The 57,671-nt window shown below is 42.4% G+C and carries 55 protein-coding genes (2 of these 55 running past the window's edge); 14 read left to right on the forward strand and 41 right to left on the reverse strand.

Going from position 1 to position 57,671, the window contains the following annotated elements; translation table 11 throughout:
* Together LAQ65_RS06725 and LAQ65_RS06730 are read left to right on the forward strand one after the other, a co-directional pair.
* Nucleotides 1-1,098, forward strand: partial view of a hypothetical protein gene (locus LAQ65_RS06725; protein WP_224116180.1) — the 3' portion only. The gene continues 18 nt to the left of window position 1, outside the view; 1,098 of the gene's 1,116 nt are visible here — the last part of the coding sequence; its start codon lies off the left edge, out of view; the stop codon is at nt 1,096-1,098.
* Nucleotides 1,099-1,116: 18 nt separating this feature from the next.
* Entirely contained in the window at nt 1,117-1,389 is a 273-nt protein-coding gene (locus tag LAQ65_RS06730) for a cytochrome c (protein WP_224116181.1), read from the forward strand.
* A gap of 40 nt (nt 1,390-1,429) precedes the next feature.
* On the opposite strand, the gene LAQ65_RS06735 is transcribed toward LAQ65_RS06730, so the two are convergent.
* The 14 genes from LAQ65_RS06735 to LAQ65_RS06800 form a co-directional block, all read right to left on the reverse strand.
* Nucleotides 1,430-2,962, reverse strand: a complete 1,533-nt coding sequence (locus LAQ65_RS06735) for a carboxylesterase/lipase family protein (protein WP_224116182.1) — start codon at nt 2,960-2,962, stop codon at nt 1,430-1,432.
* Nucleotides 2,963-2,968: 6 nt separating this feature from the next.
* Nucleotides 2,969-3,385 (reverse strand): VOC family protein, encoded by a 417-nt coding sequence (locus LAQ65_RS06740; protein WP_224116183.1) that lies wholly within the window; start codon nt 3,383-3,385, stop codon nt 2,969-2,971.
* A 13-nt stretch (nt 3,386-3,398) separates the two neighbouring features.
* Nucleotides 3,399-4,763 carry an FAD-binding protein gene (locus LAQ65_RS06745; RefSeq protein ID WP_224116184.1) on the reverse strand — a complete coding sequence of 455 codons (1,365 nt, stop codon included), beginning with the start codon at nt 4,761-4,763 and terminating at the stop codon, nt 3,399-3,401.
* A gap of 20 nt (nt 4,764-4,783) precedes the next feature.
* Nucleotides 4,784-5,266 (reverse strand): GNAT family N-acetyltransferase, encoded by a 483-nt coding sequence (locus LAQ65_RS06750; protein WP_224116185.1) that lies wholly within the window; start codon nt 5,264-5,266, stop codon nt 4,784-4,786.
* Nucleotides 5,267-5,291: 25 nt separating this feature from the next.
* The gene (locus LAQ65_RS06755) at nt 5,292-7,268 is read right to left on the reverse strand and encodes a multicopper oxidase domain-containing protein (protein ID WP_224116186.1); all 1,977 of its coding nucleotides are present in this window, start codon (nt 7,266-7,268) and stop codon (nt 5,292-5,294) included.
* A gap of 104 nt (nt 7,269-7,372) precedes the next feature.
* Nucleotides 7,373-7,792, reverse strand: coding sequence for a hypothetical protein (locus LAQ65_RS06760; protein WP_224116187.1), 420 nt, complete (start codon nt 7,790-7,792; stop codon nt 7,373-7,375).
* Between the two features lie 62 nt (nt 7,793-7,854).
* Complete coding sequence (locus LAQ65_RS06765) at nt 7,855-8,298, reverse strand: hypothetical protein (protein ID WP_224116188.1); 444 nt, start codon at nt 8,296-8,298, stop codon at nt 7,855-7,857.
* The gene (locus tag LAQ65_RS06770) at nt 8,295-8,909 is read right to left on the reverse strand and encodes a sigma-70 family RNA polymerase sigma factor (protein ID WP_224116189.1); all 615 of its coding nucleotides are present in this window, start codon (nt 8,907-8,909) and stop codon (nt 8,295-8,297) included. Before LAQ65_RS06770 ends, LAQ65_RS06765 begins: the two co-directional genes overlap by 4 nt.
* A gap of 57 nt (nt 8,910-8,966) precedes the next feature.
* Nucleotides 8,967-9,227: a DUF2061 domain-containing protein gene (locus LAQ65_RS06775; RefSeq protein ID WP_224116190.1), complete on the reverse strand. Its 261-nt coding sequence runs from the start codon at nt 9,225-9,227 to the stop codon at nt 8,967-8,969.
* A gap of 10 nt (nt 9,228-9,237) precedes the next feature.
* Nucleotides 9,238-9,660 (reverse strand): universal stress protein, encoded by a 423-nt coding sequence (locus LAQ65_RS06780; protein WP_224116191.1) that lies wholly within the window; start codon nt 9,658-9,660, stop codon nt 9,238-9,240.
* A 10-nt stretch (nt 9,661-9,670) separates the two neighbouring features.
* Nucleotides 9,671-10,180, reverse strand: a complete 510-nt coding sequence (locus tag LAQ65_RS06785; protein WP_224116192.1) for an OsmC family protein — start codon at nt 10,178-10,180, stop codon at nt 9,671-9,673.
* 285 nt (nt 10,181-10,465) lie between these two features.
* Nucleotides 10,466-11,413 (reverse strand): energy transducer TonB, encoded by a 948-nt coding sequence (locus LAQ65_RS06790; protein WP_224116193.1) that lies wholly within the window; start codon nt 11,411-11,413, stop codon nt 10,466-10,468.
* A 69-nt stretch (nt 11,414-11,482) separates the two neighbouring features.
* Nucleotides 11,483-13,786, reverse strand: a complete 2,304-nt coding sequence (locus LAQ65_RS06795; RefSeq protein ID WP_224116194.1) for a pyridoxal phosphate-dependent decarboxylase family protein — start codon at nt 13,784-13,786, stop codon at nt 11,483-11,485.
* Complete coding sequence (locus LAQ65_RS06800; RefSeq protein ID WP_224116195.1) at nt 13,783-15,120, reverse strand: MFS transporter; 1,338 nt, start codon at nt 15,118-15,120, stop codon at nt 13,783-13,785. The genes LAQ65_RS06795 and LAQ65_RS06800 overlap by 4 nt, the downstream gene beginning before the upstream one ends.
* 215 nt (nt 15,121-15,335) lie before the next feature.
* Between LAQ65_RS06800 and LAQ65_RS06805 the strand changes: the two genes are divergently transcribed.
* A complete protein-coding gene (locus LAQ65_RS06805; protein WP_224116196.1) occupies nt 15,336-15,872 on the forward strand; it encodes a flavin reductase family protein in 537 nt (178 codons plus the stop codon).
* Between the two features lies 1 nt (nt 15,873).
* On the opposite strand, the gene LAQ65_RS06810 is transcribed toward LAQ65_RS06805, so the two are convergent.
* The 18 genes from LAQ65_RS06810 to LAQ65_RS06895 all read right to left on the reverse strand — a co-directional run bounded on the left by LAQ65_RS06810 (nt 15,874) and on the right by LAQ65_RS06895 (nt 35,212).
* Entirely contained in the window at nt 15,874-16,212 is a 339-nt protein-coding gene (locus LAQ65_RS06810) for a hypothetical protein (protein ID WP_224116197.1), read from the reverse strand.
* A gap of 59 nt (nt 16,213-16,271) precedes the next feature.
* Nucleotides 16,272-16,733 (reverse strand): hypothetical protein, encoded by a 462-nt coding sequence (locus LAQ65_RS06815; RefSeq protein ID WP_224116198.1) that lies wholly within the window; start codon nt 16,731-16,733, stop codon nt 16,272-16,274.
* Between the two features lie 50 nt (nt 16,734-16,783).
* Nucleotides 16,784-18,103 (reverse strand): hypothetical protein, encoded by a 1,320-nt coding sequence (locus LAQ65_RS06820; RefSeq protein WP_224116199.1) that lies wholly within the window; start codon nt 18,101-18,103, stop codon nt 16,784-16,786.
* Nucleotides 18,104-18,589, reverse strand: a complete 486-nt coding sequence (locus tag LAQ65_RS06825) for a PH domain-containing protein (RefSeq protein ID WP_224116200.1) — start codon at nt 18,587-18,589, stop codon at nt 18,104-18,106.
* Between the two features lie 19 nt (nt 18,590-18,608).
* Nucleotides 18,609-20,138 carry a glycosyltransferase family 39 protein gene (locus LAQ65_RS06830; RefSeq protein WP_224116201.1) on the reverse strand — a complete coding sequence of 510 codons (1,530 nt, stop codon included), beginning with the start codon at nt 20,136-20,138 and terminating at the stop codon, nt 18,609-18,611.
* Nucleotides 20,139-20,150: 12 nt separating this feature from the next.
* Nucleotides 20,151-20,720: a DUF4337 domain-containing protein gene (locus LAQ65_RS06835; protein WP_224116202.1), complete on the reverse strand. Its 570-nt coding sequence runs from the start codon at nt 20,718-20,720 to the stop codon at nt 20,151-20,153.
* Between the two features lie 32 nt (nt 20,721-20,752).
* Entirely contained in the window at nt 20,753-22,204 is a 1,452-nt protein-coding gene (locus LAQ65_RS06840) for an AGE family epimerase/isomerase (protein WP_224116203.1), read from the reverse strand.
* Between the two features lie 105 nt (nt 22,205-22,309).
* On the reverse strand, nt 22,310-23,074 hold the full coding sequence (locus tag LAQ65_RS06845; protein ID WP_224116204.1) for a hypothetical protein: 765 nt from the start codon (nt 23,072-23,074) through the stop codon (nt 22,310-22,312).
* Nucleotides 23,075-23,087: 13 nt separating this feature from the next.
* Nucleotides 23,088-24,227 carry a flavin-containing monooxygenase gene (locus tag LAQ65_RS06850; RefSeq protein ID WP_224116205.1) on the reverse strand — a complete coding sequence of 380 codons (1,140 nt, stop codon included), beginning with the start codon at nt 24,225-24,227 and terminating at the stop codon, nt 23,088-23,090.
* A gap of 182 nt (nt 24,228-24,409) precedes the next feature.
* Entirely contained in the window at nt 24,410-24,985 is a 576-nt protein-coding gene (locus LAQ65_RS06855; protein WP_224116206.1) for a hypothetical protein, read from the reverse strand.
* 42 nt (nt 24,986-25,027) lie between these two features.
* Entirely contained in the window at nt 25,028-26,998 is a 1,971-nt protein-coding gene (locus tag LAQ65_RS06860) for a glycoside hydrolase family 3 protein (RefSeq protein WP_224116207.1), read from the reverse strand.
* Nucleotides 26,995-28,521: a serine hydrolase domain-containing protein gene (locus LAQ65_RS06865; RefSeq protein ID WP_224116208.1), complete on the reverse strand. Its 1,527-nt coding sequence runs from the start codon at nt 28,519-28,521 to the stop codon at nt 26,995-26,997. Before LAQ65_RS06865 ends, LAQ65_RS06860 begins: the two co-directional genes overlap by 4 nt.
* An 18-nt stretch (nt 28,522-28,539) precedes the next feature.
* Nucleotides 28,540-29,151, reverse strand: a complete 612-nt coding sequence (locus tag LAQ65_RS06870; RefSeq protein WP_224116209.1) for a class I SAM-dependent methyltransferase — start codon at nt 29,149-29,151, stop codon at nt 28,540-28,542.
* Nucleotides 29,152-29,176: 25 nt separating this feature from the next.
* Nucleotides 29,177-30,031, reverse strand: coding sequence for an alpha/beta hydrolase (locus LAQ65_RS06875; protein ID WP_224116210.1), 855 nt, complete (start codon nt 30,029-30,031; stop codon nt 29,177-29,179).
* A gap of 124 nt (nt 30,032-30,155) precedes the next feature.
* Nucleotides 30,156-30,725 (reverse strand): DUF4256 domain-containing protein, encoded by a 570-nt coding sequence (locus LAQ65_RS06880; protein WP_224116211.1) that lies wholly within the window; start codon nt 30,723-30,725, stop codon nt 30,156-30,158.
* Between the two features lie 225 nt (nt 30,726-30,950).
* On the reverse strand, nt 30,951-31,814 hold the full coding sequence (locus LAQ65_RS06885; protein ID WP_224116212.1) for a DMT family transporter: 864 nt from the start codon (nt 31,812-31,814) through the stop codon (nt 30,951-30,953).
* 45 nt (nt 31,815-31,859) lie between these two features.
* Nucleotides 31,860-32,348, reverse strand: coding sequence for a RidA family protein (locus LAQ65_RS06890; RefSeq protein ID WP_224116213.1), 489 nt, complete (start codon nt 32,346-32,348; stop codon nt 31,860-31,862).
* A 482-nt stretch (nt 32,349-32,830) separates the two neighbouring features.
* Complete coding sequence (locus LAQ65_RS06895; protein WP_224116214.1) at nt 32,831-35,212, reverse strand: ABC transporter permease; 2,382 nt, start codon at nt 35,210-35,212, stop codon at nt 32,831-32,833.
* Between the two features lie 208 nt (nt 35,213-35,420).
* Between LAQ65_RS06895 and LAQ65_RS06900 the strand changes: the two genes are divergently transcribed.
* Genes LAQ65_RS06900 through LAQ65_RS06925 form a run of 6 tightly spaced genes read left to right on the forward strand, consistent with a single transcriptional unit; the run spans nt 35,421 to nt 41,513 of the window.
* Nucleotides 35,421-36,680: a TolC family protein gene (locus tag LAQ65_RS06900; RefSeq protein ID WP_224116215.1), complete on the forward strand. Its 1,260-nt coding sequence runs from the start codon at nt 35,421-35,423 to the stop codon at nt 36,678-36,680.
* 12 nt (nt 36,681-36,692) lie between these two features.
* A complete protein-coding gene (locus LAQ65_RS06905) occupies nt 36,693-37,598 on the forward strand; it encodes an HlyD family secretion protein (RefSeq protein WP_224116216.1) in 906 nt (301 codons plus the stop codon).
* A 12-nt stretch (nt 37,599-37,610) separates the two neighbouring features.
* Nucleotides 37,611-38,543: an ABC transporter ATP-binding protein gene (locus LAQ65_RS06910; protein WP_224116217.1), complete on the forward strand. Its 933-nt coding sequence runs from the start codon at nt 37,611-37,613 to the stop codon at nt 38,541-38,543.
* On the forward strand, nt 38,540-39,277 hold the full coding sequence (locus tag LAQ65_RS06915; RefSeq protein ID WP_224116218.1) for an ABC transporter ATP-binding protein: 738 nt from the start codon (nt 38,540-38,542) through the stop codon (nt 39,275-39,277). Before LAQ65_RS06910 ends, LAQ65_RS06915 begins: the two co-directional genes overlap by 4 nt.
* Before the next feature lie 14 nt (nt 39,278-39,291).
* The gene (locus tag LAQ65_RS06920) at nt 39,292-40,398 is read left to right on the forward strand and encodes an ABC transporter permease (protein ID WP_224116219.1); all 1,107 of its coding nucleotides are present in this window, start codon (nt 39,292-39,294) and stop codon (nt 40,396-40,398) included.
* The gene (locus LAQ65_RS06925) at nt 40,395-41,513 is read left to right on the forward strand and encodes an ABC transporter permease (RefSeq protein ID WP_224116220.1); all 1,119 of its coding nucleotides are present in this window, start codon (nt 40,395-40,397) and stop codon (nt 41,511-41,513) included. The genes LAQ65_RS06920 and LAQ65_RS06925 overlap by 4 nt, the downstream gene beginning before the upstream one ends.
* A gap of 181 nt (nt 41,514-41,694) precedes the next feature.
* Here the strand turns inward: LAQ65_RS06925 and mgrA are convergent, their stop codons facing one another.
* A complete protein-coding gene (gene mgrA / locus LAQ65_RS06930; RefSeq protein WP_224116221.1) occupies nt 41,695-42,687 on the reverse strand; it encodes an L-glyceraldehyde 3-phosphate reductase in 993 nt (330 codons plus the stop codon).
* Between the two features lie 7 nt (nt 42,688-42,694).
* Nucleotides 42,695-43,774, reverse strand: coding sequence for a sialidase family protein (locus LAQ65_RS06935; RefSeq protein WP_224116222.1), 1,080 nt, complete (start codon nt 43,772-43,774; stop codon nt 42,695-42,697).
* Between the two features lie 137 nt (nt 43,775-43,911).
* Between LAQ65_RS06935 and LAQ65_RS06940 the strand changes: the two genes are divergently transcribed.
* On the forward strand, nt 43,912-44,520 hold the full coding sequence (locus LAQ65_RS06940) for a hypothetical protein (protein WP_224116223.1): 609 nt from the start codon (nt 43,912-43,914) through the stop codon (nt 44,518-44,520).
* 38 nt (nt 44,521-44,558) lie between these two features.
* Here the strand turns inward: LAQ65_RS06940 and LAQ65_RS06945 are convergent, their stop codons facing one another.
* The 5 genes from LAQ65_RS06945 to LAQ65_RS06965 form a co-directional block, all read right to left on the reverse strand.
* Nucleotides 44,559-47,669, reverse strand: a complete 3,111-nt coding sequence (locus tag LAQ65_RS06945) for an efflux RND transporter permease subunit (RefSeq protein WP_224116224.1) — start codon at nt 47,667-47,669, stop codon at nt 44,559-44,561.
* 3 nt (nt 47,670-47,672) lie between these two features.
* Nucleotides 47,673-48,752 carry an efflux RND transporter periplasmic adaptor subunit gene (locus LAQ65_RS06950; RefSeq protein WP_224116225.1) on the reverse strand — a complete coding sequence of 360 codons (1,080 nt, stop codon included), beginning with the start codon at nt 48,750-48,752 and terminating at the stop codon, nt 47,673-47,675.
* A 4-nt stretch (nt 48,753-48,756) separates the two neighbouring features.
* Entirely contained in the window at nt 48,757-50,010 is a 1,254-nt protein-coding gene (locus LAQ65_RS06955; protein WP_224116226.1) for a TolC family protein, read from the reverse strand.
* An 85-nt stretch (nt 50,011-50,095) separates the two neighbouring features.
* Nucleotides 50,096-51,445: a sensor histidine kinase gene (locus LAQ65_RS06960; protein WP_224116227.1), complete on the reverse strand. Its 1,350-nt coding sequence runs from the start codon at nt 51,443-51,445 to the stop codon at nt 50,096-50,098.
* Nucleotides 51,445-52,122: a response regulator transcription factor gene (locus LAQ65_RS06965; protein ID WP_224116228.1), complete on the reverse strand. Its 678-nt coding sequence runs from the start codon at nt 52,120-52,122 to the stop codon at nt 51,445-51,447. The genes LAQ65_RS06960 and LAQ65_RS06965 overlap by 1 nt, the downstream gene beginning before the upstream one ends.
* Nucleotides 52,123-52,871: 749 nt before the next feature.
* On the opposite strand from LAQ65_RS06965, the gene LAQ65_RS06970 reads away from it, so the two are divergent.
* Both LAQ65_RS06970 and LAQ65_RS06975 read left to right on the forward strand, forming a co-directional pair.
* Nucleotides 52,872-53,171 carry a hypothetical protein gene (locus tag LAQ65_RS06970; RefSeq protein ID WP_224116229.1) on the forward strand — a complete coding sequence of 100 codons (300 nt, stop codon included), beginning with the start codon at nt 52,872-52,874 and terminating at the stop codon, nt 53,169-53,171.
* Between the two features lie 55 nt (nt 53,172-53,226).
* Nucleotides 53,227-53,700, forward strand: a complete 474-nt coding sequence (locus LAQ65_RS06975) for a hypothetical protein (protein ID WP_224116230.1) — start codon at nt 53,227-53,229, stop codon at nt 53,698-53,700.
* Between the two features lie 36 nt (nt 53,701-53,736).
* Here LAQ65_RS06975 and LAQ65_RS06980 read toward each other — a convergent pair whose 3' ends face one another.
* Together LAQ65_RS06980 and LAQ65_RS06985 are read right to left on the reverse strand one after the other, a co-directional pair.
* Nucleotides 53,737-54,993 carry an outer membrane beta-barrel protein gene (locus tag LAQ65_RS06980; protein WP_224116231.1) on the reverse strand — a complete coding sequence of 419 codons (1,257 nt, stop codon included), beginning with the start codon at nt 54,991-54,993 and terminating at the stop codon, nt 53,737-53,739.
* Nucleotides 54,994-55,120: 127 nt separating this feature from the next.
* The gene (locus tag LAQ65_RS06985; RefSeq protein ID WP_224116232.1) at nt 55,121-55,441 is read right to left on the reverse strand and encodes a LytR/AlgR family response regulator transcription factor; all 321 of its coding nucleotides are present in this window, start codon (nt 55,439-55,441) and stop codon (nt 55,121-55,123) included.
* Between the two features lie 353 nt (nt 55,442-55,794).
* On the opposite strand from LAQ65_RS06985, the gene LAQ65_RS06990 reads away from it, so the two are divergent.
* On the forward strand, nt 55,795-56,358 hold the full coding sequence (locus LAQ65_RS06990) for a hypothetical protein (RefSeq protein WP_224116233.1): 564 nt from the start codon (nt 55,795-55,797) through the stop codon (nt 56,356-56,358).
* Between the two features lie 493 nt (nt 56,359-56,851).
* A protein-coding gene (locus tag LAQ65_RS06995) for a twin-arginine translocation signal domain-containing protein (RefSeq protein ID WP_224116234.1) crosses the window boundary here: on the forward strand, nt 56,852-57,671 show its beginning. Its footprint extends 1,313 nt past the window's final position; 820 of the gene's 2,133 nt are visible here — the first part of the coding sequence; the start codon lies at nt 56,852-56,854; its stop codon lies off the right edge, out of view.

The following is a 57,671-nucleotide window of genomic DNA, read 5'->3' on the forward strand; positions in this document are numbered from 1 at the left end:
TTAATCATTCTGCTATTCCTGCAAATACTAACCTATGCACAGGATGCTTCTACCGCCACAAAAACCTCACCCGGCTCTAACAAATTTGTTGTTTATGGAAATGCTGAAATGAGTTTCATGTCCAACAGCGATTCAAAAGGATTTGGCGAGGTGAACTTTAAACCCATTTTCCTTTGGCGGATTTCCCCCAAATTGTTTGTGGAGGCAGAGGCAGAAATAGAAACAGGTGAAGGTAGTGTTAACCTTGGATTGGAATATGCAAATATGAATTATATGGTTAACCAATACCTCACATTACATGCCGGTCGTTTCTTGCCAAAATTCGGTGCCTACCGTGGCCGGTTGGCCGAAGGATTCCTGAACCGCTTTCCTTCAAACCCGGCTGGCTTTGGTGACGGGGGCATCGGTGCATCAGTGGAAACAGGGTTCGGTGCATTAGGCGCACTTCCTTTTGGAAGCATGAAAGTACTTTATGATGTGTATGTTGTTAATGGATCACATTTGCTTACAGATACTGCAAATGCAGGCCAATTTGATTACGAAGCCTATATTCCCAACAACAAAACTATGGCAGTGGGTGGTAGAATAGCCCTGGTGCCATTTGCCAAATCGAACCTTGAGGTAGGATTCTCCTATCAAAACAAATCAGGCACAGGTGACCTTGGAACAGTAAATGAAAAGGTTAGCCTGAGCATGCAGGCCGTTGACCTTAACTATTTTGAAAATATAAAACCTATTAAAAGCACATTGCGGATAACAGGTGAATACAGGCACCAAAAAGTTGGCGATAATGCTGTTTACTTAAAAGCGGATGGCGAAACCCAGTACAGTTTTGCTAACTCACCTTCTGCATGGTATTTATCAGGAAGTATCAGGCCTTCTCTGGTAGACAGTAAATTTTTCAGGAACTTAGAAATTGCTTACAGGTATTCAAACTATCAAAGGCCCAAGGATGCACCATGGGGTGGATCCAACCTTACTTCCAATGAATATGCCCTGGATTACTGGCTGCATTGGAACAGCCTCTTAAAAATAGCTTACCAGGTAAAGGACCAGGAGCCTAGCACCTTTTATGCCTCAGTAGTATTTGGTTTCTAATGTTTAAATATAAATAGCATGAAAAAGTTAATCACCTATATAGTTATCATTGCAATTTTCATCACAGGCGGTACAGCCCTGACAGGCTGTTATGTATCTTCAAAAGTTGCCAATAAATCCGGCGCGCAGTTATGGGGAGAAAACTGCAATCGTTGCCATAATGCGCCTGGACCGGGGGAATTCAATAACGATAACTGGGACATTATTGGAACGCATATGCAGATAAGGGCAAATCTCACTAAAACAGAAGTGGACAAGATTACTGAATTCCTGAAAAGTGCTAATAACTAAAAACAAAAGCCCGCAGGAAAATCTTGCGGGCTACCTTTTGTTATTGTTTATCCAACCATAAATACCTTTCCCGGTTTTTCTCCAAAACAGCACTGGTATTTACATCTATATGCATAACAAGGGCTGCCTCATTGGCCTTTATCGGCTTCCACAAGGGCACACCCAATCCATTTGGATTCCCCGTCTTTATAAAATTGGCAAAGTAATCCTGCATAATGGCAGACACTTTATAATCTTCCGGTTCCCATACATATGATTTATTGCTGGAAAGGTTTCCCATCGCATATTCTATTTCGGCGGAATGCACAGCCCCCTCTTTTCCACGTGGTCTTGTATAGAGATACCTGTATACTGGCCTATGTCCGGTCTGGCTATGTATATCTGCCCATTTCCAGGTACCGTATCCAATGAACCGGTCACCCGCGAGATCAGTTGCCACTTGTTGTACATCTGCATCAGTTGCCGCGTTATATAACTGCAAAACTTCAGCAGCTTTACTACCATATAATTTCTGGACAGCTTTTGCGAAATTCTCTTTCGTGGGCTCATCTTTTCCCAATAGTGCCTTGTAAGTCATCTCCTCGGCATTCCATCCTACCAGCAATGGCACCAGCGACTGCCCTCCGGCTGCAAATACCTGCAACGGTGACTTAGGGAAAAAATAGCCATCGACCGTTATTTTGAACAACTCCCATTCATGGTTAGCTGAAAGCTCGAGTACCTGCTCTGCCGGCATTTTTCGTAATTCAGCAAGCGATGCAGCTTTAGCCAATGCCGCGAATTTCACCCCATTTTGCTCGGCCTGGGCAAGTGGAACAGCGGATTCCTTTCCTAAAAGAGAACCACTTTCACCTATTGCACCCGCAATAAGTTGTTTGGATAATGGAGAAGCCATTTGCGCACTTACCGAAAAGGAACCAGCTGATTCACCAGCAATGGTTACCCGACTGGGATCTCCACCAAACGCCGCGATATTTTGATGCACCCATTGCAGGGCTGCTGCCTGGTCAAGCAATCCATAATTGCCGGATGCATGGTGTGCTGACTCTTTAGTCAACTCCGGATGCGCAAAAAATCCAAATACATTCAACCGGTAATTTACTGTTACCGCCACGATGCCTTTTCGGCTCATACTTTCACCGTCATAGCGCAATTCTGAACCATCCCCGGCCATCATGCCTCCACCATAAAAATACACCAGAACTGGAAGGCGCTCTTTGCCCGACCGAGAAGGAGTCCACACATTCAGGTAAAGACAGTCTTCACTCATGCCATCTGAGCGGAAAGCCATATCGCCAAAAATAGGTCGCTGCATGGCCCGTGGACCGAACTTACCTGCCTTACGAACTCCCTTCCAGTTTTGCACTGGCTGCGGCTCCCTCCAGCGAAACTGGCCCACAGGTGGCGCTGCAAAGGGAATCCCTTTAAATGAACTGATGCCTGATTCACGCAGGCCTTCCAGTGTACCATTGGCAGTTTTAACCATTAGCAGGGTGTTTTCTCCCGCTTCTTGTGCTTTAACCATAGGAATAAAAAAGAAGGTGATGATGCCCGCTAAAAAATATTTTTTCATACTTACTTACATTATTTGGTTGAACTCCAGCCGCTCTCCATCCGGCCCAAGGATATTAAAATACTTACAGCCATTTTTCCAGAAAGAAAGGAATACTGGTTGCTCTTCCAGGATAGTATAGCCGCTGTTTTTCAATATTTCAAATGTGGCACCTATATCGTCTACATCAAAAGCAATATGGTCAACATGACCATCTTTCCGCAACCTGATTTCTGATAGTTGCTTTTCGGGCATCTGGTATAATTCTATAATAATATCCTTTTGTTGCATCATGATGCAGGTGCCATTTTGGCCGTCAAACTTAAAGCCGGACTTCAAGACATTATTAAATCCCAATGACCTGTAAAATAATTCGGACACTTCAATATTGGTAACAGGTATACCGATATGCTGCAGCTTATTTATTTTGATTTCCTGTTTCATTTAAATATTTCCCTTAACTGGTCCATAAATTTTTATGTATAAAATCGTTCCTGAATTTACCGTTCGGGTCGTACTGGTTCACGAGGTTTTTAAAATCGGACAGTCTTTCTATGCGTGACTGTAATACCGCCGGAGGCATGGCAAATAATTTCGCCCAATGCGGGCGGGCGTTGAAAGGGGCGAGTTGTTGCTCTACCATCGGCAGGAGCCCGTTTACGATTTCTGTCTCCTGCTTCCATGTGGTATGGATGGCCAGGCAATCATTTTTATAGCAGGGACTCATCCACAGATCATCTCCCTTAATTGTACGGATCTCAGAAATAAACAAATGCGGGGAAATTTTTTCGTGCAGGGTTTCCACGGCCATCATCGCTTCATAACCCCTTTCTAATGGTACAAAATACTCCGCCTGCAATTCCTTGCCTGCACTGGGTTTGAAACCCATTTTAAAATGCGGCATCCGCTCATACCATGGACCGGCAACACCCATTTGAGGTGTACAATTTTCCGCAGGCTGATCCGCTACCGGGTGCATATTCCGGGTGGCCAGCGTTGCGCCAAAAAATTCAGCAGGCATGGACGCAGCCCTTGGGTCATCAGCGCGCATCTTGATCCAGACTTCATTCACATTTTTGTTCTTCCAATCGGTAAAGAGACTTACACTGTAGCCGCTGGAAAGTATGGCATACATGTTTTTCTCCAACTCCCGCATTGGCAGGTTCAGGTAAACAAACTGTTTCATTTCGAATGTGGGCAACAGGTTGAGTGTGATTTTGATTACTACACCAAGGGTGCCTAAACCAACCACCGCTCCCGGGAACTGGTCTCTATCATTTTGCCTGGATAATACCACAAGGTCGCCACTGGCATTCACAAACTCAATGGCTGATACAGCAGTTGAAAGGTTACCACTTGCCATACCGGATCCATGTGTGGCAGTTGCACAGGCGCCTTCAATCGTAATATGTGGAAGGGATGCAAGATTATGCAGGGCATACCCGTTTTCATGCAGGTATGGTGCCAGTTCACCATAACGCATTCCCGCTTCAACAGTAACCGTATGATTACTCTTGTCTAAAGCAACTATATGATTCATTTCCTGAAGGGAAACCTGGTTCGCTGTGCTGTCGGCAATTGTATTAAAGGAATGCCTTGATCCAAGGGCCCGGAGTTGTTTGCATTTTCTTACGATATCCTGCACCTGCCCTACCGTTTTTGGGTAATGTACATGTGTTGTGCTATAGGTAAGGTTTCCCGACCAATTGGATAATGGCTGTTCGCTCACTGCTTGTTTGTTTGTTTTACATCCGAAATATGGCAACAATATAGTACCACCCAGCAATACGGAAGATGTCCTGAGAAATTCTCTTTTATCCATAAAATTACTGTTAGTGGAATTTACATCTTAAAAACATAAAATACTGTATCAACTGCCATCCTGGGAAATCTTCCAGGCAATTGCCCGGCGTCTATCCTTGTAAACCCATTCTTTTCATAAAAGCGATGCGCTGCTTTCAGTAACTCAACCGTCCCAAGATAAACTTCCCGGCCTTTGTGGCCGGATACCCAATCCAGGGCCGTTTTCCACAACTTTTGCGCAATACCCAATTCCATACCACGGTATGCTTTGGCCACGAACATCTTCCGAAGTGCAAAACCACCACCGCCAAAATCAAGTAAGCCTATAGTGCCAACAACTTTACCATCCAGGCATGCAACCCAAAAATTACCCTCGCCTATAAAATAATAGGAAGGGATATCCAATAGGTCGGGCTGGTCAGCTGCCGTAACCGGAACACCAAATTCAATTTGCTGGATGGTAAGGATTAAGTCTATAACATCCTGTGCCTGGGAGGCAACAAAGCGTTGTATGAAAATCATGCAGTTTTGGTTAATACCAGTAAAATTAATGCACCTGGAATGATTTGCTTAGGACAATGGTGCCTTCATAATTTTTTACTGCAAACAAATAATTCCCTGGCTTCTCCGGATTAAACTGAAAATCCATTGTCTGGCCAATTGTTACAGATTGATCTGCAGCAAGCTTTTGGGTTTGCTGGTTAACAGCAAGTTCAGCGCCGTCCCTGGCCATTTCACGCCATTTAAATGGAAGCCCGTTTAGCAAAAGGGAAACATTTAAATCAGGCCCAAGGGCAGTAATATTGATTATCCTGAAACGATAGTTCATACCTCTTTGCAGCGTTACTGTATCAATATTCATTTTCCCATTCAGGAAAAATAAACTGGGAACTATATTTGTACCGCCCTGGCCGATAACAAATATTTTTTCCCTGACGTTGCTGAATTTTTCCCCCGGCTCCTTTACGATCAGGGCACCATACATTCCCTTCAGCAACTGCATGGTGTGCATATGGGTATGGTAAATAAATGTGCCTGCCCTTGGTGGCGTCAAGTGCACTATAAATGAATCGCCTGGCATGATCATCGGTGCCAATTCACTGCCCCTGTTTCCCCAACCAGCTACACCATCAAAATAACTTTCAATTTCGAGCCCATGCCAGTGAACAGTTGTTGCCTCGGGCAAATGATTGATTATTTTTATGGAGACTGGCTTCCCCCTTTCAAGTATTAGTGGCGGACCAGGAATACTTTCCTTTGCATCAGTCAAAATATTACCTTCCCGTATTACAAATCCATATCCCGTTAAGGTATCATACCAGTTTTTCTTTTCCTGCAGGATCATCGTAATAGAACGTTCAGTGCTTTTCAGTTCAGGCTTTGTACTAATTTTTTCAAGTGATGGCGTAATATTTATTCCCATAATAAGTCCCCCCATGCCATTCCTCGCATGTGTTGTAATATCATTCATCTGCTGCTCTGTCATCTCTGCTGTTTCCCGCAGGAATGACCCGGCCATCATATGAACCAGCGTATGGCAATGGAACAACCAATTGCCTTCCCGCTCCGGCGTCCAGGTAACCGAAAGGGTTTCATGGGGCAGCATAAGTTCCGTTACAGCCAGGTAACGGTCTTTTTCTTTGAAAACATTATCGCTGTTTCCATTTCCCCGGCTGTTTACCGAAAAATAAAAACCATGTAAGTGCATCGGATGCACCTGGTTACTGGCATTGATCAGCCTCCAGTGAACCGGCCGGTCTTTTGGATAACTCAACCGCTCTGTATAAGGCCACGTAAGTCCATTCAATGCGAGCTCCTCACGGTCAAATGTTGCCTGGCTGTTTATGGTATCATTCCAGATACTTACCATCAGTATCCTTTCTTCCGGGTCTGGTTTGGTATTTGGCGGGTCTACTATGAATGCCCCGAATAGCTGGCTGTCCTCAAAAAATGGCAAGCCAGGGGAACCAGTTTTAAGCGTTCCGTCAGATGCCCAGTAAAAATAAGTTCCCGCCTTTCCTGCTTTGAACTGTACCTTATATTTTTTATTAAACGGAATGGAAACACTGTCGCCGGAATTTGCGTTGTGGGTGTGGAAACCTCGTAAAACCAATGGTGAACCAGGTATCGTATTTTTTATTTCAGCATTGATGATAGTCCCTTCAGGAACCCGTATAAGCGGGCCGGGCAGTTGCAATGGCTTGTCTGCTTCTGCAAAAGCATGTACCCGCAATCCATTCCCATCATGCGTTTCAGGATACCAGGTACCTGTGCGGGCCTCCAGTCTCAGGTAAAGAATTCCATTTCGCATTTCTCCGGCAGGATTCCGGTTATCATTTATTGCTATTTCCCCTGCTGATCCATTAAGCGTTGTTTTGGCGCTGCTTAATGCCTTCCCGCATGAAATGATATTTTTCTTTCCATACCATGGACCGGAAAAATCATTCTGGGAATTGGAAAATTTAAACGTACTGGGAAAAAAGAGGAAAATAGAATAGCCAGATACTAGAAAGAACTTCTTCATGGCAATCGGCATTATCCCATAATATACGCAATTATAATAATGAATATTCTTATAATTTCTCCACAATGGGTGTTAGAAACCGATAGAGGACTACCATTCTGGCTTTATTTTTCGGTGGACCTGGTAAAAAAGTAATACCCCAAAAAACTGGCAGAAAGGCAAAATGCCATAATCGCCAACGAGTGTATACCCAAAGGCTGTGTATAATAAATGATGGTGAGTGCCGCACCAATTCCGGCTAAAATTGAAAACCATTTGATATTTACATTACCATCTTCTTTTGGACTTGACTGCAAAATGGAGGAGGCAATATTCTCAGGGATACCTTTATCGACAATCTTATTCCTGATGCGATGATCCATGATCCTTTTCATAATGGCAATAATAAACACCATAAATAACCCCACTATGAAAATCATTGCACATATCCTGAATATTTCCATTGCCCTATAATCGTAATCACTCTGGGCGCTAGCTAAAAAGGGCAATGTAATTGCGGCTGAAATACTGAGTACTTTTTTCATATCAATTGCTGTTAATGTCATTTATTTATTTGACCCGCTTATGGTGTAAATGTTGCAATGATTCAATAGAAATTTAATGCTTTCATTTTCTTTTGATAAGCCTTATACATATCAAACCCCAGGAATACCAGTAAAGCCAGTACCGGTATCAAAATCAGCAGGAAAATAAGCGGGGTCAGGCTACTGCGCAATGCTTTCAAATCAGTCCGCAGGAAATACCCACCAATCACAAACACCAGCAGCACAAAACCTGCAAGCCACCATTCAAAATAGGTATCCCATAAATTCTTATTGGCCGGTAATTTCTCCATGACTAATGCTGCAAGGTCAAAATCGAAAGCTGCTTGCTCCTGCCCTTCAATGCCGGCAAATAATCTTTTGTATTGCGTTGCTTTTACCCTGCAATGCCCGCAAACCTGCATATGGTCCAGGTTTACCTTTGTACATTGGCTGGCATCCAAAACATATTCCTGGATTTCTATATCAGTAAGATGGTTGTCAATCATAGCTGTTCCATTTTATACATGGGCATTAAACGATTCCTTAAGGTTTTCCTGGCACGGAATAAATAGCTTTTCACAGTCCCTTCAGGCAATTGGGTTATTTCCGCTATTTCGGAATAACTTAAATCCTCATTATGGTATAATGTAACCAGGGTTTTGAAAAGGGGCGACAGCCTGTCAATTTCCAGTTTTAAAATCCCGGCCAGTTCTTTCTTTGATAAAATATTTTCTGCTTCATTAGCGAGGCTGCCATTTTCAGCAGAATAAAGGCTTTCCAGGGAAATATTCCCGGCATCTTCACTATCACTGGAATTTTCAACCAGGACCAACTTTTTTTTCCTTAGGTAATTAACGGCAGAATTGTAAGCAATCTGTCCGACCCATGTAGAAAGTTTTGACTGGAACCTGAACCCTTTCAGGCTTTGGAAGACCTTCAGGTAAACATCCTGGGCAATGTCTTTCCGGTCTTCCTTATTATCGACCATTTTAAAAATAATCTGCGCCACCAACCCTTCCGTACGCTGTATAATAACCTGGAAGGCATTTGTGTCGCCATGCAATACCCTTTCAACCAGCGGTTGATCCTCCAGCTTTTTATTAAACTTTAAGTCCATTTGAAGGAATAGACCCTTACCTGAGGTATTTGTTGCATAAAAGAAACTTTTTTTTGTTTACTGCCCTTCAGTCTTCTTATAAATTTCCTTCCCCCATTTAACCTTATCCCAAATTCTCTCATGAAAGAAATAACCGAGCGTTGTGTAAACATTACTTACGATCATAAACCCAAATGCAACCTTAACCTGGCCTGTAAAAAGGTATATTGAAACAAAATCCAGGATTAATATGACAACCCTGTAACTAACTGTTTTTACAATTGACCGGGAAAGTGTCTCTTCTGAATGATGTATGCCAGGGTGGAGTTTTTCAATCATAGCTTTATCGTCATTTAGATGGAATAACTAATAAAGGCTTCTTCGAATGCCTTATCACTTTTTCCGCAACACTTCCGAGAAGCAAATGCGTTAGTCCAGTCCTGCCATGCGTACCTAAAACAATTAAGTCTGCCCCCCATTCATCTGCAACGCTTAAAATAGCCTCAAATGGGTTTCCACTTTCAACAAAAGTCACAACTTTTACATCCTTGAATAATTTACCAACCAGTAATTGTTGGTTTTTCCTGAAGTCACCTTCCATAATTTTCTCGAATTCTCCCGCAGTAATGCTGCCCTCGGTTATTAACCCTCTTGTATCAACCACGCTGATTAAGGCAATTTCCGCATTTAATTGCTGTCCGATTTTCAACCCTTCTAAAGCAATCTTTTCAGAAAATTGCCCATCGTCAATAGCTATTAATATTTTTTTCATGACTGTCATTTTATTGTGAAGTATGAAATTCTGTTTCAACACTTACACCTTTAGTCAATGTTTGGTAAACCACACAATACCTTTCCGTAAGTTTTTTTAAACTTTCAATTTGCTCAGCAGTTGCATTAGTTTCTAAGTCAAATGCCAATCGGATCGATGTAAAGCCAACGGGAACTTCCTTTGAAACCCCCAGAGTACCCCTGAAGTCCAGGTCCCCTTCGGCCCTTACGACTCCGTTTTTTAAATCAATGCCAATGGCAGTTGCCACAGCCTGCAAGGTAACTCCTGCGCAGGCTACTAAAGCTTCCAGCAGCAGATCGCCGGAACAAACCAGCAGGCCGGTCCCGCCTGTTGCAGGATGCAGGCCGGCTTCAACCATTGCATGGCCGGTTTCAATTTTACAGGAGATGCCTTCACCAATGTTACCATGGGCTTTTAATGTAATAATGGCTGATGCCGGTTCCAAGCGATACTTTTCTTTAAGCGGCGCCTGCAGGTTTTTTAAAGCTATGGAATCCATGGTTGAATATTTTTTTGTTACTTAATCAACACTCTTAAACGCTACCAAAAGAATATTATTCATTGCACTGGAAACGGTGATGCTGACTTACACTAATCCCAATGCAAGCTACATAGCGAATGGTACCGCATAACGCAATTTCCATTTCGGGAGAAAAAACTATTTAAATTATTGTCCACCAAACTTTTCGGCAGCACAAATGTTGTTTCACAAAGGCCGAATTCATAGGTGATCTTCAGCATTTTCCGTTCAATCATTCACTGCGTTTTCATATTTTTTTTGCTTTTATTCAGGTTGCGAAAACACAACAGGCTGCCTTACCCAATACGCCACTTTTCTATTATGTTGCTTTGCTGGTATCCATTTCGGTGATTTGCGTATAACATTTTCCGCTATCTTGTCAAAAGCCTGATGAAATGGTGTGCTGGCATATACATTTTCTACCTTACCTTCCTCATTAATCGAAAAAGTTACCGCCACTACTGCTTTATCTCCATTCGTAAATTTGTACTGGTCCGGAAAATACAGCTTATCTGACAGATAATTTTGCCAGGCTGAAATCCCTCCCGGGAAAGATGCATTCGCATCTCTGCTGGTGGTATCACTTATTTGTTTACCATTTTCATCAAAGTAAGTTTTATCCATCAATTTACCTTCATTATACACTTCAACAGAACTTACCTCCCCGTTCTTATGGTAATACTTCCATTTCCCATTTGGTTGCTCGCCGTCGGATAAATACCCGGCTGAAGATGGATTTCCGTTATCAAACCAGGTTACCTGGACGCCACTCCCCTTCTCATTTAAAACAGTTGAATCTTTCAGGAAACCATTTGGGTGCCATGACAAACTTGTTCCTAAAACTTTTCCCTGCTTGTACAATGCTGAATCGCTCATCATGCCATTTACATGATAACTCAACCACAATCCATCCTTTTTGCCATGAACATATCCTCCCCTGGACAATAACATTTCATTTGCATGGAAATAATAAAAATATCCGTTTGGTATTTTACAATCTATATCATCATATTTACCTTTCATCTGCAATGTTTTATTCGCGATGAAATAATCATACCTGGTATATCCCGAATCAGTTTTTGTAATGACGGAAAAAAACCGGGCATAATTTGATTCACATTCCTTCCAGGTATAGTCGTAATATTTAGTTATACTTTGACCCTTCGCCTGAAAAATGAATAGTAACAGAAAAAAAGTAATTGTCAGCTTCATTATGAAATTTATTGATTTTTTTTAAATTGAGCAGTAGCAGTAAAGAGAAGTATAGATGGTTGCCAATGGCTACAAACGCAACCGATAAGCTGCGCTGAGTTTGATAAATGGTCCATCCCCCCATTTGAAGTTGGTGAGATATTCACCCTTGTTTATACCGGTCCGGATTTTCCGGTAAACACCGTAGCCGGGTTCCAGTGTCAGGCAAATGTTTTTGGCCGGATAATAATCCATGTATAAAGATATCTGGTTATCATCCAGCCTTATGTATTGCCCATTGGAGAACCGGTAGCTATTGGTAAGCGCCCTGAAAGTAACGCCGCCATAAAATTTTTTATTCCACTTATGTTCGTAGGTGAGCCGACCGGGCAATAAGCCAAAGAGATTATTCCGCGCATCTATGCGCCAGTCAGTGCCTAGCAGCGGCCAAACGAACAATCCAAAAAACTCGGCATTGGCATACACACCCAAACGGAACTTCTGGTTAGGTTTCCGGGCATAGGTGGCAAATGTAATTGCGCCATATTGAAAGGTGTTTCCATCAAACAGCTTTTCACCGTTCCAGCGCACAATGGGTAACACCGTAATGGCCCATTTGGATTCGTGAAACGGCAGGATCAAACCAATTGGCAATGCAAGGCTTTGTACGGCAGGGTAAATCTCCTTTTTGTCGGCTGAGTCTATTCGCCATTGTTCGTAATACGGACTTAGGAGCAGGTAGGTACTCCCTTTAAGTTTGATGGGAAGATCTGAGCCGGCCCAGAAATGGACAAATGGCGTAGCTGCAGTATTGTTGCTCCGGAAAGCATAGGTATAACGCACCTGGAAGGGATCAATTAAAGGCTGGGACCATACCTCTTCCGCCTGGAATATAACGCAACACACAAACAACAAACTTAGCAAAGTATTATTTCCCTTCTTTTTCCTCTTTGCCCATGCAGCAAGTAACCTGTTAAGCATTCCCAACCAGGCCGGACTTTTGGTTATCGCATTCCCACTTTTTTCTTTTGCATCCAACTCTTTTGTTCCATCCCCCTTGTACATATCTTCCATGATCTTTTTCACTGATTTTTCTACCATTCCCCGGAATGGAATTCTTGCCATCAGCCCATAAATGGCTGCATTGCCCTTGGCTGTGGCCCCGGGGTGTTCAGTGGCAAATGCTAATGCTGCCTTCAGGTCGCTGAGGTATTGATCAATCACATCCACATTGGTAGGAAGCACAGTGAGATGTATACAGTTTGGAAACTGCTGGCGGTCAATCATCCATCCCTTTGCTTCCAGTTGGTCAGCTATGACAAAAATATCCGGATCGTTATTTCTTGTCGTATAGGATATAATATTCATACAGGGATTGCCCACAATGTTGATGCCGGGCATGGCTGCAAGACCAGCGCGTAACTTTTGTGCACCCTCCATCATTTTTTTTGCAATTGACAGGTATCCTGTTTCACCCAGGTGTTTCATACCAGCCCATGCCGCGGCTATTGGTCCCCCGGCACGGGTACCGAGTAAGGTTGGCGATATATATATCCCACCCGGAAAATCTGTGGTTACGACAAACTGGTGGCGCAGGTAATCCATGTTTTTATACAACAGTACAGAAGCGCCTTTTGCCCCATAGCCAAATTTGTGTACATCTGCAGAAACAGAACAAACCCCACTAACCCTGAAATCCCAGGGCGGCACTGCATGGCCCAGTTTTTCAACCCAGGGCAACATAAAACCACCAACACAGGCATCAACATGAACGGGCAGATGATGACGTTTGCCTATTCCGGCAACGGTTTCAACCGGATCCAATACCCCATTGGGATAACTCGGGGCAGATACTGCAATAAGGATAGTATTCTCATTGATGAGCTGTTCCATTGCGCCAGGTATGGCACTCCTGTTTTCATCAACCGGGGCTTTTCGAATGTGCAAACCAAACAGGATAGCTGCTTTGTCAAAAGCCGGGTGTATTGTAACCGGCGCAACTACTTCAGGCCTGGTTATATGGGGGTGAAGTTCCCTTGCCCGCTGCCTGTGACAGAACATGGCCAGCAGTATACTTTCGGTGCCACCGGTTGTCATTACACCAACAGTATTTTCATCCCCATGCAGCATTCGGGCGGTCATATGTACTACTTCCTGTTCCATCCTGTGCAGGCTTTTAAATGCCAGCGGGTTTAAGTAGTTCGCGCTGAACAACTCACTGCTTGCTGCTTTCAACAGGTTGTCGTGTTCTTCATTGGCATAATAAACGAGGCTCCACACCCTTCCTTCTTTCCAGGCAACGTCCTCCTGCTTCATCATCCTTATTTGCTGGAGGATGTTATCCGGACTTTCACCCTCGGATGGAATGGATACAGGTTGAATGTTTTCGCTCATGATGTTAAGGTTTGAGGAACTGACTTCATCTTCTGTACAATAATCAGTAATACCAGCCCGATGGTAAACCAAACACCCAGCGCTATTATTGAATTACGCATGCTGCCAGTCAGGTTATCCAGGTAACCCCACATGATTAATCCGCACATCATCGCCGTTTTTTCGCATACATCAAAAAAACTGAAATAACCCGCATTGTTCCCGGTTTGGGGAATCATTTTCGCATAGGTTGACCTTGACAGGGATTGAATTCCGCCCATCACCATCCCGATAAAGAATGCAGCGATATAAAAATGCAGAGGGGTAATAATGAAATAACTGCCGGCACAAATCAATATCCAGGTAATTACAGCGATCATCAGGGCTTTAAGATTGCTTGTTTTTTTGGAGATCCAGGCAAACAGGAAGGCCCCGCCGATTCCCAGGTATTCCAGCAGCAAAACGGTGATGATGAGTTGTGTTGTATTTAGGTGCACAACTTTATTGCCAAATGACGATGCCATGAACATAACGGTTTGCACACCCATGATATAAAAGAAAAAACTGAACAAAAATGTCCGGAGCTTGTGCTGCGACTTTAACTGGTTCCATACTTTTTTCAATTCCATATACCCGTTGAAGATGCTTTTCCCCTTTGGTTTTGCAGTATATAGCCCAATAGGCAAAACATGCAGGGGAATCTGTGCAAAACCCATCCACCATACTCCGGTGAGTAAAAATGATAACCGTGGAAATAAGGTATCATCCGAAACCCCTAGGGCTTTTTGATTCAGGATAAATACCAGGTTCAAAATTAACAGGGTGGTTGCTCCAATATACCCGAAGGCATAACCCCGGGCACTTACTTTATCCTGCCTGTCTTCCGTAGCTATTGCCGGCAAATACGAGTTATAAAACACAATGCTTCCGGAGTAACCCACGGTGGCCAGCAACATTCCTGCCAGGGCAAGATGGACGAGATGATATTCGTTAAAGAAGAATAGCATCATGCAGCCGATAGACCCCAGGTAACAGAAGAATTTCATGAAGGAACGATGATTGCTGTTATAATCTGAAACGCAACAGAGTAAAGGGGAAATCAGGGCCACAATACCAAATGCAATACCCAGGTTGATAGAATAAGCTGCCGTGTTTTCGATGCTGATCCCTAAAATCGAAATCTTCGTACTGCCGTTAACTTTTGTTATTGTATTATAGTAAGCCGGAAAAATGGCGGAAGCGATTACCAATGCATATGCTGAGTTGGCCCAATCATACATTGCCCAGGCATTGATTGTTTTCTTGTCGTTCTTGATTATAGAACCTGGTAATGAAGGAGCAGGTTTTAAGAACATTTTTTAACCCGGATTTATATATCCGAAACATTAAGATACACCGGCCATTTAATCAAAACCATGATATTAATCAGGTGTGGTGATGACTATTTTCGGTTTCTCCCGGCAATAATGGTATTAATAAAGGCAAGCTGAATGCAATCGGTGGCCTATGCAAAGGCGTTTTGGAATTTTCAGATGCCAGGTCAGAATTATTATCTTTATAATCTTTAATAATGCGTAGAAAATCATTCCCATTGTCAAAGGTCTATGGTTTGCTTGAACCCGGACCGGTTGTCCTGCTCACAACGGCGCGGCAGGGGGAGAACAACGTCATGACTATGTCCTGGCTTACCATGATGGAATTTGAGCCTCCGCTGATAGGCTGCGTTGTTAGCAACCAGGATTATTCATTCGATATACTGAAAGCAACAAGGGAATGTGTAATTGCCATTCCCACCGCGGAGATTGCGGCGAAAGTGGTCCAGGTAGGCAACACTTCGGGCAGGGATATTGATAAATTTAAATCCTTTGACTTAACTGCAGAACCGGCATCTGTTGTCAAAGCGCCACTCATAAAAGAATGCTATGCTAATTTTGAATGTAAGGTCATAGATACGACCATGGTAAACAAATACAATTTTTTTGTGCTGGAAGTGGTAAAGGCCTGGATTAACCCAGCGGTAAAAGAGCCAAAGACTATTCACCATATGGGTAAAGGCGTTTTTATGGTTGCAGGAGAAAAGATCAAACTTCCTTCAAAAATGAAATAGTTTATTGCTTTTCGATTTTGCTTATTTTGATGTAATTACCAAAACAAGTTGTGGTTAAAACTTCCCAGTCCATTTTTACGGCAACAGGAAATGCCGGATTTGTACCTAAACTGAAATTTGAAGGGAACTCACCAGCCAGGAAAAATGAGTTTCCGTTGGGATTTGGGACATTGTCAATGGTTACCTGATACCCGCCGCAACAAGGACAATCCCTCAGGTCATACCCAATAATCTGTGCGGTATTCTTGTACTGATAAGGCTTTTCCTTTTTGCAGGAAGTGATCGCCGAAATAGCCAGGATCAATATCAAAATTGGAGCCTTTATCCCATATCTGTTCATACGCCAATTTACAGCATGACAGCCATAAATATTCAAACGTTGCAATGAAGCATAACTGATTATTTCCGCACATAGGTCATTTCTATACCACCATCCAGAGGAAAATACCCGGAAACAATAACTAATTTACTATTTGTAACCTGGTAAAATATTTTATCGCTGGTGGTGTCCCCTTCTAATATTATACGATTGGTAAATTGCCCGGAAGGAAATCCTAAACCAGTGCTATTATTTACGGATGTGTCGGCAACTATCCTATAATAACCATTTGCATGGTGGTTTCCCCGGACAAAAATTGACCAGGCAGTGTCGGTAGTTGACCAGGTTGAGTCGGTAAATTTCAAAATTGAGCCATTACCTGAAGGATAGTTTACCATCCCTATTTGTGCAAATATTTGCCTTAACTCCCAGTCCCCAATAATTGAGGAGGAATTATCAATATTTTTGGCGGAATCCTTTTTGCAACCTTCCAAAAGGACAATTGTAACACCGAAACAAACTAAAGTTATTAAGTATTTCAAAACAGGACTTTCATTAGCTGACATTCAATTAATACAAAACGTTGCATCGTTTATAATGGATTTACACAAGGATACTTTATTTTCTTAAATGCTTCTGCACTAAAACCTTTATTCAAAAAAGCATTCCGGATGTTAATATAATGCTCTTTGTCATTTTGCATCCTATGTCCATCTTTAAAGAATAAAATCCTTGAGTTACGATATTGCTTTTGTATCTCCCTATTTATATCATCAGAAAAAACAACATCTTCGGTTCCTTTTAAAAGCAAAACTTCACCCTGGAAATTGTTCCTGTTAATATTGAATTCTTTAGCAGGGATTCTATTGCTTTTATAATAAGTCAACAAATCCGAAACTGCCACAGATGAAATTTCATAAAGCAAATTGGTTTCTTTTTGACTATCATAACTCATTAAATCATAACCAACCAACTCAAACCACCTTACCCTCGCTGCTATTTCACCGGGCGGTTTAATAATATAGTCCATGATAGAAATATTAGTTCCTGGCTTAAACTTATACTTCAATAAACTCCCGCCATTCCGCAATTGCTCCACAATCCTCATTTGTTCATCTTTAGGTGATTTTTCAGTCCTGCCTGTTTGGTATAAGATATTGCAAATAGCCTTTTTGTCAGAAGGCCTGTCTTTTAGTACACTATCCAAAACTGCCGCTGCTTTTGGGTTGAAATCTTTAAAATCAGGCGAGTATTTTGTGCCCGACTTCCTTGCTAAATCAGGTGCCCCTGTAGATTCCAAAATTACACGCTTAACATTTTCGCCATACCTTGATATATACTGCTGCGCTAAAACCCCAGCCCCAGACGCCCCGAAAACATTAATTTTATCACATTTTGAAAGGCAACCTTTTTTTATCAAATCCAACCGTACCTGTTCAATGTCTTCCACCTGCTGATCGGAATTGAACAGGTTTGTTGCCATTTTATAATCCACCTTTCCATTATTATAAACTTCCGGAAATAGTGTAGGCGAATGCCCCCTTACGCCAATCAATACATATGAACACCCTCTTAATACGTTTTCAAAAAAACCAAAATCAGTCTTTGTTCCTACCAGTTCCATCTGACCGTCGGTAAGCAAAAATGTAATGTTTTTACTCTTATAAAACCCTGGGCTTAAGAGGTAAAATCCCCTGAATTGACCTTTTAAAGAGTCGTTATAATCAATCGGGAAGTTCATATAATGATGAAAGCTGTCTTCCTGCATATCAGTATAGCTTTCATTTAACCCCAACCTTGTTTTGGGGATTTCGTAAAAACTCTGGTGTTCATAATATAAAATACCTGCAATTACAGGCAGCACTATAGCGGCCAATATTATTAACCCTTTCTTTCTTGAGAATCTTCCCATTTACCTGGCAAATTTTGCAACCAATCCTTCAGGCTCGTCTGGTGTCAGAATTATTTTCTTATTGTCCATCGTCTGCACCAAAACATAATTGTTCCTGCGCGTAGCATACCAGGTCATACTTCCAAGTTTTCTGCTTGCAAATTTCCCGAAATAACCAAATAGCCCACCAACCCCGAAAGTCCGGATTGCCATACCAATTTGTTCCTTTTCAAGCAACTCAACGCTCCTGATTTGGCTACAGTCAATTTTCACGTCTGAAATTAACCTGTGAATGATCAATTTGTCTGGCGTAAAAACGTAATGAATTGGCCTGAACGCATATGCAATAAAATAAACCAGGACTAACCCAACTGTTGTATAAATTGGAATTGCCCGTCCTGCATCTTTAATTATTGAATATTGTCCAATAATAATAAATGCGAACAATACTGTAACACCTATTGTTATTCCTTTTGCCAGGTTGTCTAATGAAGCTTTATAAATCATCTATAAATTATTCACGCGTTTATTGCCAGTTGGACTTCTTCCTGTCCATCTCGTCCTTGATGCGTTTATTGACATCAATTTTTGCACCTCTCAAAACATAAATTGAGATCTCCTGCTCCCTTGCAAATTGATTAATTCTTTTTCCGGCCAGGTAAACACTGTCAAAAAAAGGTTTTTCCACTTTCCTGTCTTTGTCTTCATCGTCAGCTTCCTTAATCAATACCACATCTTTTATTTTCCTGTCAAACCTGATCCAGTTAATATAGTCTGCATCAAATGAACAGGCTACAATTTTCTTATTCGTTTTATAGTAATTTATCGCACCTGCCTCTCCATAGTTGTCACAAAGAACCAGTGTTTCGTCAAGGTTTGGCAATTTTGAACAAATTGAATCTACTTTTCCAGCCAATTCTTTCCAGCCAAACATATCTGCAAAATCCTGCGGTAGCTGATGGTCTTTCCCATCCTCCCACCTAAGTAGTCCCAGCTCCTTGTATCGTGTTGCATTTGTCAGAATATATTGAGGACTTTTATCAGGGAAAAAAACCATTGACATGGGAATAAAAAATAAGACAGGTACTGCAACTGCAACTGGCCGTAAATATTTTCTCCAGCCATCTTTTAATATATCGCCGAGGAAAACCGAACCAAACGAAATGTAAATAGGATAAAGCCCGATGGCATAATAATCTTTAGCCTTGAAATAGATAAAAACCGTAAGCGTAAAAATAATTACCGCAAAGAATGGTTTATATTTTTCAAATGGCTTATAGAATAACAGTGCATATAAGGCTGATATAATTACGAATAAAGAGCCTATAAAGAAAAATAGTTGGGATTTCAAAAATCCTACCCTGTCTACATTTACCAACTGCGTATCAGCCAATTCCCTTAGGTGATGAACTACGGGGAAATGATTTTCGTATTGCCAATAGAGGTTTGGCATTACCAGCAATAGGCCGAACAAGGATGCCAGGTAAAATTCCTTCAGGACAAATACCCTACGATGTTCAGTTAATAAAATAGCTGGCAGTAGCCCTATTAGACAAAAGACAATATTATATTTATTCATGAATCCTATGGCAAACACGACTGCACCGATAAAAATCCATTTTTGATTTTCCGTCCTGATATACTTAATAATAATAAAATAAAATACTGTCCAGCTTAAAACGTCGAATGAGTTAGGCTGGAATAATGTATTTAGTCTTAAAAGGGCTGAAAACAAGACGCAGGTAGCCCCCAATATTAATGCAAACAAATTCCCATTTAATTCTTCAATCGTCTTCCAGATCACAACAATTACCAGGGCACCAAACAATGCAGGAAAAAACTTAACCCAAAAGACGGAATTGCCGAGAAAATATATGATACTGGATATCCAGGAAGTAACTGGCGGCACGGATAAATATCCCCAGGCTAAATAATGGGCCTGGTCAAGGTGCAGGTATTCATCCCGCTGCAAGTCGTAATGAGGGCTTATTAATGAATATTGAAGCATGAATTTCAGGACAATAAACCCGGCTAATATTAAAGTCTTCTTTGTCATGACAGGTTGTTATTACCCCAGAATTCTAGAAATCAGTTCCGAGTGCAGGCTTATTTTCATAAATGCAGCCAAACCCAAAATTATACCGGTTAAACTTACACCACTTGCAAAATAGAGGAGCCATTTTTTTTGGGTAAGGGAGGTAATTCCATACATGGCAATTGAAATCGTTAATAATGCTTCTGTCATATCAAACTGGTCATCAAAAAGATTAATGTCTTCATATTCCTTTTGAAAACCTTCTGCCTGGGCTTTTATCTCCGCCTTCTCTTTTTCATATCGGCTAATCTGCTCCTGGTACTTATTTATTACAGTCTCATTACCTGCAGCGTTTTGTTGTCTTAGCAATTCAACCGTGTTTTCTGCAATAGACTGTTTAGTGCTTTTTGCCTGGAAATACGACCAGGCATCAATACTGTGGGCCTGGGCCTGGGACATTGCCTGTACAATGTTGCCATCCTTCACATTGCAAAGGGCCATGAATGTTGCTGTTATGGCTACGAACAGGGCAACCCTCGAATTGATTTTATTTTTTTCCGCCTGTTCAATTGGCTCCTGGATTGTATCAACGATTTCGGTCATAGAGGTATAATTAGTGTTTGAAATATACTATTTTAAAAAATAGTAAGAGCGACCTTTGCATCCTTCAGGACAGGCAACCCTAGAAAACTTTCATTTGTTGTTGTCGACTTAAAATCCTTTCCGTTTATCCTTACATCAGTTATTCGATAGTTTAGCTTTTCAATGGGAAGCGGGTAAAGCAATTCACCCTGTACGTTTGAAGTAAGATTAAAATATAATGTCACTGGTCCCGGATTCACCCAACATCCCAGGTATAAGTAGTTCAACAGGCAATGCTCCACACTATGATAGGACGCCTTGTACTGGTTTGCTTTCTGTGATTGCCTTATATGGCCATCTTCCATCAGGCTAAAATAAGTGTCGCCGTTTTTTTTATCCAGGAAGTATTTATCCCAGAATTCCGCACCTTTTTTGAAACTGGCCGCATAATCCTTTTCCGGATATACCCGGGCCAGGTAAAGGTTAAACATGTTCCCGTATGCCTGTATCCACCAGTATGTGTAGTTTGTATGTTGACTGGGATTCTGCCTGCCAATGCCTGCTGGCCAGATGCCATATCTGGAACTTATGCCATATTGGTGAAGGCGGTCGGCCATGGCTTTTCCGGCCCTTAAGTAATCAACATTTCCATTTAAGAGATAGAGGCGCAGTAATGTCCAGGCTATTTCTATGTTGTGGCCAATATTGATTTCCTCTTCATCCTGCCGTCCGGGAATATATTTCCAATTCTTATCGAATGTTTCAAGCACCCAACCCGATCCCAGATCTATCATCCGTTGAATTATGGTATTTACAATCCTATCAGCTTGCGCCAGGTATTTTGAATCCCTCGTTGCCAAATAAAGGTATAGCAGGTAACCCGAACAAGGAGCCAATTGGGAACTGACAGATTTAGTTTCACTTTTAATTGTCCAGTTTCGTTCTAGCGCATCATAGTAACCGCCTGATTGTTGGTCCCAGGCATTTTCTTCCAGCAGGTTGTTGGACTTATCAATATAATTCTTCACTACTGCATCGTGGGTAATAAAATAATACATCGTGAGTCCGGTAATCACATACACCTGGACAAAAGTTGATTTACCGGCATGCAATGGTTTACCTTCAGCATCCAACGCATCAAACCATCCTCCGTGCTCAATATCCCAGGCATGTGCCAGCAAATAATCTTTTATTTCCCTGGCGATAGAAAGATCTTTTTGATCTCCACTCATCAGGTAAGCAGCAGAATAGCTGAAGAGGTGTCTTGCTATCATGCTTGGAAATTTTATGGTATCATTGACAGGTTTCCAGTTACCATCAAGGTTAGGATAAAAAGCTCCCCTGGATTTGTCGGAGGCATGTTGGGTCCAGAATGAAAGTATATTTTCCAACGCTTCTTTTTTCCAATGTTCTTTTTCGAGGTAACGGTCAGTAGTCTGCCCACTTGTATTGCATACAATGAATACCACAACAGAAAATATTAAAAGCGTTTTTCCTTGTCTCATGTGTTGCTGAACTCTACTTCATTATTATTTAAATACCTGAGTTTAATGCAATACCATTTAACTGACTAAAAAAATAAAACTGAACTTAAACAAAGGTATTGTCATCTAGTAAAGCCCGGGAATAGGAAACCGGTAGCCTATATAATACCTTCCCCCATTAATTTCAAATGCCTGTTTCTCATGCCTGTTATTTATTAGCTTAATCAGTTCGTCCAAATATTTACCGTCAAGAAAAATAGATTTCAAATACCCGTCTTCATTTATCGCCTCAGGGCTGTTTAAATCCGGCCAATCTTTAGGCCATTTAACGGGTATGTCAGGGGAATTTTCATAATCAGAAAGTAAAACCTGGACTTTACCCGGCACCCATTTAACAGCATTGTCATTTTCATAATTCATTATAACAATATGGGCTTTCAAAAATGGTTTTGGAAATTTTTTCCGGTATTCAATTGCTGTAATATACCCGTAAACTGATACCTGGATTAATGTATCAAAATTTACAAACATTGAATAAGTAGGATTATCGGTTGCGCCGACCATATCAGTTTGACCAGCACTCGCAGTTGCATTATAGTTCCTGCTTTTAATAAATAATGTATCCTTTAAATTTAAACCAGTAATAAGCAGTTCCTTTTCTTCAGGATCAACTTGTACCAGGCGATAGACATTATTCTTCCGATACAACACTTTACCTGAGTCATATAAAACGAAAACAGGTCCTTCAGCGCCCATAAACATACTCCAGGGGTCACTAATCTGGTACCAGAATATCGGTTTTCCAAAAGCCGAGTCATTTGCTTGTCCAAATGAAAATTGTCCAAACAGTAATAAGCAAAATATAAATAACCTGGTCATCACTATTCTCAATCTGCCCAATTTTTCAATGTGTTGAAACTGCCTTTTCTTTCAATGCAATATCTTTTGCAATTTTTTGTGCATCTAACGCGATTTCACGGAATTGTCCTGTAGGGGCAATCCAAAAACCACAGAAATACAAACCGTCCTTCCCAAAATATTTTTGTTTATTTATGCTGACCTTTAAATCCTCAAACCTGTTTTTATCTGCGTCTATAATTTCAGCATAGTCCCTGTAATATCCAATACCCGCAACTATTGTGTCAAAATCTTCTCTTTTACCATCAATAAAACAAACTGTCTTGCCCGAGATATAGTCAATATTGCCGTAAATTTTTATATGCCCTTCCCGGATATGCTTTATGGTGCCAATATCCAAAAGCGGAACAGTGCCATCTTTTTGAATTTGCTCCAGAGGTCCATAAGGCAGTTTCTTCAAACCAAGTTTGGTAATGTCACCAGTCAGCAAGCGCATTAAAGGAGCATTGATTGCATCTGCCAGCTTTGGCGGGAAAGGAGTCATCAATAAACTTAATTGCAGGATTGGTATTCCTAATATATCCCTTGGTAATACATTTACCGGGGACCGAACCGCCATAGAGGGGTACGCACCCTGTTCGTATATATCAATGGCAATTTCACAAGCTGAGTTTCCAAATCCCACTACCAGGACTTTTTGCCCTTTAAAATCCCGCCCTGTTTTGTATCCGTAACTATGTAATATTTTGCCGGGAAATGTATCCATCCCTTTAAAATTTATAGCCTTTGGTTTGCCAAAAGGCCCGGTCGCCACAATAACAAATTTTGACCTGAAGTTACCATTAGTGGTTTTTGTAATCCAGTAATCCCCTTCCCTTTTTATTGATTTAGCTTCAGTATTAAATATGGGATTGATATTAAACTCCTGCTGGTAATCGGTTAAATAGTCAACTACCTGTTGCCGGGTTGGATAGTTTGGTATTGCATTGCCAAATTTCTTATACGGCAAATTTGAGAGGTTCTTGTTGGTATGCAAATGAAGCCGGTCATAGTGGTTCCTCCAGGGAGTAGCCACCTGCGATTCTTTTTCAATGATAATATATTCTATTCCTTGTTTTGTAAGCGACGAAGCAGAAGCCAGGCCCGAAACGCTGGCTCCAACAATGAGGGTATTTGTTTCTTTCATGATTATGGCTGAATCGTAGGAAATATTTTTTTATGGCAACCGCTTCTAAATTAGTAAAATGTTTACTATTATTTTTCTTATCCCGAACTAATAACTGTCCATGGATTTAATGGATATATTCTCTGGAAGACAGTGAATCGCAGAAGCATCGTCCGTACCGTCGTTTTGCTAACTTGGAGTATTTACAAGAAAAGAGGATCGAATATGAGATTGTTTATTTTTTGCAACAGGACGATAAATACAATTGATACAACCAAGCCAATTAATAACCTCCCGGCTATTTGTGATTTCGGTTTCTTTTTAATAAACCAAACTGTTGCACCCAAAATAGCTATTGCAAGAAACAGCCAGTCAAAAAAGTGGCCGGAGTAACTTAATCCAAGAGCAGATTGGGCTTCCTGAAATTCAGTTGCATCATGGCCCCTGCCAATTAATATAAAGCGGAATGTGTAAACCGAAGGCATTGCCAATGTACCGGCGAGTATAACCTCTTTATACTTATAAGAACTGTTGAAGAAAAATAACATTGCGTAAACAGCGACCAGGACTGTAGCAGTTAATCCACCAAGGGAAACATACTTTAACAGGCCTGATGGAATTGCTGTTAAGGAATATTCTTTGGCCAGTGTTGGGATTGCTTTATACCCATTAATCCATGCAGGTATACAATGGCCTGTCTCATGAAGAAATGTGACGATGAATATGGTAAAAAAATAGCATCCCCATACCTTAAATTCCGCCTTCCATTCGCCTTTCATACTTCAGCTGAAATATTAAATCAATATTAATTGACATAAAGCCTAATTCCCATAACTCAAACCAAAGCCAAAGCGATAAAGTGGATTTTTTGCATCAAATGGTACATCTTCTAACTGGTTTTGTAACGACTCCCAGGAAGAAGGCAGATCAAATGGTAACTTCCCTGTAAAATTCGCCTTGCCGAATAATAATTCTGCCAACACTTTATCGCTAACCCCAAATTCGGCAATCAACGCTTTACTTTCTTTATCGACCTCAGTCAGAATGGCCGGGCGCTCCAGGTTAATCACAACGATGGAAGGCTTTTTGGATATTAAACCCAAAATGTCCTTTTTTTCAGCATCATTGAAATACAATCGGCCCTGGTGGAAAAAGCGTTCAATTATTGTGTTGTTCCGGGGTTCAAATGGTGTATTAATTCGGGTCAGTACCACATCTGCATCACCCGGATTGTTTACCAGGACTCCATATTTCGCATAAGATTCAGGATTCTTTGCACCATGAACATATATCTTTACACCTTGTTTCAGTGGCAATAGCGCATCCGCATTTTTTAATAAGATGTTTGACTTTTGCATGGCCAGTTCACCTTTTTCCCTGAACTCTTTCCTGCCTGCAATTTTAAGTGCTCCATCTTCATCAACATAAGGGTTGTCAAACAAACCGAGCCTGAATTTATCCAGCATGATGTGTTTAACAGAACCATTAATCCTTTCTTCGGTGACCTTGCCTTCTTTCACTAAATCGATTATGTATTCGGGCGCTGCCTCTCCCCCAAACTGGTCAACTCCCGCTTCAATTGCTTTTTGTGCCCGTTGTTTTGGGGTAAGTTTTTCAACACCCCAGGCCTTAACTTCATTAAACGGGTTCTCTGTTAATACGGCCCAATCTGTGCACACCACACCCTCGAATTTTAGTGAATCCCTCAGTAATGTGGTAACGATTCCCTTATTGAAAGCGTTGGCTACATTTTCCACTGTTTGCCCCATTGGTATTCCATAATTGAGCATTACCTGGGCTGCATTTGCATCAGAAAAAGCTTTTTTGAAGGGAAGCAAATGATAATTCAAATTTCGTCCGGGATAAACCTGTTCTTTACCATAAGAAAAATGTGCAACTTCCCCACCTTTCTGTGCACCACCGCCAGGAAAATGCTTCACCATACAAGCCACACTATTCTTACCCAGACTGTCTCCCTGGAATCCAAGTATATATGCTTTCACCATTGCTGATACCAGCCCGGCATCTTCTCCAAATGTTCCATTTATCCTTCCCCATCGAGGTTCAGTTGCCAGATCTGCCATAGGACTCAAAGCCATTCGGATACCTACCGACATATATTCCTGTCTCGCAATTTCACCAAACTCCCTCACCAGGGCGGTATCCCGGGTTGCCGCCAATCCCAATGTGGTTGGCCATTGCGAAAATGCAGGGGTATACAATGTGGTTCCGGGGTTAAATTCATTGATATGCCGTGGGTCTGATGACAGGGTAATTGGTATTCCCAAACGGGTTCTCTCTGCCATTTTCTGGATGGCATTATTGTATCTCGCCATCAGGTTTGCATCCAGTGAAGCAATAGGATTAAAGTTGTTCATATGCTTCCTGGCTATCAGCTCTGAATTGGATGGCGAAATGAAACTCACTACAAGATCAAGCAATTTTGTTGTAAGTAACGGCTTCTCCAATGGTTCTCCATCAGGTGTAGGTCCAATTACAGTTATAAACATAGCACCTGCCTTTTCTTCTAAACTCATCTGGCTTATTAGATCAATAACCCTGCTTTCAGGGTCCGCTGTTGGATTCTCATAAGTATCCAGCTTGCCGTTCTTATTTAAATCACGGAATTGCACGCCATTTTGAGTCAGGGTTTTTGCCGTTTCCCCCAAAAGGGCCATGTTATTTTTTGAAGTAACTGATGCTTTAATATAGACAATTACATAAGCTAAAACCAACAATAGAATTATAGCTCCAAGGACTATACCTGTCCATTTCAGTATTTTCCTTATCATTTCTTTATCTCTTGAATATGATATTCCTGTATCAATGGTGGATTTTCCGGAGTCAATGTAAAGCTTATTTCTATATTACTGTTTTCGCCTTCCATAATAAATGAACCCCTCAAATTGTTTTCGGGAATGAGTTCCCGTATGTGAATGATTTTACCTGCCCTGCTAAATATTTCGACAGCTTCTTTACGCAATGAATCAGTGAAATAATCCATAAAGAAGTTTTCAGCAAAAACAGGTATGGATTCAGCTTGCTTCCATTCGGGCAATAATTTAATCAATTCATTTTTTCTCTGGTCTAAAATAGCCGATACCGGTATTTTTTTGGGTTGCAGCTTTGCCAGGGAAATAAGTGTATCTAAGACCTGGAGGTTTATTGAACTTGTTGGCGCATAAGTAAGATTGCTGAAAGAAATAATGCCTATTCCATAGTCAGGCATTATTTTCCAATTGCTTCCAAACCCGGGTAATCCACCGGTATGACCAATATATATCCTGTCTTCGCAATCCCTGGTCCATCCCAAACCATAAGCATAAGCGGTAACCAGGGGACAAGGACGACCACCCGGATATTTAAATTGGGGATTAAACCCACTGATGTTCCAGGGAAACTGCATTTCACGAAGCGAGCTTCTTTTAACGGGGCCTTTATCCTCGTCATTTCTTGGTGGCCATGCTGAAAGCTGAAGGATTACATACCTGCTGAAATCTTCTATTGTAGTAATCATACCACCCATTGCTCCATAAGTGCCATCATGTAATAAAGGTTGTTCCACCCACTGCTCATTTAACCATCGGTATCCATGCGCCAGCGTATTTGCGGGGACTTTGCTATATTCCCAATACGTATGAACCATACCCAGGGGCTCTAAAATATTTTTAGTGATATAGGTTTGGTAAGGTTGCCCTGAAACTTTCTTGATGACAAACCCTAACATAGCAAAACCAAGGTTACTATATTCATAACCCAGGCCCGGGTCATTTGAAAATGATATCCCTTTTTTAATCAGGTCTACCAGTTCCTTGTCTGTTGTGGCTAATTGGCGGTCGCCCCAGGGATTGTCTTCGGGGAACCCGGCACCATGGGTAAGTAAATGACGAATGGTTATTGGCGCTGCATCAGTTGTAAGATACCGCTGCCCCTTCATTTCGGGAATGTATAAATAAACAGGATCATCGAGCTTTAGCTTCCCCTCATCCCTGAGTTTCAAAATTGCCATGGCAGTGAAGCTCTTTGTCATAGAAGCAATACGGAAAGCAGATTTACTATCAGCTGCATTTTTTTGGGTAGTGTTTAAATAACCGATATTGCCGGTATGGACCAGTTTCCCATCAACTAACAGTCCATATACAAATCCCGGAAAATGATTTTGCCTGGCATAGTTGCTGAATACTTCATCAATCGCAGGATAAGCGGCTTCAATATTTTTTATCCGGGCATCATATGCCTGTGCAACAACTTCATGGTTAATGCAAATAGTAACCAGGAATACTAAAAGCCAGAATTGCTGTGTTTTCTTTTTCATATCTTTTTAGCCGTTAACTTATTTTTTCCTTCCTACAAATCTGATCACAGACCCCTTCCCAATATGATACTTTCCTTCATTTAAATGTATTTCTTCTTCTTCTAACATTAATACATCATAATTCCCGAAATCAGCAATTATTTCTTCCTTAGAGTACAACATGTTAATATCATCCGGGCCACCGACTTTCGGATTTAACCGCTTAAACTGTATGTGACTCTTACTGAAAGCCTCAAAAATAATTATGCCGCCTGGCTTCAGATAGCCATTTAACTTCTTGTGGAATATTGGCTTCATTTCTCCGGGAAAATGCGCATAAATGAGCCCGATAGCGTCAAATTCCTCCTTTTCAAACTTCAGTTGTTCAAAGTCACCAACAATGTACTCAATGGAAACCCCGTTCTCTTTGGCAAGTTTCAATGCCTTTGTTTGCCCTTCAACACTTAAGTCAAATGACGTTACTTTCCATCCAAGCCGCGCTGCAAATACGCCATTGCGTCCTTCCCCATCGGCTGGCATCAATATAGATCCCGGTTCAAATTTCGAAAGCCATTCCTTAAAAAAAACATTTGGATCTTTGCCGTAAACAAATTCCTGTTCTTTATACCTTTCATCCCATTTCTGATTCATGCAGTGTAGTTTTATTGGCAAGTCGCTATTTCCCGTACTTCCAGGCCCAATCCACGACTTCTTTATATACCATATTTTTTGTCGCCGGGTCTTTCAGGTTCAAATCATGATCGGCACCGGGTATCGTGATTAATTTGTGGATGATATTTTTAGCCGTGAGCTTCTTATCCAAATCCACCGACTGCGAATAAGGAACCGTCCGGTCTCCATTGCCGTGTATGATTAATGTGGGAATATTTTTCACATGGTATATAGGGCTTGATGCTGCAAATTCAGGCCCAAGTGGCTGTCCTGGTGTATATATGGCATTTGTCATTTTGTGGATGGCCTGCAAAAGGCCAATTTTTGCTTCATAGTTCAATACCGCAGTATCAGTCAAATCAGTCGCAGGACACTCAGCAATAATGGCACTTATTTTTTTATTTGTCGTATACCCGTATAATAAGGAAAGATGACCGCCTGCACTGGCTCCGCTGATGATGAATTTATCTTTTCTGGTATTCCATTCACTGGCATGCGCAATGCAATAGTTAACAGCGCTGTCAATATCAGCGAGCATTTGTGGGTAATGTGTTTGCAGGGTATCTACAAAGCGATAGTTAATATTTGCACAGGCAATCCCATGCGCCAGCAAGGAATCCTGCGTAGGCGTGTCAGATTGCTTATCTCCCCATAACCAGGCCCCTCCATGTATAAGTATTACAAAAGGAGTTTGTGCATTCCTGTTGGCGGGCAAATACACATCCATTTTGCTCGATGGGAAGGAACCATAAGCTACATCAGTTAATTTTTTTTCCCCAGCCATTAATCCCGCCTTTTTACTGGAAGTGCAACCTGAAATTAAAGCCAGAAGTGCTATTTCAATCAACAATCGTTTCATATACTACCTGTTTTATTTTCCAATATTAATTAATCCGTGTGATCATCCCCTAAAGCAACCTTCTAGGCGGGTTGTATCTCAAAGGTGATGGGCTTTAAAATAAAATTACCGGACTATGCCATATTCAGACGCTCAGCGACCCCCGGAACCCCCTTGCGGCATAGTAAGAGGGCGCACCGTTGTGATATACGAAGACATTGCCATAACGGAAATCGGCAAATAGTGCCCCTCCGAGTTTTCTAATCTCGGCTGGCGTTTTTATCCAGCTCGATGTTTTCATATCGAATTTTCCAAGTTTCTGCAACTCCCGATACTGCTCTTCCGTTAAAAGCTCGATGCCCATACCAGCAGCCATATCAACAGCATTATTCTCCGGTTTAAATTCCTTCCTTGATTCCAGCCCTTCAAGGTCATAACAAACACTTCTGCGCCCTTTGGGACTTTCTGCTGAACAATCATAAAAAATATATTCGCCTGTCTTTGTGTCCTGACCCACAACATCCGGCTCTCCGCCTGTTCTTTCCATTTCACTGAGCGACCATATTTTTTCAGTATTTGCTTCCAGCTTTGCCTGTATCTTACCCCATTCAAGACCTTTATGCCGGTTCATGTTTTTCTCAAAACGGGCTTTCAATATTCTGAATAGTTCTTCCCGTTGGCCGGGTGACAAATCATTTTTAATGCTCTTTGCCATAACGTGATTATACAATTTAGTTACGAAGTCCTGTTATGCATTAATCATTAGATGAAATATATTGCTCACAGGTTAAGACTTTACTGCAGGCTTACACAATTGTTTTGTTTGCGGCAGTTGGTCCAGGCACTTAATTTAATGATTTTTTAAGCATAACAATAAAAGTAACAGTGTAGCAGCTGAAATTCCATGACCAATTTTGTTTCAGGTAAAATACAATTGCAGCTAACTAAAACTTAACGCGATTATACCGCCAAGTATTAACACACTTGCAATAAGCCTTCTTTTACCATCTTCCTCTTTAAATACTCTTGATCCCATAAATACCCCCAGCAAAATACTTGTTTCTCTTGCCGGAGCGACAACCGTTAAGGGCGCATATTTCAATGCTTCCAAGACCAAAATATAAGCAGCAGGACTTAATAAAGCAATTGCAATGATGATCCATTTATGCTCCTTTATTTCTCGTTTCAATTCATCTTTTTGTGGCAGGACAAATGGTAAAAGCAAAATAGCGCTAAAAAGATTTGTAGCAAGTGTAAGTATTAATGGGGATATGGCATATGCTTTTACAGCAACCGCATCGTTAAAAGTATATAATGCAATGAACAGGCCTGTAACCACTCCGTAAGTAATGCCTGCCATTACTTTCCTGTTGCCTGTCTTTTTAAAACTTAACCCGGTTATAATCAAAACACCTGCAACGATTAATAACAAACCGATTGATGAACTTAGTTTTAATGGCTCATGGAGAAACACAATAGCAGCTGTAAATGAAACCACCGGTGCTGAACCCCGGGCAAGCGGGTATACCACTGAAAGATCGGCGCTTCTGTAACCCTTTTGCAGTACGGTAAAATACCCCAGATGCAGGAAAGCACTGCTTAAAGAAAAACATAACAGTGGCTGTGAACAAATAGCATGACTCTGGTTTGTTTGAAAGAATAAAAAAGGCAGGTACAAAATATTACTGGCAATATACTGAAGCCAGATGAAAGGGGTTTTACCTTTTGTTTGTTTTGCAAGCAGATTCCATGAAGCGTGCAGAACAGCAGCGGTTAGTACCAGAAAAAGAACGAATAAACTCATTTTAGTTTAAACAGGAAATGCGCTGTACAATGAAGTTGTATAAAATTATTTTTTGGGTATTATTGCCATTGCGTCAACTTCAAGTAATACATCATCTCGAAATAGCTTGCTAACCTGAACCAATGTACTGGCAGGCGGATATTTAATATTAATAAAATTGTTTCTAACGTCTCTAAAAGCCTGAAGCTGGGAAATATCAACCATGTATATTCCAATCTTGACTAAGTTGTCCATTGTACCACCTGCATCAACAATGATACTTTTTATATTTAAAAACACCTGTTCTGCCTGCTTTCCTAAGTCACCTTTGCCAACTAAGTTTCCATTACTGTCAAATGGAACCTGTCCGGATATTATTACCATTTTAGAATTACCCAAATCAATGATTGCCGCCTGGGAATATCCTTTAGGGGACCAAACAGACAAAGTGTTTTTAAGCTGTACAATTGGAGCATCGGCCTGCGAGAAAGATTGTAAGGATGCAATAAGTAAAATGGTAACAATTGCGGTTCCTGATATTACCTGTGATTTCATTTTAAGGAATATTAAAGTACATATAGTTTGTTCAACCTGACCGCCAATATTCGACATATTACCAACCCGCCTGTTGCAGGCTGCACCTCTATTATTAAGGGAATTAAAGGAATACAATGTAATAAGCTATTTGGTGGGCTATGAAAAAGCAAATTGCAGTTGCGATCATGTATCGCATGTGTCTTGAGCTTATTTTTTTGTAGTAAACTGCAAGGGAATAAAATACGATTAATAAAGTGCCTTCTGCTTCGCATTCGAAATGATCTGCGGTCCGCTCCATTCTCCTTACTTTCCTTACTCCTGGTTATAGCTTCGCCTCCTCAGCCACAACCGGACAAGTCACCCAATTGTTGAATACAATACCTGTAAGTCAAATATAACCGCTTTCACCCCCAAGGATTTTCGGAAATGAAAAACCCGCAACGTTTTTACTTTGCAGGTTTTTACAGGTGGAGTTTCTAACTTGTACTATAATATACGCATTATTCCGTTCTCAGGCTTTTTATGGGATTGGCTAAGGCTGCTTTTATTGCCTGGAAACTTACCGTTAAAAGCGTTATTATTAATGCCCCGAAAATTGCAGCGCCAAATATCCACCAGCTAAGCGGTGCCTGGTAATCGTATTTCTGGAGCCACTGGTGCATGCCAAACCAGGCAACCGGCGCTGCAATGGCACAGGCTATTATCACCAGCATTACAAAATCTTTTGACAACATCTGCCAGAGATTGGCTACACTGGCACCTAATACCTTCCTTACCCCTATCTCCTTAGTTCGCTGCTCGGCTACAAAAGAAGCAAGCCCGAACAAGCCCAGGCAGGATATCAACACCGCCAATACTGCAAAACAACTGGCCAGCGTTCCGATCCGCTCTTCCTCCCCGAACTTCTTCGCAAATTCTTCATCTACAAACCTGAATTCAAAGGCAGTTGCCGGATCATAGGCTGAAAATGTTTTTTCGATCTTCCCTAATGCAGATGAAGCAGATAACTTTGGGTTAATTTTTAGTGTGACTACATTTTCCACCTCATTTGACAAATGGAATAATGATGCTTTTACCGGTTCATAGGGCGACTCCACCAACATATCCTTAATCACACCTATTATAGTATAAGGCTTGTCATTCCAGTAAATGGTTTTTCCTACCGGGTCCTTCAACCCGATAAATTTTACAGCCGTTTCATTTAATATAAATGCGGCGGAATCTGTTGCAAAATCCCGCGAAAAATCTCGCCCTTCCTTGATCGTCCAGCCCAACACTTTTCCGAATTCGTAGGAAACCGCGTTATTCGGGAAGTTCACCGACTGGTTTGGGTCCTTGCCCTCCCACTTGAACCCACCATTGGAATTCCAGACTTCAGTAGCCGGACTACCAGACTCAGCCATTTCAACAATGACCTGGTTTTGCTTCAATTCATTTCTAATGGCTTCAAATTTTTTATGGATTTCATCATTCACCGTGGTAAACACCATGCTTTCCCTGTTATAACCTACAGGCCTGTTTTTCGCATGCTGTATCTGCCGGTATACAACTATGGTTCCTATAATTAAAACTACAGATACGGAAAACTGTAAAACCACCAGCACTTTCCTCGGCATGGCTGCAAACCTGCCCACCCTGAACGTACCCTTTAATACCTTAACCGGCTGGAATGAGGACAGGTACAATGCCGGATAACTTCCTGCCACTAACCCTGTAAACAGGCAGGTCAGGAAACCCATTAACCAGAAAAAGGGATTTAACCATAGCACAGCTAATTTTTTATCAGCCAGTTCATTGAAATAAGGCAATACAAGCATCACCAATAAAATGGATATTACAAATGCCAATACCACTACCGTAAATGATTCGGTGAAAAACTGGGCGATCAGCTGGCTCCTGGCCGACCCTATGGCTTTTCGTACCCCTACCTCCCTGGCCCGCTTTTCACTCCTTGCAGTACTGAGGTTCATGAAATTGATGCAGGCTAACAGCAACACAAAAACGCCTATAATGCCAAACAGCCAAACATACTGGATCCGGCCGCCAACGTTTACACCATTTTTAAAATCGGCATACAAATGCCACTTCTTCATGGGATGCAAAAAAATTACCGGCTTAAATTTCGCCTCACTTTTTCCAGCAGCATTCAACTTTACATTCTTGATTTTCTTCGAAATCTTTTCTACATCAGCATTATCTGCCAGCTGGGCAAATGTCTGCGTAAAATTGCTGCCCCAGGGGTCATCCATTGCCTTGATCCAGGGATTCTGTATCAGGTATAATTCCCAGGGCATTATATAACTCAATTCCCTGAAACTGGTATTGTAAGGCAGGTCCTCATATACACCGGTGACTTTCAGGTCGACCTTGTTGTCGAGCCGCAAAGTTTTTTCCATGGGATCAGCATCCCCGAAATATGCTTTTGCCACCGAAGCCGATAACAAAATGGAATAGGGCTCCTTTAATCCGTCTCTTGTGCCTTTCAGCATTTTAAGGGAAAGCATCTCGGTTATCCCCGGCTCAATAAATGATCCGGTTTTCAGCAATTTCTTCTGCCCGTAAGCCAGGGTATGCTGGAAATTCCACGATGATTGTAATACATACCTGAAATCGTTGGGATACTTGTTCCTGATCTCCTGGGCCAAAACTGCAGGATTGGAGAATTGGGTGCCGATTTCACCATTGTAACTCTGGTGTTGCATAACCCGCACAATGCTGTCGTAATTTTTATGGTATTTATCAAAGGATAACTCATCCCAGATCCATAATCCGATCAGGATAGCTACTGACATACCTACGGCAAGGCCGCCTATATTTATGGCGCTGTAGGCCTTGCTCTTTACAAGGTTGCGCCAGGCTATTTTAATATAATTCAGTATCATAATAAGGAATGGCAATAATAATCAGGCCACTCTTGAACCTCATTGATTATTAATTATTTGTATTTCATACGCCATTTTTACTGTCCGATATTGATACACTTATTGTGTCGGATTGATACAGCACTACGCAAACCATCCCCCAACTTAAAAGCGCGAAAGGGGGCGTAAAAAAGGGTTACCTTAATAGTAGCAAACACAGAAAACAAGTATGCGTTCCCGTGTGTTCCTCTTAAACATTATTATCCTGTTGCTCTATGCAGGATCGCTACGGTCGCAACCGTTGCGGCTGGAAGATTGCCAGGTAAAGGCGCGAGCCAACTACCCGCTGGTAAAACAATACGACCTGATCGCCAAATCAACGGAGTATACAATCTCCAATGCCAGTAAAGCATACCTTCCCCAGATCAGCGTAACCGGCATCGGGGGATATATTATCCAGGGACTTCCCACAATGATTCCAGGGGCGGAAGCATCAAAAGACAAGTTCCAGTTCATTGGGATTGCCCAGGTTAACCAGGCGCTCTGGGATGGCGGCGCTACGCGGGCACAAAAGGAAATCGAAAAAGCTTCAGCGGAAGTTGATAAAGCCAGCATTGACGTTGCCCTGTATGCCATCACCGAGCGGGTCAACCAGCTTTTCTTCAGCATCCTGCTATTGGATGAACAGCACCAGCTACTCAACCTGCTCAAGGATAACCTGGAACGGAATAGTAAGGCTGTTAAACTGTCTAATGAAAATGGCCTTGCCTATTCCATGGATGTTGACGAAGTGAAGGTTGAAATCCTGAAGGTGGAACAACGGATCACCGAACTGGTGTATACCCGCCAGGGATATGCTAAGATGCTCGCCTTAATGACAGGTGTTCCTGCAGATGGCAATATCCAACTAGTTAAACCGGGAATGGATGCCTTACCTGAACCTGCACCCATCAATCGTCCTGAGCTTAGCCTATACCAGTTCCAGCGTAAACAACTGGAAGCAGGGAATAAAATGATCAAAGCCGGCAATATGCCGAAAATCGGATTGCTCGGTGCTGGTATTATGATTCAGCCCGGCATGGCTTTCGGTACGGAAAAACTGAAATCCCTGGCTATTGCCGGATTAAATTTTTCCTGGAACACCAGGAACTTATACACCAGCTCAAACAATCGCGAACTTTCCAGGATCAGCCTCGACAGGATCAACAACCAGCAGGAAACCTTTTTGTTCAACACCAACCTGCAGCTTACGCAACAGCAAAGCGATATAGAAAAGCAAAAGACTGTTTTAGCTAAGGATATAGAAATACTGAAGTTGAAATCGAATATTAAAAAAGCGTATGAACTTAAATACCAGAATGGCATGTGTACTATGAACGACCTGCTGATGGCTACTAATGGCGAAAGTGATGCTTCCGCAAACCGTGCATTACATGAGATCCAGTTATTGATGAGTATATATGCTTATAAAACTACTTCCGGAAATTAATAGGATACCGTTATGCTGAATCATACAAGTATTATAATCACGCTGATGTTTTCTGTTGTAACGCTGGTCTCCTGCGACAACAATAAAAATAAATTTGATGCCACGGGGACTTTTGAAGCCAATGAGGTTATTGTGTCTGCTGAAGCATCTGGTAAAATACTTTCCTTCAATATCGAAGAGGGCCAGGATTTAAAGCAGGGGGACCTTGTTGGTTTTATAGACAGCACACAGCTATACCTTTCAAAACTCCAGTTGCGGGAAAACCAAAAAGCAATACTGGCCGGCAGGCCGGACACCCGCACACAGATCGAAGCCACGAAAAAGGAAATTGAAAATGTGCAGCTGGAAAAACAGCGTACAGAAAACCTCGTAAAAGGGGAAGTAGCTTCCCAGCGACAACTGGATGATATTAATTCAAGACTGTCGGTACTTGAAGCTAAGCTTGCAGCACAGCAGAACAGCCTCCATACCACCACGTCAACGCTTAACCAACAGGGCAATGTAATCAATATCCAACTGGACATCGTGCAGGACCAGCTTAAACGATGCAGGATTATTAACCCGATTAACGGGACCGTGCTTTCCAAATATGCCATGCAGGATGAAATGACTGCGCCGGGAAAGGCATTGTATAAAATAGCGGACCTTAATACCATCATCCTTCGTGCCTATGTTTCCGGAAACCAGTTATCACAGATCAAATTAGGCCAGGCTGTAAAACTGTTGGTTGATGCACCGGGGAATGGCTATAAGGTATACACCGGCACGATTACCTGGGTTTCTGATAAAGCGGAGTTTACGCCGAAAACAATTCAAACAAAGGAAGAGCGTGCCAACCTTGTTTATGCAGTAAAGATAAATGTGAAGAACGACGGATACCTGAAGCTGGGGATGTATGCGGAAGTTTTGTTCAAATAGCAACCAGGAATTATGCAGGCAGTAGAAGTAAATAACATCAGGAAAACATTCAAAGCGGGGAAGTCTGTGGTGACTGCCCTGCACGATATTTCTTTTGGGGTAGATCGCGGTGAGTTGTTTGGGCTGATTGGTCCGGATGGGGCAGGCAAAACGACCCTGTTCCGGATCCTTACCACGCTGATGCTTGCCGGTAGCGGAACGGCTTCAGTGGATGGCTTTGATGTGGTGAAAGATTTTAAACAGATAAGAAAGCGTGTCGGCTATATGCCGGGCCGCTTTTCCCTTTACCAGGATTTAACAGTACAGGAAAATCTCTCCTTCTTCGCCACCCTGTTCAATACTTCCATAAAAGAGAACTACGATTTAATAAAAGACATTTATATCCAGATTGAAAAATTCAAAAAGCGCAAGGCAGGTGCCCTGTCCGGTGGTATGAAACAAAAACTCGCGCTTTGTTGCGCACTCATACATAAGCCATCCGTACTTTTCCTGGATGAACCTACAACAGGTGTTGATGCCGTTTCCCGAAGGGAATTCTGGGAATTGCTGCATAACCTGCAGAAGCAAACCATAACTATCCTGGTATCTACACCTTATATGGACGAAGCAGGTTTATGCGACCGCGTGGCATTGGTCCAGGAAGGCCGGATCCTTGGCATTGATACACCTGAAGCCATAACCAAACAGTTTGACCAGGTATTGTGGTCGGCCCGGGCGGAAAACATGTTCAAATTATTAACGGACCTGAAGGCGCAACAGGAAGTGAATTCCTGCTTTCCATTCGGACAGGAACACCATGTCACTTTTAATGGCAGTGAAGAAAATGCAAGGCTGGTGGAAACAAGACTGAACCAACTTGGTCACAAGTCCGTAAGGTTTGAAAAGATTAATCCAGGTATTGAAGATTGTTTTATGGAACTGATGGAACAACACAAAAAATCATGAAGGTAATTTCAGTCCGGAATTTAACCAAACGGTTTGGGTCCTTCACCGCGGTGGACAATATCACCTTTGATATTGAGCAGGGCGAGATCTTCGGTTTCCTGGGAGCCAATGGAGCGGGGAAAACCACTGCAATGCGCATGTTGTGCGGATTATCCAGGCCAACCAGCGGGGAAGCAAGTGTAGCTGGTTATGACCTGTATAAAAATGCCAACAGGATCAAGGAAAATATCGGCTACATGAGCCAGAAGTTTTCATTGTATGAAGACCTCACGATTCGCGAGAACATCCGTTTCTACGGAGGCATCTATGGATTAAGCCTTTCCGATATCAGGTCAAAGACCAATCTGCTGGTAAAAAAACTTAAACTGGAAGACAGCATTAACTCGCTGGTTAAGTCATTGCCATTAGGCTGGAAGCAGAAGCTGGCGCTTTCTGTAGCAATGATACACGATCCGAAAATTGTGTTCCTGGATGAACCGACAGGCGGCGTGGATCCTATTACCCGAAGGGAGTTCTGGACCTTGATTTTCGAAGCGGCTGACCGGGGAACTACCGTTTTCGTGACAACACATTACATGGATGAAGCAGAATACTGCAACCGGGTTGCCATTATGGTTGATGGACAGGTTGAAGCACTGGATACAACTGGCGTGTTAAAGGCAAAGTACGCTGCCAAAGATATGGGCGAAGTGTTTTTGCAACTGGCAAGAAAAGCGAAGAGAGGGGACGGGTAACCAATAACAAAGCAATGAGGCAATTTTTATTTTTCGTAAAAAAAGAATTCTACCACCTGGTACGTGACAGGCAAACCTTTTTTATTCTCCTGTGCCTGCCACTCGCACTGATCCTCATATTTGGCTTTGCACTGACAAATGAAGTAAAGAATTCACGCATTGCTGTTCTTGATAATTCAAAGGACAAAGCAACCCGGGCTATCATTGACCAACTTGAGGCCAGCCGCTATTTTGATATCCTGGAGTATATTCCTTCTAATGATAAACTGGAAGCAACATTCCGGTCCGGAAAGATTAAACTGGCGGTTGTGTTCCCCCCCAACTTTAACCAGGAGCTGTTACACACGAACACAGCAACCATCCAGCTGATCGGTGATGCCAGCGATCCGAATACATCCAATGCGCTGATCAACTATGCGACTGCAGTTATAATGGATTATCAGGCTGGCTTTCGGAATGCTGCTGAAATTCCTTTGCGCATTAATACAGAAATCCGGATGTTGTACAATCCGCAATTGAAAGGATCCTATAATTTCGTACCCGGTGTGATGGCCATGGTACTCATGCTTGTATGTGCCATAATGACCTCAATTTCCATTGCACGTGAAAAGGAAATAGGAACCATGGAGGTTATCCTCGTATCACCTATTGTTCCCATGCGACTGGTGTTTGCTAAAATGGTTCCCTATTTCCTGATGTCGGTGGTAAACATTGGAAGCATATTACTGCTGAGTGTATATGTGCTTGATGTTCCGATCCAGGGAAATCTTGTTTTACTGATACTTGAGTGCATGATGTTCACCATTGCATCCCTTGCACTCGGATTGTTGATTTCTTCCATATCCAATTCCCAACAAGTGGCCATGTTGCTTTCTGTGGTGGTACTTTTTTTGCCTACCGCTATGCTGAGCGGGTTTATGTTCCCCGTTGAAAATATGCCCGCAGTTCTCCGCTTTATTTCACATGCTGTTCCGGCCCGGTGGTTTTACACCACCGTAATCAATATCATGATAAAAGGACTTGGATTTGAATATGTCTGGAAAGAAACACTTATCCTGGCGGTTATGACAGTATTCTTCCTGGCGGTGAGTATTTTAAATTTCAAAACACGGTTAGAATGAAAGCCTTGCTGTTCTTACTGGAGAAAGAGTTCAGGCAGGTATTTCGAAATCCGGCTATCCTTCGCATATTATTTATTCTTCCGGTAATACAACTGCTTCTATTGCCATTGGCTGCAGACTATGAAGTAAAAAATGTAAAAATCTGCGTGGTGGATTACGATCGTTCACCTGCATCACAACGATTGGTTCACAAAATTACTTCCACGGCATATTTCAAACTGGTTGATTTTACCGATTCCTATGCCAAAGCCTTACAGTACGTTGAGTATGATAAGGCCGATTTGATCCTGCAAATTCCGGCTGCCTTCGAAAAAAACCTGGTTCGCGAAAACACATCCACTTTATTCATTGCTATCAATGCGGTCAATGGGGTTAAAGCAAACCTGGGCGGTGCATACCTGCGAAGCGTCATCCAGGACTTCAACCAGGAACTGCAAACGGAATTGATACAGCTTCCCCGCCAAAACCTGCATCCGGTTATTTCCATTGCGTCTTCAAACTGGTATAATCCCCTGATGAGTTATCGTCTGTTTATGGTTCCGGGCATCCAGGTACTTCTCATTACCATAGTAGGCGCATTTCTTTCTGCCATAAACATCGTAAATGAAAAAGAGACAGGCACACTGGAACAGATCAACGTTACACCGATCAGGAAATATCAATTCGTTCTTGGGAAACTGATTCCATTCTGGGTCCTTGGACTGGTAGTACTCACTATCGGGTTATTCATATCCTGGCTTATATATGATATTGTTCCGGTTGGCAGCCTGGTCACCATTTATGTTTTTTCAGCCCTTTATCTCATAGCGGTTTTAGGATTGGGCCTGCTGGTTTCAACATTTGCCTCCACGCAGCAACAGTCTATGCTGATATCACTTTTCCTGATGATGATCTTCATTTTGCTGGGCGGACTATTTACTTCAATAGAAAGTATGCCGCCATGGGCACAGGCTTTTACCCGGTTCAACCCCATTTCGTATTTCATTGATGTTATGCGTATGGTGGTGCTGAAGGGCAGTACATTATATGATATCCGGGATCATCTTTTCAAAATTTTACTTTTTGGCCTGGCTTTGAATAGCCTTGCCATCTGGAATTACCGAAAACGGAGTTAGCGCACCAACTCCTTTTGAATACTAAATATATTGACCTGGTTACCTGACTGTATACTGGTAACAATCACTGGTCATTACAACTTCTGAATTACCCATTGGCAGGTTATTTAAACAGGCCGTTAACAGGGTACTGAACGCATCTTCAGCCTCATGACAACTCTCCGGATTTTTGAATTTACTGCTACCCTAAAATCTGGTTGATCCTTGAAAGCTCTTCACTGGTAAAATTGTAATTCTTCAGGCATTCCAGGGAATCGGTGACCTGCTCCGGCCGGCTTACACCAATCAGGACTGATGTGATCCTTGGGTCTTTAAGAATCCAGGCCAGGGCCATATGGGCCAGTTGCTGTCCGCGTTCTTTTGCCAGTTCATTTAACTGCCGCACTTTATTGATCTTATCTGCTGAAACCTGGTCTTCTTCGATTGCCCCGTTGCCGCGATGGCTGGATGCCCTTGAGCCCTGCGGTATGCCGTTTAAATACTTATTGGTCAGTATACCTTGTGCCAGGGGCGAGAAGGGAATGCAGCCAACACCCGTTTCGCCCAGGACATCCAACAGGCCATCCTCCACCCACCTATCGAACATCGAATATTTCGGCTGGTGGATCAGGCAGGGCGTACCAAGAGATTTTAATATTTCAATGGCCTTCGCTGCTTCGGCCGGCATATAGCTCGATATCCCAACATATAATGCTTTCCCCTGACGCACCATCAGGTCAAGGGTTGCCATTGTTTCTTCCAGTGGCGTTTCAGGATCCGGACGATGGTGGTAAAAAATATCTACATATTCCAGGCCCATGCGCTTCAGGCTTTGGTCAAGGCTGGCCACTAAATATTTTTTTGATCCCCAGTCGCCATAGGGACCATCCCACATGCCCCAGCCAGCTTTTGAGGAAATGATTAACTCATCGCGGTAGGGCTTAAAATCATCCTTAAAAATCTTACCGAAATTTTCTTCAGCCGCTCCCGGGGGCGGACCATAATTATTCGCCAGGTCAAAATGCGTGATACCTTTATCAAATGCGAGCCGCAAAATATTGCGGGCGTTTTCCAGGCTGTCGATATGCCCGAAATTATGCCACAACCCAAGGGATACAGCAGGAAGTTTTAATCCGCTTCTGCCGCAACGGCGGTACTCCATGGATTGGTACCGATCTGAATTTGCCTGGTACATATGCTTGTTATTTCAAAGATTTGAGATTCCTGATTGATCCTGTCCAGAACCGGATATTCCGGCGTTCCCAGGTGTAGGTGATCGCAATGGAATCCCCAAAACTGATTACGGCCGGATAAGAGAATTCATGGTCAGGCGGGGCATTTTCAATAAGTATTTGCTTTGGCCAGGTTTTCCCGTTATCCGAAGAAACCGCCAGTAAAATCGGTGACCGGTCGCCTTCATCTTTGTTATCCGGATTATACGCCAAAACCAACCTGCCATCAGGTAGCTTTGTCAAATCAATGCCACTATTGGGATTACCCAGGGTAGTCTTGTATACCGGTGACCACGTCTTGCCGCCATCCTTTGAATCGCTGCGGCAAATAAAGCCAATACTGCTGCGTATCAACATATGCACATGCCCTGGTGCCGACTCCCAAAGTGTTGGCTGGATGAGCCGCTGGTCTGCAAGGGCCGGATCACCCACAGTCAGGTAGGGTGAGGCAGTCCAGGTTTTTCCACCGTCGGTACTGCGGTCCACGAAAGCATGCTCACCATTATCTTCATGCGAAGCGCCGGCCAGCCAGCTGCCATCAGAAAGGATGATCGGTTTATTCTTAACCGGTCCTCTTCCGCCTTTATCCCCCTTTACAAGTTCATAGGCGGCAGACCATGTCTTTCCAAGGTCATCAGAATATTGCACCCAGGTTTCCCAGTGCGGTATTTCCTTCCCTACTTTGAAGTATAGAAATATTCTACCGGCAGGGGATTGGAAAAGAACAGGGTTCCAATGTGGGTCATCGCGGATCTTGGCCACTTCTTTTGGTGCTTCCCATTTACCGTTTACCCGGCGGGAAAGCCAGATACCAACATCATCATTTTTTTCCTCCTTACCGGCAAACCAGGCTGCAAGGAACTGGCCATTTTTAAGGTGCAAAACGGTAGACGCATGACATTGAGGGAAATATTTACCCTGTTCAAATATGAACTCCTTGCCAGGCAAACTATCCTTAAAAGCTGTGGTAGTTTTATTTTGCGCTACTGCAATTGCTGCCAAACTATAAAAAAAGAAAAAGAAGGCTACCCTTCGCATTGATTGATGCATGGTTATTTTTTTATCCTTCCAAATATATAAAGTTCTGTTTCCCCAACTTCAGGTAATCCTTTAATCCCTCCACAAAAATCTACTGGCCTTACGCACAAAAACAGGTGTTTTATCCGTTCTATTGAAAATTATCAATTATGCAACCTGTCCGCCCGATTTGTATGCTGTTCCTGTTGGCCCTTTTCGCCGGATTCACTACGGATAACCTCATGGCACAGGGCAGAAAGTCCGAACGCAGCAAAGACGCGCCCAGGAAACCGGTTCCGTTTGAAAAGACCCTCGCTTATAATAACCTGGGGTTCACAATCAGTTCACCGGGACTAGATTCAGGAAATACTATTACAGTCACACCAAAAGGCCTGAAGGCAGACAATAAACCGCAAACAATATCCATTACCGGTAAAGTTCATGATGTACTATTTGGGGACATAGACCGTGATGGCTGGCCTGAGCTGGTAATATGGGAAACTGCGGCCGATAAAGTACACAGCGAAATCCATGGATTTACGGTCGACAATGGCAGGTTCCTGCTTCCTTTCACAACCAATAACTCTAATAACCAGGATGCCCTCGCTGAAGGCCATAGCGGTTATGATGAATTCCAGATCGGCGATAATGCCCTGATGCAGCGCTTCCCTGTGTACAAAGGCAGCAAACGCACGGGCAAGACCCGGCAATTGCAATACAGCCTTTTAACCACAGATACCCAAAAGCAACTCTGGTTTGAAAAAAGCATGGACTTATAAACTAATCCTATAAGGCTGTATGGCAATAGCCAGGAACATTAAACATGATTAGTTATCGGCTCATTCCTGTTACGGTTAAAAACCCAAAAGATAATAGGAAAAACCAGCAAGGTTAAGATGGTGGCTGTAATCAACCCGCCAATAATAACCACTGCAAGCGGTTTTTGCGATTCTGAGCCAATACCGGTACTGATTGCAGCCGGCAACAAACCGATTGATGCCATTAATGCCGTCATAACCACAGGCCTGGTCCGCACTTTAACTGCTTCCTTAATAGCAATGTTTAACTCCAGGTTCCGACGCATATTGTTATGGAATTCAGTGATCAGTATCACCCCATTCTGGATACAGATACCAAACAAGGCAATAAAGCCTACCCCGCCTGAGATACCAAAATTTATTCCTGTGATATGAAGGGCTAAAATGCCGCCAATGATGGCAAAAGGCACATTCGCCAAAACTATCAGTGAGTCTTTCACATTACCAAACATGATAAACAGCAATACAAAAATACAGATCAGGCTGATGGGTACCACCTGGGCCAACCTTGAAGTTGCCCTTACCTGGTTCTCAAATTCTCCCGTCCAGCCAATGGAATAGCCGGTTGGCAACTGTATATTTTTTTCAACATTCCGCTGTGCCTCATTGATGGTGCTGCCAAGGTCCCTGTCCCTTACGGAAAATTTCACCCCGATAAACCGCTTGGTATTATCACGGTATATAAATGCCGGACCGGTTATTTTTTTAATGACGGCGATTTCTTTCAGTGGAATTTTTGCTCCTGCTGCAGTAGGCACTTTCAGGTTCGCCATATCTGCCTCACTCCTCCTGTACTCTTTCAGGTACCTTACCCGTACATCAAACTTTTTCTCCCCTTCATATTTTTGCGTGGCCGTTTTTCCGCCGAATGCCATTTCAAGTACTGCCTGTGCATCAGAAAGTGTTACACCATAAGCGGCCATCAGTTCCCTGTCAAGGATCACACTGATTTCCGGCTGGCCCACATTTCTCAAAATACCTACATCCTTGATCCCCTGCACATGCTCAATTTGCTTAATTACTTCGTTAGCCAGCTCATCTAACTTATCAAGGTCCTCACCATAAATTTTCACCGCGTTAGAGGCGTTAATACCTGCAACACTCTCGGCCACATTGTCTATGATGGGCTGCGAATAGTTATACCCGATTCCCTGGTATTTACTTAATGAATCATCCATTTCCCTTACCAGGTCATCCATGCTGATTTTCCTTTTCCAATCTTCCTTTTGTTTCAGGTTTACCTGCATCTGGACATAGTAAAACCCACTGGGGTCAGTACCATCGTTGCTACGGCCTACCTGCGACAGCACCCCGTTTACTTCCGGGAACTGCTGCAATTCCTTTCTTAGCAAAGAGGTTCGCTTAACCGTTTCCGCTAAACTCTGGCTCATGGGGAATTTAGCCTCCACCCATAATGCACCTTCATTTAATTGTGGTAAAAATTCAGTGCCCAAAAATTTTGCCGAAATAAAAGTGAGTGTTATACATGCGCCTGCAATTAACAATGTCAGCTTTTTATACCTGAACGTAAAGGCGAATCCTTTTTCAACAATCTTGTTCCAGAAATTCACAAAAGGGTTATGCTTTTCCTTCACATTTTTATTCAGGAAAATATGGCAAAGGACAGGAACCAGGGTCAGGGTAAATATCAATGCACCCAGCAAGGCAAACCCTAAAGTGTATGCCAGGGGAGAAAACATTTTGCCCTCCACTTTCTGGAAAGAAAATATTGGCAGCAAGGCAGTAATAATGATCAGCTTGGAAAAGAAAATTGCCTTACCCATCTCAGCACCTGTTTTCTTCACAATCTTTCCTTTAGCCAGCTTATTGTAGGCATCCATCCCCACTTTATGGGCAAGCGAGTCCAATGCCACAAACACCCCTTCCACCATTACAACGGCCCCGTCTATAATAATACCGAAATCAACTGCCCCCAGGGAAAGCAGGTTGGCACTCATTCCTTTTAACTTCAAACATAAAAAAGCGAACAGTAAAGAAAGCGGGATCACAATGGACACTGTTACGGTTGTTCGCCAGTCTGCCATAAACAGGAATACGATGACGGTTACAAATACGATACCCTCAATTACATTATGCATTACGGTATGCGTGGTGTAATTCATGAGGTTATCGCGGTCATAGAAGGTTTCCATCTTCACATCCTTGGGAAGGATACGCTCATTCAGCTCCTGTATTTTTGCTTTGACCCGCTCCAGCACTTCCTTGGGATTCTCTCCCTTACGCATCACGACAATACCTTCTACCACATCGTCGCTGTCATTTAATCCTACCTGGCCCACCCTTGGCAGGGAACTCTCCTTTACATCAGCCAGGTTCTTGACCAAAACCGGGTTATTGCCAAATTCCTTTACAATAATGTTTTCTATATCCTGTATTGAACCAAGCAAACCCACGCCACGTACAACATAGGCCTGCCCGTTTTTCTCAATAACATCGCCACCGACGTTGAGGTTACTCTTGTTAACGGCGTCGTATACCTCCAGGGGTGTTACATCATATTTTGACAATCGGTTCGGGTCCACACTTACTTCATACACTTTTTCCTGCCCGCCAAAAGCAACCAGGTCAGCCACCCCGGGAACAGAACGCAGGTTCCTGTCAATGACCCAGTTCTGGAGCGTAAGAAGGTCCCTTGTATCGCGGCTTGGGCTTTTCAATACATACCGGAAGATTTCCCCGGTTGGTCCATACGGCGGCTGGACATCAGGCTCAACGCCATCAGGTAAGGAAACATTCCTTAACTGGTTATTCACCTGCTGCCGTGCAAAAAAGTCCTCAACATCATCATCAAAAATGATCTTGATGACAGAAAGCCCAAACATGGTGATACTTCGCACACTGGTTTTTCTTTGCACCGAATTCATGGCGATTTCGATGGGGGTGGTAACAAACCTTTCAATTTCTTCTGCACTTCGGCCATTCCACTCCGTTACAATTATGATTTGTGTGTTGGTGACATCCGGGAAAGCTTCAATAGGCATATTCCTGAATGCTACAAAACCGGCAATGGCCAATACCCCGACACAGAAAAAAGTAAACGCCTTATTCTTAATGGAAAAAGCGATAATATTTTTGATGAACTTATTCATTCATTAGTCATTTAAAGCGTCATAAACCAGTAATTGATTCGCAGTCAGCACTTTCTCCCCTTCCTTCAACCCGGAAGCGAGATACGTTACATCACCCAACTGCCTGAAAACCTCTACCTGCCTGGTTTCAATATTGTAACGGTCTTTAAATACCATAACGAAACTCTTGCTCTTGTCAAATATTATAGCAGCAGATGGAACGGCAATCATCTCCCGGTTTGAGGCATATGACATTTTAATTGTAGCCCTCATTTCAGGTTTCAGTAAAAAACCATCATTGCGGAGCCTGATCCGCGCTTTCATGGCCTTGGTTTCCGGATCTATAATATTGTAGATTTTATCCACCTTTCCTGTGAACAACTTATCGGGATAACTGAGTGTGGTTACCGATGCATCGATGCCCAGTTTTACCTGGTCAATATCGCTTTCATTCACATTGGCAATTGCCCACACTTCATCAATTTCTGCTATGTCAAATATATTATCTGTCCTGTCGCTCCTTAACTGCATATCCTGGTTAATGTTCTTCTGGATTACAAACCCGTTTAACGGTGAACGCACTTCATAGGTCGCTCCCTGTTTGATGCTGTAAATCCGGTAGGTTTCCTGCATCCTCTTTAATTGCGATTCGGCTTTTTCCAACAGGCTTTTTGATTCCAGGACGTCCCTTTCCGTATTTAACTTGCCTTCAAACAATTCCTGCGCTACCCTTAAATTGTTCCTTGCGACAATCACATCATTTTTCGCATCATCCAGTTCTTTATCAAACCCTGCGACTTCCGTACTCCTGATCGTAGCCAGCAATTGCCCTTTCGTTACCTTATCCCCTAATTCCACAAAGACCTTGTTGACATTTCCGCCAACTACAGGATAAACCTCAATCAACTTATTATTATCAGCAGTTATCTTACCATAAAAACTCAATTCTGTCTTAAGGGGCTGGATTGTTGCAGCAGCCATTTGGGTACTGGAAAGCATTTTATCGCTCAGTACAAATGATTCCACTACCTGTCCTTTTTTTTGTTCTGGTGAACAGGAACCAAGTAAAACGAGTAAAGACAGGAATATCACTGTGTATTTCATTTTATTAAAATATTTTTTCGTTGACCAAATAATTAAGGTTTTCGCCGGCTATGAGCAGTTGCTTTTTCATTTCGTTCAGCAACACTGAGCTTTGGTTATAGCTTTCCATGAAATCAGTAAATTCTATGAGGGAGATATTACGTTTTTGGAAATTCTGTAAAACGCCCGAATAAACCAGTTCCAGGTTCGGCGCTGTACTCTTGCTGATCTTCTGGTATTGCCGCTGCTGGTAAACCAGGTTATTATAAGCTGTGCTGATCCTCGCAGTAAGCTCAAGTGCTTTTTGCTGCTGCATTGATTTTGATTGTGCAATCTGCTTCTCCGCTACCTGGATATTTCCCTTATTCCTGTTCCAGAAAGGAAGAGGTAAGGCAACAGTAAGGTTCACCTGGTTTTGAAAAGCTCCCCCACGCTGGTCGTAGGCAGCTCCTACTGTAAGATCAGGCGCAGCAAGGGATTGCTGCCATTTCAGGAACAACTCGTTGCTTGATGTTATTTTCACTGTCGTAAGGTATTCGGGGTTTTGGGCAAGGGCTTTATTCTGGAGTTCGCCCAAATCTGCAGCAAATGGCTTGTTGCATATGGAATCTGCAGTTCCTTCCCCTACAAGGGGTAAAATATCATCAGCCAGGTTTGTAAGTATTTTCAGGTTCTCCTGTTCAGCATAAATATTCTTCTGTACTTCCGTCAATTCATTTTTAAGGCTCAGGGCGAGTGATTGCAACCTGACTACATCTTTTAAAGGCACGTTCCCTTTTTCCGATTGTACCATATAGGCTTCAGAAAGGGTATCGATGCTGGCCAGCTGGGCAACTATGGTTTTTGTTTTTAACTCATCAAAATATACACTGTAAAAACTCTGGCGGATCTGGTACCGAAGGGCCTGAAGCAACTGCTCAAACTGGAGGGTAGCAATTGGCAGGTTGGATTTCGCAAATGCGACCTCATTTTTCTTTTTCCCGCCCAGGTAAATCAATTGCTGCACTGCAAGGGCTTTCTGGCCTTCCTGGCCAACATTAAAAACCTTGCCGTTCTGGGGATCGATAGCATTCAGCTCTCCTACCACCACCGGCTGGTCCCATATTTTTGCCTGGACTACCCTGGCTGTTGCGATATCAATATTATATTGCTCTGATAGCAGCAATAAATTACTTTTCTGGAACTGGGCTTCGCAATCCTGCAGGGAAAGCCTTTTTTGCGCATGCAGGCCAATGCTGAGGAAAAAGGCAAAAACCGCTGTAAAGCACCTTCTTGTCATAATTTACATCTTCAGTAAAATGCAAAAATGGACAAACCGTCTTTAACATACCTTAAATGAACCTTAAAAACGGCTTAAGGCGGCTTTAAAAAAAGATGGTAAACTCGTTCAGTCCGCGGTCGGCCTGGTACTGGATATTATATCCATAATAGTTAAGTATCCTTTGTACAATCCTTAGTCCAAGGCCAAGGCCTGAAGATTTTTTTGCATTAGCGCCCCGCATAAATGGCTGGAATAATTTTTTTTGTTCCTCTGGTGTCAAGACGGGTCCGTTATTGGTTATTTTTATCCATAACTTTTCCCCTGATGAACAAATCGTTATTTCAGCCTGCCTGTTAACAGAGTAATTACAGGCATTTTTCAGGAGGTTATAAAATACAGTTTCCATCAGGAAATGATTACCGTTAACCATCATCATCTCCTCGGTGATATCCTCATTTTCAATATTCAAAACTGCCCTGAAATCTTTTGATTCTGCATGCACTTTTTCGATGCTTTTATAAATCGTTTCATCCAGCCGGCATTGTTCATGACTGACTGTTTTCTTGTTATCCATTTTAGACAAGATCAGCAGGGAGTTGATGAGTTCATTGAGCTGGTTGATATTCTGTAAAGTGGCCTGGATAAAACCTTTACCCTGCTCATCTACGCTGGCCAGGCGGTTCTCAAGCTGGGCGGAGATTCTCGCCAGTGGCGTCCTCAGTTCATGGGAAGCCTGGGCAGTAAAATCCTTTTGCTTCTGGTAGGAATCTTCAATGCGTTCCAGCAAATAATTGAATTCCCTGGCCAGCAGTGATATCTCATTGTTATTATGCGCTTCAACAGGAAACCTTTTCTCCAGGTTATGTTCGTTGATCTGGCTGATCTGCTGGTGAAAATGATCGAGCGGGAGCAATAGTTTTTTGGTGGTGTAGAAACAGAGCACCCAGGCAATGGCTGTCAATACAGCATAAGTAATGATTACCAGGTAAATCAAAAACTGGAGTTTCCGTTTACCAATATTATCATTCGCTGAGATCAGGGCATAAAATTCCGTTTTATTTATATCATACAAAACACCATAAATTTCATTATCCCCTTCCCTTTTGAAAAAATCCTTATGCTCTTTTAAATAGTCCAGGTCATTTTCTGTCCACTTGATTTTAGTATCATCCAGGCTGCTGTAGATCAGCTTGTAATCCGCATCGAAGACCAGGGTTTTTTCATTGTATAAATTGTTGATGGTATTCTTGTCAATAACTTTCAGCAGTTGCTTATCCACTTCCTTAACATCAGTCAGCAGTTTGATGGTAGTGAGCGCTTTTTCCTGCAGCCGCTGCTCAAATTCATCCTGCCTGAAATTAGAGAACAGGCCGATAATGATGATGGCGGCAGCACCAAACAGTACAGTAAAAAGGATGCTGATGAATAAGGATATTTTTAATTTAAGCGTCATTACAGTTCCTTTAAAAAATAACCGAAACCAACTTTGGTATGGATGAGTTTATCCTCTGCATGCTTGTCGATTTTGTTCCGCAAAAAATTTATGTAGACTTCAATCGTATTGGGATTGGTTTCAATATGGTCCTCCCAGAGCCGGTCCGCGATCATTTTCTTGGACAATACCTTGCCGTTGGCTTCAGCTAAAATAAGCAGCAGCTTAAATTCCTTAGGGGTCAGGTTGACAATGGCATCAGCCCGCTTTACGGTCATATTATCGACGTCGATGGATAAATCGCCAATGGTAATATTTGTATTGGTGAACTGGGGTGTCTCACTTCTGCGCAGCAGGGCATTAACCCTGATTAATAATTCCTCAAAAAGAAAGGGTTTAACGATATAATCATCGGCTCCTTTGTTGAAGGCCTCAACCTTGTCTTCAATTTCGCCATAGGCAGTCAGCATCAGGATAGGTATTTTCTTATCCACGGCCCTGACCTGCTGGCACACTTCAATGCCGTTAATCCCGGGCACATTGATATCCAGGATGGCAATATCATAAGGTTTCAGCTGCAATTGCCTCGCCACCAGGGAACCATTATACAACTGGTCACAATTGAAATTCTTGCTTTTAAAATAGCTGACGATTTCAGCAGCCAGTTCAAAATCATCTTCCAGGAGTAATATGTTCATGTTTAATATGAAATTGGGAGCGGTAAATCTCCATCTAAATTTGGACTGGAAGATAGCTAAATTTAAAGAGTGTTGCCAATTTACACCTCAAACTAGTCATATGGAAAGTAGCCGTTATTTAACCCCGATTTCCAAATCCAGTTCAATAGGAAAGTCATATGCGAAAGTGATTCCAGTTTCAGAATAATCAGAAGCAGTAACTATACCTAATCCTATTTCGATTGGGCAGACCTATACTTAGGGAGGAGTTCGCATGCTGCATTATATTGTGCCTGGGGAAACAGGTAAAATTGGTCTGGCTTAATCCATAAGTTGAGGTGTACACAGGGGCAACGGCTGTTTTTTCCGCTGGATTTGCAATTGGTGGATTTGGGAAAAAGATTAACTGATCAACTTGATTCTTTCCTTATCGTTTTAAAATTGGGAAGAAATCCATTTAAACAGAATAATGCAACTAACAAAAAATAAAATCAGCAGAATAATGGTTGACCATTTAAGCTCTTGCCTAAACCATGCTTGTCCTTTTCTTATTAATACAATTACAATAATCATGATAGAAAAGGGTAAATAAATTAACGGTAAAATGGGAACATACATAAATGCCTGCGACCTGTTAATAAATTGGAGATAGAACAACAAAAGCATCATATATTGAAAAGATACAATCGCTAAAAGAGTTTCATTGAGTTTGTGTCTGTATGGCATGACCCCATTTTTATACAAATTACATTAATCATTAAATTGCCGGCATGGCATGGTACAAAATATCCTATAAGACAGCAACCGGGAAACTAATTTCCGGCATACGGGAATACCACCTTAAAAACATTGATGACACCTACGATATATTCCTGGCCAAAGCGAAACAGGCTGGTGAAATAACGGAGTTCAATTGCGTAATGATCAGCACAAAGTCAGATGAATTTAAAGCTCACCTGGCCGCAAAAGAAAGACGGCGTTTTAACAATACTGGCACTGGTGATTCACGAACAACTGGGCCAGGGAAGTACAGGAAGAAAGGCGATGGGCCTGAATTGGGAAGCAGGTAAAAGTGGCAGTTTATCTCACAGTTTTATATATTACCAAGTAATGAAATTCCATACAATGAAAATAAAATCTGTACGGCAGTATTGTCTCCTCTTTATTCTTGCCACTATTTTCGTACCTGTTGCCTGTAATAAAAATCATGACACACCTAAAACAAAAACAGCATTGCTGACTGCTGGCCCCTGGATAATGACCGGGGAAATGTTTCATGGTGACACATTTACTACGGATGGCAGTATCGCTGACAGGAATCTTTTTCCGCTTGAATCAGCCTGTGTCAAAGATGACATCACTACTTTTTATACGAATGGAACAGCCCAAAAGTATGCGGGGGCTATTGTATGCCCTGGCACTACTGGCCTGTTCTATGATTTCAAATGGGAATTCAGGGAAAATGAATCTATTTTAAATTGCTGGGGATACAATTTTTATAACGTTGAGGTAACTGAAACCTCACTTAAGTATGTCATTCGCGATCCATACGCAACTGGCTCAACCATTAATACAATAACCGTCACCTTTTCCCATTAATTTTCATTTGGGGCTGTAATTTAACAGTGTTTACAATCAGAACTGGTAAGTCAGCAGGAACTGGTAAGACCTTGGATTTACATCCAGCGCAAAACTTGGGGAAAAGCCTTTCTTATTAAAGGCATACCTGAATTCAAACTGTATCTTCCCGACAGAAAGACCCGCTCCCCCAAGTACAGAGAATTCATACCTCCTTGGGCCCTCTATCGCTTTGCCATCAACCTCAGTTCCATAAGAATAAACGGCATGAAGGCTGTTTTCATTCTCTGCTATCATAAAAGCATTCCCGATTCCCGCGTTGAAATAAAAATCCATCTTCTTGTTACCGTAAAAGATATACCTGGCGAGGGTGTTTAGCTGGACATAGGAAAAACTCATCTTTACGTCAGTGTTAACTCCATACCCGTTTACTGTTGTGTTGGTTAAACTATTCTCAGTTGCATAGGCCTTATAGCCAAGTTCATTTACCAAATGCCACTTATTCCTGTTCCTTGGCAGGCCTATATCCATGGACAACCCAAATATGGGCGAAACATTACCACTGTAATTGTCAGCTGCCAGTTCACTACTTCCTGTAAAATCAAAACTATTTATCGATACGCCCCCGATTATCCCGAATTTAATTGTAGTCGGATCTTTTTTCTTAACCTCAACAGAAGACCCTGGCACCGTGCATTCCAGGTACTTAAGGAAAATATTGGTGATGCTTTTGCTGGTGTACTTAACCGTACCGGCTTCCTGCTGAACAGCTGTGCAGCTAGAAAACAAGGAATCCAATTGGTGGATATAATGCGAATGTTCCAGTACCCGGTTATTGGCTTCTTCATAGCTATAGTTATGAATCAATTCAACCGGTTGCTGGTTATCTTTTACATAATAATAGTGATCCTTCTGACGGGTCCTGAACTGATATAAGGTAAGGGAAGGATGCCTTAACAATTGTAGTAAAAAAACCGGCCTGTGTATAGTCGGGGAATCAATTGAAACATTGCTGATGGCCAGATCCTTATCCCCCGGCAACATATCAATTCCAACATTATACCCCGCATAGGATTCCTTAACAGAAGGAATATAGAAGCCTTTAATATCGGCACCTGTGAAAACTTTTTTATCACCTGAAAGGTTGAGAAAAACAATGTTCTCCGGATTGTTTTTCCAGTTCCTGTAATCAACTTTTCCGGGAACGCTGTCCCCGGCCCGGTTTATGATGATTGCATCAATGAAATTAGACTGGCTGAAGGAAAGACCATAAACAGAAATTAATATAAATACAATTAACCCTCTTTTAAACATAAAGCATTTTTTCATTTCAGGATGCCGCCAATATAGAATATAAACCCAGTATCTCTAAACTATTAGGCAAATAGGTTATAACTATTGCGTAAGACCTGAATGGAAATCAGCCTGTTTTATTATAGCATCACCGGATAATCTGTAGTTGCTCAATTACCCGCTCATAATATTGCCTGGAAATGGGAATCGCTATGTCTCCAATGATCAAATGATCTTTGGCAATATGATCAATAAAAAAAACTGAGACGGCATAGGACCGGTGCGTTTGAATAAAGATATCCGGCGGAAGTTTTTTCATGGCCCCGCTAAGGGTTGATCTTACCAGGTAACAAGTTTTATCAGTAAAACAGATCTTGGTATAATTCCCTTCTGTTATCAAAAAGGTTACTTCGAGCGGATCTACTTTTTTCAGGATTTTATCCTGCCAGATGAATATGGGTTTCAACATGCTTTGCGAGGGTTTAAGGTTAAATGATACCTAATTTAAAAAAAATAAGCGCATATACTACCCCTGCCATTGATTTTCCGGGAACAGTCCTCATTGCCTCCCCGATACTACCTCATTGGGTCCTCTTTGGGTCCTCGGCCCCGGAGGTCTTTCCGAGGACCCAATGAGGACCCAAAGAGGAGGCAAAGAGGTGTTTTCGAGGTAAAACAGACATTCATCACAGGAATGAGTATAGCCCGTCACAAGAATGAGTACAGACCGTCACATAATTGAAAAAAAATAGCGGTTATGGTTTGATTTTTGGGACCGGAATATCTAAAAACCAATTCTTTATTTAAAAAACCAATTTTATTATGGCAAATTCAAACAATTCCGTCATTACCGGAAAATTCAAAGGCTCCCTCGGGAAAGAACTTGTATTCCGCGAGTGGGCAGGCAAAACTGTTGTGGCCAAAGCGCCAAAAGCCAGGACGGGCGCTGCTACAGCGGCCCAGGCAAAGACCCAGGAAAAATTCCTGCTGGCCGCACGTTATGCAAAATTCATTATCAATGACCCCGCAATGGTAGCAGGCTATGCCGCTAGCTTAAGACCCAGGCAGAACGTATACAGCAGGGCGTTGGAAGATTTCATCAATCCACCGGCAGTGGTGGGTATCACCAGCCGCGGATACACCGGTGCTGTGGGTGATATCCTCACCATCCGGGCCAAGGATGATTTCCGCGTGGCCAATGTACTGTTGGAGATCTATGCCGCAGACGGCACCCTGCTGGAGCAGGGAAATTGCCTGCAGAACAACAATGGTGTTGATTACACCTACACTGCAAAGCAGGCAAATCCATCGCTGGCAGGATGTACCATCAAAGCTATTGCATTCGATGTTCCGGGAAATGAAGGCAGCCTGGAACTAAGTTTGTAAAGGACTAAGCCGGAAGGTGTATCAGCAATGATGCACCTTCCTTTTTTCAAATGGAGATAAATTCCAGGAGCTGCAACCTTTGTTCGCTTTGTATACTTAAAAGGATACTAAACAGGTCCAAATCCTTAGCAACCATTACTGAATATCTGAGCCTTTTTAATTGATATTTTAACACTCATGTGGAGGTGGGGAAAGCCTGCTCAAACCACAAATGCAACTATTATCATTTATAAAGAACCGTAAATCTGCGTAAAACAATATTTCCTGAACTTTTCTGACAGCGCTTTTTTAATATTTACAAGCATTAAAACAATAACCTGGTAGCAAAAGGCTGTTTTAAAAATGCGGCTCTTTCATTGAACCAAATTTTACCTGGATCAGTTTGCCGGATTACCCGCCTTGTTAAAATAATACAGTACTTAAAAGAATTAGTGGAAAAGCCGCATTGGGTGAAAAAGTAGATTTGGAATAGTGAACATTAAACCACCACTATATGGAAAGGAAAACGACCCGCAGGCGATTCATACAACTGGCAGCAACAGCAGGGGCAGGACTAGGTCTTTCGTCGCCCCTGCCGGCAATGTATAGTGGTGGTCTTTTTACCTTAAACAGCATGGGCGGCACTAGCAATAATCCAGCCAACGAAGGTTTCATTCCCAACCGTGCAGCCAGTTGGTGGTGTGATATACAGGATATCCAGTGGCCGCAGAAAGCCATCCGCGACAAGATTAAACGCCGGGCTGAAAATTTCGCGAAAGCACAGATCGATACCGCCATAAATTTTGGATTTCATAACCGCTTCGATTTCGCCCCCTATTTCAAACAGTTGCATGGTTATTATAACAATGTTTGTGAAGAACTGCACAAACAAAATATCAGGTTCATGGACCACTATTCCTGCAACCATATTACGCGGCCCAGGAATGAAGCAGATTTCCGGTTCGTGAATAAATATGAACGGCTGGGTGTATTGCTGATCCCCGAACCCGAAGCGGCAAAATATGCCCAGTATGAAGGCCACCGCTACCAGGATTTATGTGAAGTGGACCTTCGGGATGGGAGCCGCGGTTATGCCAGCCAATACCAATATGAAGCTTTCTGCCATAACAATCCCGGACTTCACGATATGCACGGCAAATACCTGAAACGCCTGATGAAAGAAGTCCCTTTTGATGGCATCGAAGTGGATGATATGTGCAGCTACCCCGGCAATACCACCTGCAGCTGTATCTATTGCCGCGACAGGTTCCGGCGCGATTATGGCCATGAGATCCCGGCCTTCCCCGACAAAAATTTCTTTGGTGATACTACCC

The organism is Flavihumibacter profundi (genome assembly GCF_020076305.1).
In the GTDB taxonomy this organism is placed as follows: domain Bacteria; phylum Bacteroidota; class Bacteroidia; order Chitinophagales; family Chitinophagaceae; genus Flavihumibacter; species Flavihumibacter profundi.

Bases quoted from the DNA above. Each gene is read 5' to 3' on its own strand.
- LAQ65_RS06755 (WP_224116186.1), bottom strand. From the start codon at position 7,268: ATGAAGAAGTTCTTTCTAGTATCTGGCTATTCTATTTTCCTCTTTTTT.
- LAQ65_RS06925 (WP_224116220.1), top strand. From the start codon at position 40,395: ATGAAAGCCTTGCTGTTCTTACTGGAGAAAGAGTTCAGGCAGGTATTT.
- LAQ65_RS06885 (WP_224116212.1), bottom strand. From the start codon at position 31,814: ATGAGTTTATTCGTTCTTTTTCTGGTACTAACCGCTGCTGTTCTGCAC.
- LAQ65_RS06955 (WP_224116226.1), bottom strand. From the start codon at position 50,010: ATGACAAGAAGGTGCTTTACAGCGGTTTTTGCCTTTTTCCTCAGCATT.
- LAQ65_RS06860 (WP_224116207.1), bottom strand. From the start codon at position 26,998: ATGATAAGGAAAATACTGAAATGGACAGGTATAGTCCTTGGAGCTATA.
- LAQ65_RS06865 (WP_224116208.1), bottom strand. From the start codon at position 28,521: ATGAAAAAGAAAACACAGCAATTCTGGCTTTTAGTATTCCTGGTTACT.
- LAQ65_RS06940 (WP_224116223.1), top strand. From the start codon at position 43,912: ATGCAACCTGTCCGCCCGATTTGTATGCTGTTCCTGTTGGCCCTTTTC.
- LAQ65_RS06790 (WP_224116193.1), bottom strand. From the start codon at position 11,413: ATGAAGCTGACAATTACTTTTTTTCTGTTACTATTCATTTTTCAGGCG.
- LAQ65_RS06805 (WP_224116196.1), top strand. From the start codon at position 15,336: ATGCGTAGAAAATCATTCCCATTGTCAAAGGTCTATGGTTTGCTTGAA.
- LAQ65_RS06800 (WP_224116195.1), bottom strand. From the start codon at position 15,120: ATGTTCTTAAAACCTGCTCCTTCATTACCAGGTTCTATAATCAAGAAC.
- LAQ65_RS06875 (WP_224116210.1), bottom strand. From the start codon at position 30,031: ATGAAACGATTGTTGATTGAAATAGCACTTCTGGCTTTAATTTCAGGT.
- LAQ65_RS06945 (WP_224116224.1), bottom strand. From the start codon at position 47,669: ATGAATAAGTTCATCAAAAATATTATCGCTTTTTCCATTAAGAATAAG.
- LAQ65_RS06750 (WP_224116185.1), bottom strand. From the start codon at position 5,266: ATGATTTTCATACAACGCTTTGTTGCCTCCCAGGCACAGGATGTTATA.
- LAQ65_RS06915 (WP_224116218.1), top strand. From the start codon at position 38,540: ATGAAGGTAATTTCAGTCCGGAATTTAACCAAACGGTTTGGGTCCTTC.
- LAQ65_RS06890 (WP_224116213.1), bottom strand. From the start codon at position 32,348: ATGAAATCACAGGTAATATCAGGAACCGCAATTGTTACCATTTTACTT.
- LAQ65_RS06740 (WP_224116183.1), bottom strand. From the start codon at position 3,385: ATGAAACAGGAAATCAAAATAAATAAGCTGCAGCATATCGGTATACCT.
- LAQ65_RS06775 (WP_224116190.1), bottom strand. From the start codon at position 9,227: ATGATTGAAAAACTCCACCCTGGCATACATCATTCAGAAGAGACACTT.
- LAQ65_RS06970 (WP_224116229.1), top strand. From the start codon at position 52,872: ATGGCATGGTACAAAATATCCTATAAGACAGCAACCGGGAAACTAATT.
- LAQ65_RS06920 (WP_224116219.1), top strand. From the start codon at position 39,292: ATGAGGCAATTTTTATTTTTCGTAAAAAAAGAATTCTACCACCTGGTA.
- LAQ65_RS06965 (WP_224116228.1), bottom strand. From the start codon at position 52,122: ATGAACATATTACTCCTGGAAGATGATTTTGAACTGGCTGCTGAAATC.
- LAQ65_RS06935 (WP_224116222.1), bottom strand. From the start codon at position 43,774: ATGCATCAATCAATGCGAAGGGTAGCCTTCTTTTTCTTTTTTTATAGT.
- LAQ65_RS06745 (WP_224116184.1), bottom strand. From the start codon at position 4,763: ATGGATAAAAGAGAATTTCTCAGGACATCTTCCGTATTGCTGGGTGGT.
- LAQ65_RS06905 (WP_224116216.1), top strand. From the start codon at position 36,693: ATGCTGAATCATACAAGTATTATAATCACGCTGATGTTTTCTGTTGTA.
- LAQ65_RS06895 (WP_224116214.1), bottom strand. From the start codon at position 35,212: ATGATACTGAATTATATTAAAATAGCCTGGCGCAACCTTGTAAAGAGC.
- LAQ65_RS06990 (WP_224116233.1), top strand. From the start codon at position 55,795: ATGGCAAATTCAAACAATTCCGTCATTACCGGAAAATTCAAAGGCTCC.
- LAQ65_RS06975 (WP_224116230.1), top strand. From the start codon at position 53,227: ATGAAAATAAAATCTGTACGGCAGTATTGTCTCCTCTTTATTCTTGCC.
- LAQ65_RS06850 (WP_224116205.1), bottom strand. From the start codon at position 24,227: ATGAAAGAAACAAATACCCTCATTGTTGGAGCCAGCGTTTCGGGCCTG.
- LAQ65_RS06785 (WP_224116192.1), bottom strand. From the start codon at position 10,180: ATGGATTCCATAGCTTTAAAAAACCTGCAGGCGCCGCTTAAAGAAAAG.
- LAQ65_RS06835 (WP_224116202.1), bottom strand. From the start codon at position 20,720: ATGACCGAAATCGTTGATACAATCCAGGAGCCAATTGAACAGGCGGAA.
- LAQ65_RS06735 (WP_224116182.1), bottom strand. From the start codon at position 2,962: ATGAAAAAATATTTTTTAGCGGGCATCATCACCTTCTTTTTTATTCCT.
- LAQ65_RS06950 (WP_224116225.1), bottom strand. From the start codon at position 48,752: ATGAAATACACAGTGATATTCCTGTCTTTACTCGTTTTACTTGGTTCC.
- LAQ65_RS06880 (WP_224116211.1), bottom strand. From the start codon at position 30,725: ATGGCAAAGAGCATTAAAAATGATTTGTCACCCGGCCAACGGGAAGAA.
- LAQ65_RS06760 (WP_224116187.1), bottom strand. From the start codon at position 7,792: ATGAAAAAAGTACTCAGTATTTCAGCCGCAATTACATTGCCCTTTTTA.
- LAQ65_RS06900 (WP_224116215.1), top strand. From the start codon at position 35,421: ATGCGTTCCCGTGTGTTCCTCTTAAACATTATTATCCTGTTGCTCTAT.
- LAQ65_RS06830 (WP_224116201.1), bottom strand. From the start codon at position 20,138: ATGACAAAGAAGACTTTAATATTAGCCGGGTTTATTGTCCTGAAATTC.
- mgrA (WP_224116221.1), bottom strand. From the start codon at position 42,687: ATGTACCAGGCAAATTCAGATCGGTACCAATCCATGGAGTACCGCCGT.
- LAQ65_RS06855 (WP_224116206.1), bottom strand. From the start codon at position 24,985: ATGAAAGGCGAATGGAAGGCGGAATTTAAGGTATGGGGATGCTATTTT.
- LAQ65_RS06810 (WP_224116197.1), bottom strand. From the start codon at position 16,212: ATGAACAGATATGGGATAAAGGCTCCAATTTTGATATTGATCCTGGCT.
- LAQ65_RS06770 (WP_224116189.1), bottom strand. From the start codon at position 8,909: ATGGACTTAAAGTTTAATAAAAAGCTGGAGGATCAACCGCTGGTTGAA.
- LAQ65_RS06960 (WP_224116227.1), bottom strand. From the start codon at position 51,445: ATGACGCTTAAATTAAAAATATCCTTATTCATCAGCATCCTTTTTACT.
- LAQ65_RS06910 (WP_224116217.1), top strand. From the start codon at position 37,611: ATGCAGGCAGTAGAAGTAAATAACATCAGGAAAACATTCAAAGCGGGG.
- LAQ65_RS06765 (WP_224116188.1), bottom strand. From the start codon at position 8,298: ATGATTGACAACCATCTTACTGATATAGAAATCCAGGAATATGTTTTG.
- LAQ65_RS06840 (WP_224116203.1), bottom strand. From the start codon at position 22,204: ATGAGACAAGGAAAAACGCTTTTAATATTTTCTGTTGTGGTATTCATT.
- LAQ65_RS06780 (WP_224116191.1), bottom strand. From the start codon at position 9,660: ATGAAAAAAATATTAATAGCTATTGACGATGGGCAATTTTCTGAAAAG.
- LAQ65_RS06820 (WP_224116199.1), bottom strand. From the start codon at position 18,103: ATGGGAAGATTCTCAAGAAAGAAAGGGTTAATAATATTGGCCGCTATA.
- LAQ65_RS06730 (WP_224116181.1), top strand. From the start codon at position 1,117: ATGAAAAAGTTAATCACCTATATAGTTATCATTGCAATTTTCATCACA.
- LAQ65_RS06980 (WP_224116231.1), bottom strand. From the start codon at position 54,993: ATGTTTAAAAGAGGGTTAATTGTATTTATATTAATTTCTGTTTATGGT.
- LAQ65_RS06795 (WP_224116194.1), bottom strand. From the start codon at position 13,786: ATGAGCGAAAACATTCAACCTGTATCCATTCCATCCGAGGGTGAAAGT.
- LAQ65_RS06985 (WP_224116232.1), bottom strand. From the start codon at position 55,441: ATGTTGAAACCCATATTCATCTGGCAGGATAAAATCCTGAAAAAAGTA.
- LAQ65_RS06870 (WP_224116209.1), bottom strand. From the start codon at position 29,151: ATGAATCAGAAATGGGATGAAAGGTATAAAGAACAGGAATTTGTTTAC.
- LAQ65_RS06825 (WP_224116200.1), bottom strand. From the start codon at position 18,589: ATGATTTATAAAGCTTCATTAGACAACCTGGCAAAAGGAATAACAATA.